39 protein-coding genes and 1 other RNA gene are annotated in these 41,161 nt (G+C 40.5%); 34 read left to right on the forward strand and 6 right to left on the reverse strand.

The window, feature by feature from the left end:
* Window positions 1–71 precede the first annotated feature (71 nt).
* On the reverse strand, window positions 72–251 hold the full coding sequence (locus O3629_RS08690; protein WP_371609042.1) for a hypothetical protein: 180 nt from the start codon (window positions 249–251) through the stop codon (window positions 72–74).
* A 150-nt stretch (window positions 252–401) separates the two neighbouring features.
* Between O3629_RS08690 and rsmH the strand changes: the two genes are divergently transcribed.
* From rsmH to pepC, 13 genes are all read left to right on the forward strand, one after another.
* Entirely contained in the window at window positions 402–1,352 is a 951-nt protein-coding gene (gene rsmH, locus O3629_RS08695) for a 16S rRNA (cytosine(1402)-N(4))-methyltransferase RsmH (protein ID WP_024054758.1), read from the forward strand.
* 11 nt (window positions 1,353–1,363) lie between these two features.
* Window positions 1,364–1,699 carry a cell division protein FtsL gene (gene ftsL, locus O3629_RS08700; RefSeq protein WP_371609043.1) on the forward strand — a complete coding sequence of 112 codons (336 nt, stop codon included), beginning with the start codon at window positions 1,364–1,366 and terminating at the stop codon, window positions 1,697–1,699.
* The gene (gene pbp2X / locus O3629_RS08705; protein ID WP_371609044.1) at window positions 1,692–3,974 is read left to right on the forward strand and encodes a penicillin-binding protein PBP2X; all 2,283 of its coding nucleotides are present in this window, start codon (window positions 1,692–1,694) and stop codon (window positions 3,972–3,974) included. Before ftsL ends, pbp2X begins: the two co-directional genes overlap by 8 nt.
* Before the next feature lies 1 nt (window position 3,975).
* Window positions 3,976–4,968 (forward strand): phospho-N-acetylmuramoyl-pentapeptide-transferase, encoded by a 993-nt coding sequence (mraY, locus tag O3629_RS08710; RefSeq protein ID WP_003014926.1) that lies wholly within the window; start codon window positions 3,976–3,978, stop codon window positions 4,966–4,968.
* A 134-nt stretch (window positions 4,969–5,102) separates the two neighbouring features.
* Entirely contained in the window at window positions 5,103–6,446 is a 1,344-nt protein-coding gene (locus tag O3629_RS08715) for a DEAD/DEAH box helicase (RefSeq protein ID WP_045760261.1), read from the forward strand.
* 196 nt (window positions 6,447–6,642) lie between these two features.
* Window positions 6,643–7,443, forward strand: coding sequence for an amino acid ABC transporter permease (locus tag O3629_RS08720; RefSeq protein WP_024054761.1), 801 nt, complete (start codon window positions 6,643–6,645; stop codon window positions 7,441–7,443).
* Window positions 7,443–8,186, forward strand: a complete 744-nt coding sequence (locus tag O3629_RS08725) for an amino acid ABC transporter ATP-binding protein (protein WP_003003991.1) — start codon at window positions 7,443–7,445, stop codon at window positions 8,184–8,186. Before O3629_RS08720 ends, O3629_RS08725 begins: the two co-directional genes overlap by 1 nt.
* Window positions 8,187–8,267: 81 nt before the next feature.
* Window positions 8,268–8,495: a DUF4059 family protein gene (locus O3629_RS08730; protein WP_003003995.1), complete on the forward strand. Its 228-nt coding sequence runs from the start codon at window positions 8,268–8,270 to the stop codon at window positions 8,493–8,495.
* A gap of 58 nt (window positions 8,496–8,553) precedes the next feature.
* Window positions 8,554–9,465: a thioredoxin-disulfide reductase gene (gene trxB / locus O3629_RS08735; RefSeq protein WP_049514923.1), complete on the forward strand. Its 912-nt coding sequence runs from the start codon at window positions 8,554–8,556 to the stop codon at window positions 9,463–9,465.
* Window positions 9,466–9,603: 138 nt separating this feature from the next.
* A complete protein-coding gene (locus O3629_RS08740) occupies window positions 9,604–11,064 on the forward strand; it encodes a nicotinate phosphoribosyltransferase (protein WP_049514922.1) in 1,461 nt (486 codons plus the stop codon).
* Window positions 11,061–11,885 carry an ammonia-dependent NAD(+) synthetase gene (gene nadE, locus O3629_RS08745; protein ID WP_049514921.1) on the forward strand — a complete coding sequence of 275 codons (825 nt, stop codon included), beginning with the start codon at window positions 11,061–11,063 and terminating at the stop codon, window positions 11,883–11,885. The genes O3629_RS08740 and nadE overlap by 4 nt, the downstream gene beginning before the upstream one ends.
* A gap of 385 nt (window positions 11,886–12,270) precedes the next feature.
* Window positions 12,271–12,822, forward strand: a complete 552-nt coding sequence (locus O3629_RS08750) for a GNAT family N-acetyltransferase (RefSeq protein WP_254733347.1) — start codon at window positions 12,271–12,273, stop codon at window positions 12,820–12,822.
* Window positions 12,823–12,889: 67 nt separating this feature from the next.
* The gene (pepC, locus tag O3629_RS08755; RefSeq protein ID WP_009732326.1) at window positions 12,890–14,224 is read left to right on the forward strand and encodes an aminopeptidase C; all 1,335 of its coding nucleotides are present in this window, start codon (window positions 12,890–12,892) and stop codon (window positions 14,222–14,224) included.
* Window positions 14,225–14,656: 432 nt separating this feature from the next.
* Here the strand turns inward: pepC and pbp1a are convergent, their stop codons facing one another.
* Window positions 14,657–16,771 carry a penicillin-binding protein PBP1A gene (gene pbp1a, locus O3629_RS08760; RefSeq protein WP_021154545.1) on the reverse strand — a complete coding sequence of 705 codons (2,115 nt, stop codon included), beginning with the start codon at window positions 16,769–16,771 and terminating at the stop codon, window positions 14,657–14,659.
* A complete protein-coding gene (gene recU / locus O3629_RS08765) occupies window positions 16,772–17,365 on the reverse strand; it encodes a Holliday junction resolvase RecU (RefSeq protein ID WP_003010355.1) in 594 nt (197 codons plus the stop codon). It abuts the gene before it with no gap.
* Window positions 17,366–17,429: 64 nt separating this feature from the next.
* Between recU and O3629_RS08770 the strand changes: the two genes are divergently transcribed.
* The 5 genes from O3629_RS08770 to O3629_RS08790 all read left to right on the forward strand — a co-directional run bounded on the left by O3629_RS08770 (window position 17,430) and on the right by O3629_RS08790 (window position 21,410).
* Window positions 17,430–17,957, forward strand: coding sequence for a DUF1273 domain-containing protein (locus O3629_RS08770; RefSeq protein ID WP_347112962.1), 528 nt, complete (start codon window positions 17,430–17,432; stop codon window positions 17,955–17,957).
* 69 nt (window positions 17,958–18,026) lie between these two features.
* Window positions 18,027–18,368 (forward strand): cell division regulator GpsB, encoded by a 342-nt coding sequence (gpsB, locus tag O3629_RS08775; protein WP_003010351.1) that lies wholly within the window; start codon window positions 18,027–18,029, stop codon window positions 18,366–18,368.
* A gap of 16 nt (window positions 18,369–18,384) precedes the next feature.
* An RNA gene (gene rnpB / locus O3629_RS08780) (RNase P RNA component class B) lies at window positions 18,385–18,750 on the forward strand.
* A gap of 66 nt (window positions 18,751–18,816) precedes the next feature.
* A complete protein-coding gene (locus tag O3629_RS08785; protein ID WP_049514919.1) occupies window positions 18,817–19,974 on the forward strand; it encodes a class I SAM-dependent RNA methyltransferase in 1,158 nt (385 codons plus the stop codon).
* Between the two features lie 11 nt (window positions 19,975–19,985).
* Window positions 19,986–21,410 carry a cell division site-positioning protein MapZ family protein gene (locus O3629_RS08790; RefSeq protein ID WP_371609045.1) on the forward strand — a complete coding sequence of 475 codons (1,425 nt, stop codon included), beginning with the start codon at window positions 19,986–19,988 and terminating at the stop codon, window positions 21,408–21,410.
* A 229-nt stretch (window positions 21,411–21,639) separates the two neighbouring features.
* On the opposite strand, the gene O3629_RS08795 is transcribed toward O3629_RS08790, so the two are convergent.
* Complete coding sequence (locus O3629_RS08795; RefSeq protein WP_049474465.1) at window positions 21,640–22,122, reverse strand: S-ribosylhomocysteine lyase; 483 nt, start codon at window positions 22,120–22,122, stop codon at window positions 21,640–21,642.
* Window positions 22,123–22,356: 234 nt separating this feature from the next.
* Between O3629_RS08795 and O3629_RS08800 the strand changes: the two genes are divergently transcribed.
* The 13 genes from O3629_RS08800 (at window position 22,357) to O3629_RS08860 (ending at window position 36,662) form a co-directional block, all read left to right on the forward strand.
* On the forward strand, window positions 22,357–23,964 hold the full coding sequence (locus tag O3629_RS08800; RefSeq protein WP_049486050.1) for a ribonuclease Y: 1,608 nt from the start codon (window positions 22,357–22,359) through the stop codon (window positions 23,962–23,964).
* 107 nt (window positions 23,965–24,071) lie between these two features.
* Window positions 24,072–24,704: a guanylate kinase gene (gmk, locus tag O3629_RS08805; protein WP_049496152.1), complete on the forward strand. Its 633-nt coding sequence runs from the start codon at window positions 24,072–24,074 to the stop codon at window positions 24,702–24,704.
* Window positions 24,705–24,729: 25 nt separating this feature from the next.
* On the forward strand, window positions 24,730–25,044 hold the full coding sequence (rpoZ, locus tag O3629_RS08810; protein ID WP_003010339.1) for a DNA-directed RNA polymerase subunit omega: 315 nt from the start codon (window positions 24,730–24,732) through the stop codon (window positions 25,042–25,044).
* 63 nt (window positions 25,045–25,107) lie between these two features.
* Entirely contained in the window at window positions 25,108–27,516 is a 2,409-nt protein-coding gene (locus O3629_RS08815; protein WP_371609046.1) for a primosomal protein N', read from the forward strand.
* Window positions 27,517–27,527: 11 nt separating this feature from the next.
* Window positions 27,528–28,463, forward strand: coding sequence for a methionyl-tRNA formyltransferase (gene fmt, locus O3629_RS08820; protein WP_070448998.1), 936 nt, complete (start codon window positions 27,528–27,530; stop codon window positions 28,461–28,463).
* A complete protein-coding gene (gene rsmB / locus O3629_RS08825; RefSeq protein WP_371609047.1) occupies window positions 28,453–29,766 on the forward strand; it encodes a 16S rRNA (cytosine(967)-C(5))-methyltransferase RsmB in 1,314 nt (437 codons plus the stop codon). Before fmt ends, rsmB begins: the two co-directional genes overlap by 11 nt.
* Before the next feature lie 21 nt (window positions 29,767–29,787).
* Window positions 29,788–30,528, forward strand: coding sequence for a Stp1/IreP family PP2C-type Ser/Thr phosphatase (locus tag O3629_RS08830; protein ID WP_021154558.1), 741 nt, complete (start codon window positions 29,788–29,790; stop codon window positions 30,526–30,528).
* Entirely contained in the window at window positions 30,525–32,396 is a 1,872-nt protein-coding gene (pknB, locus tag O3629_RS08835; RefSeq protein WP_201089479.1) for a Stk1 family PASTA domain-containing Ser/Thr kinase, read from the forward strand. Before O3629_RS08830 ends, pknB begins: the two co-directional genes overlap by 4 nt.
* A 116-nt stretch (window positions 32,397–32,512) precedes the next feature.
* Window positions 32,513–33,208 carry a cell wall-active antibiotics response protein LiaF gene (gene liaF, locus O3629_RS08840; protein WP_003003865.1) on the forward strand — a complete coding sequence of 232 codons (696 nt, stop codon included), beginning with the start codon at window positions 32,513–32,515 and terminating at the stop codon, window positions 33,206–33,208.
* Complete coding sequence (locus tag O3629_RS08845; RefSeq protein WP_371609048.1) at window positions 33,205–34,221, forward strand: sensor histidine kinase; 1,017 nt, start codon at window positions 33,205–33,207, stop codon at window positions 34,219–34,221. Before liaF ends, O3629_RS08845 begins: the two co-directional genes overlap by 4 nt.
* Window positions 34,218–34,850 (forward strand): response regulator transcription factor, encoded by a 633-nt coding sequence (locus O3629_RS08850; protein WP_003004009.1) that lies wholly within the window; start codon window positions 34,218–34,220, stop codon window positions 34,848–34,850. The genes O3629_RS08845 and O3629_RS08850 overlap by 4 nt, the downstream gene beginning before the upstream one ends.
* Window positions 34,851–34,894: 44 nt before the next feature.
* Window positions 34,895–36,295 carry a bifunctional Cof-type HAD-IIB family hydrolase/peptidylprolyl isomerase gene (locus O3629_RS08855; protein ID WP_371609049.1) on the forward strand — a complete coding sequence of 467 codons (1,401 nt, stop codon included), beginning with the start codon at window positions 34,895–34,897 and terminating at the stop codon, window positions 36,293–36,295.
* A gap of 1 nt (window position 36,296) precedes the next feature.
* On the forward strand, window positions 36,297–36,662 hold the full coding sequence (locus O3629_RS08860) for a S1 RNA-binding domain-containing protein (protein ID WP_023920312.1): 366 nt from the start codon (window positions 36,297–36,299) through the stop codon (window positions 36,660–36,662).
* A gap of 50 nt (window positions 36,663–36,712) precedes the next feature.
* Here O3629_RS08860 and cysK read toward each other — a convergent pair whose 3' ends face one another.
* A complete protein-coding gene (gene cysK, locus O3629_RS08865; RefSeq protein WP_003004014.1) occupies window positions 36,713–37,636 on the reverse strand; it encodes a cysteine synthase A in 924 nt (307 codons plus the stop codon).
* Window positions 37,637–37,758: 122 nt separating this feature from the next.
* The gene (locus O3629_RS08870) at window positions 37,759–38,400 is read right to left on the reverse strand and encodes a YigZ family protein (RefSeq protein ID WP_024054567.1); all 642 of its coding nucleotides are present in this window, start codon (window positions 38,398–38,400) and stop codon (window positions 37,759–37,761) included.
* A 55-nt stretch (window positions 38,401–38,455) separates the two neighbouring features.
* Between O3629_RS08870 and O3629_RS08875 the strand changes: the two genes are divergently transcribed.
* The 3 genes from O3629_RS08875 to hpf all read left to right on the forward strand — a co-directional run bounded on the left by O3629_RS08875 (window position 38,456) and on the right by hpf (window position 41,040).
* Window positions 38,456–39,754 carry a DEAD/DEAH box helicase gene (locus tag O3629_RS08875; protein WP_371609050.1) on the forward strand — a complete coding sequence of 433 codons (1,299 nt, stop codon included), beginning with the start codon at window positions 38,456–38,458 and terminating at the stop codon, window positions 39,752–39,754.
* On the forward strand, window positions 39,751–40,416 hold the full coding sequence (locus O3629_RS08880; RefSeq protein ID WP_247920054.1) for a ComF family protein: 666 nt from the start codon (window positions 39,751–39,753) through the stop codon (window positions 40,414–40,416). The genes O3629_RS08875 and O3629_RS08880 overlap by 4 nt, the downstream gene beginning before the upstream one ends.
* Window positions 40,417–40,497: 81 nt before the next feature.
* Window positions 40,498–41,040, forward strand: coding sequence for a ribosome hibernation-promoting factor, HPF/YfiA family (hpf, locus tag O3629_RS08885; protein ID WP_003010301.1), 543 nt, complete (start codon window positions 40,498–40,500; stop codon window positions 41,038–41,040).
* Window positions 41,041–41,161 lie beyond the last annotated feature (121 nt).

The raw sequence follows: 41,161 nt of genomic DNA on the forward strand, positions 1-41,161 counted from the left end.
TTATTTCAGAGCTAGTTTCCTTTTTATAAGAAATTTCTTGGGGGATTAGAAAAAAACAGAGATGGAAGAAATTATTTTTCTTCCATCTCTGTTTTTTGTTTTTGAATGGTTTTTTTGAGCCACCAAAGTGAGCCAACTAGGATCAGGGCAGCAAGCCAAAAAATCCAAGCTTCAATAGTGGTTAGAAAAAAGTAGAGAGCGATAGCATCGACCAATAAAAGTGGGATGAGAATCTGTTTTCTTATTTTCATAAGAATATTGTATCATAAATCCTAGAGGAAACAAATAAAATCAAGCCTTTCTAGGTATTTTGAAGGATCCGAAAAGGTCCGATAGGATTAGTTAGTGAATTTTCTTTCAGGAGTGCATCTTGGTTCCATTTGTGGTAAAATAGTAAAGATATGAGTAAAGAATTTCATCATGTAACGGTTTTGCTTCATGAAACGATCGATATGCTGGATGTTAAGCCAGATGGGATCTATGTAGACGCCACATTGGGTGGGGCAGGCCACAGCGAATATTTGTTAACAAAATTAAATGAATCGGGCCATCTTTATGCCTTTGACCAAGATCAGCATGCGATTGAGAATGCTAAGATTCGTTTGGCACCTTTCATCGAGAAAGGCATGGTGACCTTCATTAAGGATAACTTTCGTCATTTGAAGGAACGTCTAAACGAATTGGGTGTGACTGAAATTGATGGAATCTGTTATGACCTAGGTGTGTCTAGTCCTCAGTTAGATGAACGGGAACGCGGATTTTCTTACAAGAAAGATGCGCCACTGGACATGCGGATGAATCAAGAAGCTTCCTTGACAGCCTATGAGGTCGTAAATAGCTACGATTACCATGATCTAGTCCGTATTTTTTTCAAATATGGAGAGGACAAATTTTCCAAGCAAATTGCGCGGAAAATTGAGCAAGCACGAGCAATTAAACCGATTGAAACGACGACTGAATTAGCAGAGATTATTAAATCTGCTAAACCAGCTAAGGAGCTTAAGAAAAAGGGCCATCCTGCTAAACAGATTTTCCAAGCCATTCGTATCGAAGTCAATGATGAACTGGGAGCTGCAGATGAATCAATTCAGCAAGCCATGGATTTGTTGGCCCTCGATGGTCGTATTTCTGTGATTACCTTTCATTCGTTAGAGGATCGATTGACCAAACAATTGTTTAAAGAAGCTTCGACAGTTGAGGTTCCAAAGGGGCTTCCCTTTATTCCAGATGATTTGAAACCAAAGATGGAGTTAGTCAACCGGAAACCTATTTTGCCAAGTGATGAAGAGCTTGAGGATAATAATCGATCCCATTCAGCAAAACTACGGGTTGCTCGAAAAATACACAAGTAAGAGGAATTGATATGGCAGCAAGAGATGAGAAAACAAGAACACAGGTACTGCAAGATCGCTTTCGCCGTTTCTCTAGAGTAGAAAAGGCTTTTTATGGGTCGATTGTCCTAACAGCTGTGATTTTAGCCATTAGTATCGTCTTTATGCAGACACGAATTTTACAAGTACAGAGTGAGTTGACTGATTTGAATACGGAACTAGAAGCCAAAAAGACGGAATTGGCAGATGTTCGTCAAGAGGTCAATGAATTAACACGTTATGACCGCTTATCACAGTTGGCTAGCTCCCAAGGAATGAAGCTGCAAAAAGAAAATCGAAAAACAGTGAGTGCAAGTAGTGATGAATAAATTTAAAAAATTTTTAATCAGGTATTCGATAAAGAAACGTCGCTTGCCGGATCAGAATCGAAAACAAGTTGGGAAAAATCTCAGTGTACTGGCGATTTTCCTCTTTTTTCTCTTTCTGATTAATTTTGCAATGATTATTGGGACTGACAAAAAATTCGGTGTGACCTTATCGGATCAAGCAAAAAAAGTCCATGAGGAGACGGTTATTGTTCCTGCAAAACGTGGAACGATCTATGACCGAAATGGAGCAGTAATTGCTGAAGATGCGACGACCTATAACGTTTATGCTGTTATTGATAAAAAGTACAAATCAGCAACCGGAAAAATCCTCTATGTAGAAGAGAGCCAATTTAAAAAAGTAGCAGAAATCTTTAAGCAGTACTTAGGGATGGATGAAGATTACGTCATTCAACAGTTGTCGCAAAAGAAATTGAAACAGGTTTCTTTTGGATCGAACGGAAACGGCATTACTTATAGTAATATGACGGCTATCCGTGAGGCCATGGAAGCGGCGAAGATTGAAGGGGTTGCCTTTACAACTAGTCCAAATCGAAGCTATAAAAATGGAGTTTTTGCCTCTCAATTTATAGGGCAGGCCTCTCTTCAAGAAGATAAAGAGGGGAATAAAACCTTGAAGGGGCAATCAGGAATGGAGAAATCCCTCGATCGTATTCTCGCTGGTCAAAATGGAGTCATCACCTATGACAAAGACCGAAACGGGAATATCGTTCCTGGTTCAGATAAGGTTTCTGTCAAAACAGAAGATGGAAAAGATGTTTATACGACCATCTCAGCAGAATTGCAGACCTACCTTGAGACACGTATGGATGTTTTCCAAGAAAAAGTAAAAGGAAAGTATGTTAGTGCGACTCTTGTGAGTGCAAAAACAGGAGAAATCCTTGCGACAACGCAACGTCCTTCCTATAATGCGGATACCAAACAAGGGCTGGATCTGAAAAACTTGAAAACCTGGAATACCATCCTTTATCAAGATCAATATGAACCGGGTTCAACGATGAAGGTCATGTTATTAGCTTCGGCGATTGATCATGGAACCTTCCCAGCTTATAATGAGGGATACTACAATAACGAACTACAAGTAAAAGATGCGACCATCCGTGACTGGGATGTCAATATGGGCTTGTCAGAAGGTCGCTATATGAATATTGCCCAAGCTTTTGCCTATTCAAGTAACATTGGGATGACCAAGCTTGAACAGAAGATGGGCAATAATGTCTGGATGAATTACCTCACACTCTTTAAGTTCGGACTTTCTACACGTTTTGGAATGGGAGACGAAAGTTTTGGAGGTCTACCAAGTGATAACTATGTCACTCAAGCCATGTCTTCTTTCGGTCAAGGGATTTCGGTGACCCAAACGCAGATGTTACGTGCATTTTCTGCCATTGCAAATGATGGGGAAATGTTGGAGCCGAAGTTTATTAGTGCTATCTACGATAAAAAATCAGACACAGCCCGCAAATCAAAAAAAGAAGTTGTTGGAAAACCAGTTTCAGGATCAGCTGCGCAACAGACACGGAACTATATGATCACTGTTGGAACAGATCCAGAGTATGGGACTTTGTACAGTGATGGACCTATCATTCAGGTACCCGGTCAAAACGTTGCAGTGAAATCAGGGACTGCCCAAATTGCGACAGATCAAGGATACTTACAAGGAGAAAATGATTATATCAACTCGGTTGTAGCCATGACACCTGCAGAAGATCCTGAATTCATCATGTATGTGACGGTCCAACAACCAGAAGTGAAATTCTCAGCGACCAGCTGGGAAGAGCTGGTCAATCCTATTTTGGAAGATGCAGTTGCTTTAAAAGACGAATTGCATTTGACATCAGAGGCACCAACGTTGGATGGTGTGACCAAAGAAACGACCTACAAAATCCCTTCAGTAGAAACTCTCTCTAAGGAGTTGAATCTGAAACAAAATTTGAGCCCAGGTGCTTATTCAGAGGAATTGCGTCGCAATTTGGTGCAACCAATTGTCCTAGGAACCGGGAAAAATATCCGCAAAATGTCTGTGGATATAGGCTCTAAAGTCAAAGCCAATCAGCAAGTATTGTTATTGACAGAAGACTTTGATGCGGTTCCAGATATGTATGGTTGGACAAAGAAAAATGCGGACATCTTTGGAGAATGGACTGGAATTGAGATTACCTATAAAGGTAGTGGAAAGAAAGTAACCAAACAAAGTGTCAAAATGAACACCTCACTCAATAAAACTAAAAAGATTACGTTAACATTAGGAGACTAAGATGTATATTGCTACGATCCTTGTATCGTTTCTATTAACAGTGGCTGCTATTCCAGCCTTTATTCGATTTTACCATCGTGCTCATATTTCCGGGCAACAAATGCACGAAGATGTGAAACAACACAAAGCGAAAGCTGGCACTCCGACAATGGGTGGAGTTGTATTTCTCATTACAGCCGTTCTAGTTAGTTTTGTCGTTACCGTATTGACTGGAAATTTCACGCGCCCTGTTCAACTTATTCTATTTATCTTGATTCTATATGGAATTGTTGGATTTTTGGATGACTTTTTAAAAGTCTTTCGTAAGATTAATGAAGGTCTCAACCCAAAACAAAAATTAGCCCTTCAACTTGTTGGTGGAATCATCTTCTATATTTTTTCTGAACGCCACGGTGCAGGAAGCCTTTTGAATGTCTTTGGTTACGATCTTTACTTGGGTCATTTCTACATTCTCTTTGCTTTGTTTTGGTTGGTTGGATTTTCAAACGCGGTCAATTTGACAGATGGGATTGATGGATTAGCCAGCATCTCCGTTGCTATTAGCCTGAGTGCCTATTCCTTTATTGCCTATATGCAAGGAAAATGGGACATTCTCTTTGTGACTTTGAGTATGATTGGGGCCTTGCTTGGATTCTTTGTCTTCAACCACAAGCCGGCTAAAATCTTTATGGGCGATGTCGGTAGTCTAGCTCTTGGAGGGATGCTTGCAGCCTTGTCAATGGCTTTGCATGTCGAGTGGACGCTGCTCTTGATTGGTCTGGTCTATGTCATTGAAACAGGTTCAGTGATGCTACAAGTGACCTATTTCAAATGGACCAAGAAACGTTACGGGGAAGGACGTCGGATTTTCCGAATGACTCCTTTCCACCATCATTTAGAACTGGGTGGCCTTTCTGGCAATGGGCAAAACTGGTCAGAATGGAAAGTGGATGCCTTTATGTGGAGCATTGCCTTGGTGACAAGTGTCGTGACTCTAGTCCTTCTCTACCTATAAAACGACGGTGGGCTTGCCCATCGTTTTTTTGCTGACTCAGAGAGACTTCGCTGGTTAGGAAAAATGACCCATAAGAGAGGCAAGAAGACAGCTTTTCTGATATAATAATAGAGATCATGAAAGGAACTGAGAAAATGAAATTTACAGAGTTTAATTTTAAGCCCTATATTCAAGAGGCACTGAAAGAAATCAATTTTAGAGAAGCAACCGAAGTACAGGAAAAACTAATTCCGATTGTCCTAGCTGGAAATGATTTGGTAGGAGAGTCAAAGACAGGTTCTGGGAAAACCCATACTTTCCTCTTGCCGATTTTTCAAACCTTAAATGAAGACAGCCAACAAGTAGAAGCGGTCATCACGGCTCCTAGTCGGGAGTTGGCGACGCAAATTTACCAAGCTGCTCGTCAAATCGCTAGTCATTCTGAAAAAGAGATTCGGATTGTAAATTATGTTGGAGGAACGGATAAAAGCCGTCAGATTGAAAAACTGCAGGTCAAACAACCACATATCGTGATTGGAACTCCAGGCCGGATTTATGATCTGGTTGCATCGGGTGATCTGGCTATTCATAAGGCCCATACTTTTGTGGTGGATGAGGCAGATATGACACTGGACATGGGATTCTTGTCTACTGTGGATAAGATTGCTTCAAGTCTTCCGCAACAACTGCAATTTTTAGTTTTTTCAGCCACCATTCCGCAAAAATTGCAGCCTTTCTTGAAAAAATATCTCTCAAACCCAGTCATGGAGCAAATTAAGACTAAGACGGTGATTTCAGATACCATCGATAATTGGCTGGTTTCCACCAAGGGTCGGGATAAAAATGAGCAAATTTACCAATTGACCAAGACCTTGCAACCTTATTTGGCCATGATTTTCGTTAATACCAAAACGAGAGCAGATGATCTCCATGCCTATTTGGTGGCTCAGGGATTGAAAGTGGCAAAGATTCACGGAGATATCCCACCACGTGAACGGAAACGGATCATGAATCAGGTTAAAAATCTTGATTTTGAGTATATTGTGGCCACAGATTTAGCGGCTCGTGGAATTGATATCGAAGGGGTGAGTCATGTCATCAACGATGCTATTCCACAAGATCTTTCTTTCTTTGTCCACCGTGTCGGTCGGACAGGGCGCAATGGTCTACCAGGTGTCGCTATTACTCTTTATCAACCGAGTGATGATTCAGATATCCGTGAACTAGAAAAAATGGGAATTCGTTTCGTACCTAAAGTCTTGAAAAATGGGGTTATTGAAGATACTTATGATCGGGATAGACGGGCCAATCGTGAGAAAAAGCAAGAGAAACTCGATATCGAAATGATTGGTCTGGTGAAGAAGAAAAAGAAAAAAATCAAACCAGGCTACAAGAAAAAAATCAAATGGGCAGTTGATGAAAAGAGGAGAAAAGCTAAGCGAGCTGAAAACCGTGCGCGTGGTCGGGCGGAACGAAAGGACAAACGTCAAACTTTCTAACCCCTTCTTTCACATGTTCAGAAGAAAACATAGATTTTCTTTATGAACTCCATAAAGAAAATCTATTAGGAACTTGTCTAAAATTATGATAGACTAAATTTGAGTAGTCTATCATTTTTCTATTTCTGTAGCAATTTTTGGAATTCCGATAGTGAATGTGATAGAATGTTTATGTTTGAGAAAGGAAGTAACAAAAATGTTTACAACTAATCTTTTAGCTGCCAACTGGTATGCTGACTTTTTAAAACACGTTCCAGATAGCAAGCTGTTTAGTTTGAGAGCCGTATTGGATGCATTTCCGGCAGTCATTGGGAAATTGCCTGTGACGATTTTATTAGCCCTAGGAGGCGCATTTTTTGGGATTATTTTTGCCATGATTTTTGCTCTGGTCAAAATTAATCGTGTACGAATTCTTTACCCGATTCAAGCTGTTTTTGTCAGTTTTTTGCGGGGGACTCCTTTGTTGGTTCAGTTGATGTTGACCTATTATGGGATTCCTCTTATTTTAAAAGCGATCAATCAGTCTTATGGAACAGCTTTTAATATTAATGCCATTCCAGCTGAGTTATTTGCAATTGTGGCTCTTGCCTTTAATGAGGCGGCTTATGCGAGTGAGACCATCCGGGCAGCCATTTTATCAGTGGATCCTGGTGAAATTGAGGCAGCGCGTAGTCTTGGAATGACCAACCGTCAAGTTTATCGCCGGATTATTATTCCCAATGCAGCAGTCGTTGCAACTCCTACTTTAATCAACTCTCTCATTGGCTTGACCAAGGGGACCTCGCTAGCCTTTAGTGCCAGTGTAGTTGAAATTTTTGCCCAAGCACGGATTATTGGGGGGAGCGATTTGAAGTACTTTGAACGCTTTATCACGGTATCGATTGTTTACTGGATTGTGAACATTCTCATTGAAATACTAGGCCGTCACATTGAACGTCGACTGGATATTGAGACTCCCGTAGCAATTGATTTACCAGATCAGGAGGTCCGGATCTAATGATTTATATTTCAGAATTATCAAAGACATTTTCAGGTCAAAAGGTTTTAAATAATCTAAGTTTGGAAATTCAAAAAGGGGAAGTCGTGGCCTTAATCGGGTCTTCGGGAGCTGGTAAATCAACCTTCTTACGCAGTTTAAACTATTTGGAAGCTCCAGACAGTGGTAGAATTAAGATTGATGATTTCGAGGTTGATTTTGAGCACATTACCCAAGATCAAATCTTGACCTTAAGAAGAAAATTGGCCATGGTGTTCCAACAGTTTAATTTGTTTGGTAGAAAAACAGCTCTTGAAAATGTGAAAGAAGGGCTCATTGTTGTGAAGGGCTTATCCGACCAAGAAGCAACGAAAATTGCTCGAGAAGAACTGGCAAAAGTCGGCTTATCGGATCGTGAAAATCACTATCCTCGTCACCTCTCAGGTGGACAAAAACAACGGGTGGCTTTGGCCCGTGCCTTGGCCATGAAACCAGAGGTTCTTTTGCTGGATGAACCGACTTCGGCCTTGGATCCAGAATTGGTTGGAGAAGTTGAAAAATCCATTGCCAATGCAGCAAAATCAGGACAAACCATGGTACTGGTCAGCCATGATATGTCTTTTGTAGCGCAAGTAGCAGATAAGGTCCTATTTTTGGATAAAGGACGGATTATTGAATCTGGAACACCAGAGGAAATCATGCAACATCCAAAAGAAGAACGGACAAAAGAATTCTTTGCTAGTTACAAACGGACCTATGTTTGATATAATAGAGGAGAGGTAAGACTCAGCTGGCGATGCTAGCTGGGTTTGTTTTCTGAAAATGTAAAAATATTTGGAGTCGTGATGTTAAATAAATTATTGTCCTTATATTTACAAAGTTTAGTGACGACAACGATTTTAGTTGGGATCGCTTCTTGTATTTGGATTGGCTACCGTGCCCTTAAGAAGAAAGATAAAACAGCCAAGCAACGACAAGCCCATTTGTATGATATCCTTTTAATTGATATCATGACGATTCCTATTTTAACCTTTGCGGTCATAGGGATTTTGTTTATCTTTCAAGCACGATAATTGCAAAAAGACCGTGTTAGAATTATAATGGTTACAACAAAACAGAAAGAGGTTTAGTATGTTTGATACAGTGATTATTGGAGCAGGCCCTGCAGGGATGACTGCTGCCCTTTATGCAGCACGAAGCAATTTAAAAGTCGCATTGATTGAGAGAGGAATTCCAGGCGGTCAAATGAACAATACGTCTGACATTGAAAACTATCCTGGCTATGCGAATATTAGTGGCCCAGACTTGGCTGAAAAAATGTTTGAGCCTTTAGAAAATCTTGGCGTGGAACATTTGTTTGGTCAGGTAGAGCGTATCGAAGACCTCGGAGCAACCAAAAAGATTGTCACAGATGATGGGGAATTTGAAGCTAAAACCGTGGTGATTGCAACAGGGTCTAACCATCGTTCATTGAATGTCCCTGGTGAAGAGGAGCTAAATAGTAGAGGGGTTTCCTACTGTGCTGTTTGTGATGGAGCTTTCTTTAGAGACGAGGATCTCTTGGTCGTTGGTGGAGGTGATTCTGCGGTAGAAGAAGCTGTCTTTTTGACTCAGTTTGCAAAAACAGTGACCATTGCCCATCGTCGTGATCAGTTGCGTGCCCAAAAAGTTCTTCAAGATCGTGCCTTTGCCAATGATAAAATTCACTTTGCTTGGAATACGGTTGTTGAAGAAATTAAGGGTGAACAAAAAGTAACGTCTGTCCTTTTAAAAGATGTGAAGACAGGAGAGGTTAGAGAGCAAGCCTTCGGTGGTGTCTTTATCTATGTCGGTTTAGATCCTGTCAGTGATTTTGCGACAGAACTTGGTATTTTAGATGAAAATGGCTGGGTGGTCACGGATGATCATATGAGAACCACAGTCCCAGGTATTTTTGCGGTTGGCGATGTTCGTCAAAAAGATTTGCGTCAAGTGACGACAGCCGTCGGAGACGGTGCGATTGCTGGCCAAGAAGTTTATAAATATATCACAGAAAACTTTTAATCCAAAAAATCTGAGCTTCCTGTCTCAGATTTTTTTCATGCTTTCCTTTCAGTATTCAATAGAGCTGAAATGTGCTATAATGGTACTAATTTTATGGTAGGAATTCATAGAACAAATCAATAAAAAAGAGGTATACATATGTATCCAGATGACAGTTTAACTTTGCATACTGATTTATACCAAATCAACATGATGCAAGTCTATTTTGATCAAGGTATCCACAATAAACATGCTGTATTTGAAGTCTATTTTCGTAAACAGCCTTTTAAAAACGGTTACGCTGTATTTGCTGGCTTAGAGAGAATTGTGAAATACTTGGAAAACTTGAGTTTTTCTGAGAGCGATATTGCCTATTTAGAGTCACTTGGTTATCATGGGGCCTTCTTGGAATATCTCCTTAATCTCAAGTTGGAATTGACGGTACGATCGGCTCAAGAAGGAGACTTAGTCTTTGCGAATGAACCAATTGTTCAGGTAGAAGGTCCTTTGGCTCAGTGTCAATTGGTGGAAACAGCCCTTTTGAATATCGTCAACTTTCAAACCTTGATTGCCACAAAAGCTGCTCGTATTCGTTCGGTCATTGAAGATGAGCCTTTGATGGAATTTGGAACACGTCGTGCGCAAGAAATGGATGCTGCCATTTGGGGAACTCGTGCAGCAGTCATCGGAGGGGCCAATGGAACTAGTAATGTTCGTGCAGGAAAACTCTTTGGAATCCCAGTTTTAGGAACCCATGCCCATTCTCTTGTACAAGTATATGGGAATGACTATCAAGCCTTTAAAGCTTATGCGGAAACCCATAAAGATTGTGTCTTCCTCGTCGATACCTATGATACGCTTCGTATTGGGGTACCAGCAGCTATTCAGGTAGCGCGTGAAATGGGAGATAAGATCAATTTCCTAGGCGTCCGGATTGACTCAGGAGATATTGCCTATATTTCTAAAAAGGTTCGCCAGCAATTAGATGAGGCTGGGTTTACAAATGCTAAAATCTACGCTTCTAATGACTTGGATGAAAATACTATCCTCAACTTAAAAATGCAAAAAGCAAAAATTGATGTTTGGGGTGTAGGAACCAAGTTAATTACAGCTTACGATCAACCAGCGCTTGGAGCGGTATACAAAATTGTCTCTGTTGAAAACGAAGCAGGAGAGATGATCAATACCATCAAGCTTTCCAATAATGCAGAGAAAGTTTCTACACCAGGTAAAAAGCAAGTCTGGCGGATTACCAGCCGTGAAAAAGGTAAGTCAGAAGGGGACTACATCACTTACGATGGAGTAGATGTTTCACAACTGACAGAACTTAAAATGTTCCATCCAACTTATACCTACATTAATAAAACAGTCCGAAACTTTGAGGCCATTCCTCTTTTAGTGGATATTTTTAAAGAGGGTCAATTGGTTTATCAACTGCCAACATTATCAGAAATTCAAGAATATGCTCGTAAAAATTACGATCAATTATGGGATGAATACAAGCGCGTCCTCAATCCACAGCATTACCCAGTTGACTTGGCCAAAGATATTTGGCAGGATAAGATGGATCTGATCGAGGAAATGCGTAACAAGGCCAATGGAGAAGGAGAAGCAAAATGAGTTTGCAAGAAGAGATTATCCAACAATTGGGTGTCAAGCCAATTATTGATCCTCAGGAAGAGATTCGCCGCTCGGTTGATTTCTTAAAAAGATATCTAAAAAAACATCCCTTCTTGAAAACATTTGTATTAGGGATCTCAGGAGGACAAGATTCAACGCTTGCTGGACGATTAGCTCAATTAGCCATGGAAGAAATGCGCGCAGAAACAGGAGATGCCTCCTATCAATTTATTGCCGTTCGTCTTCCTTATGGGGTACAGGCAGATGAAGCAGATGCACAAAAAGCTTTGGCCTTTATCCAGCCGGATGTTAGCCTGGTTGTGAATATCAAGGAGTCTGCTGACGAAATGGTACGAGCAGTAGAGGCGACTGGAACAGAGGTTTCTGATTTTAACAAAGGCAATATTAAGGCTCGCAGTCGTATGATTGCTCAATATGCTCTAGCTGGAGCACGTAGCGGAGCGGTGATTGGGACGGATCATGCTGCAGAAAATATTACTGGCTTCTTTACAAAGTTTGGAGATGGTGGTGCAGATATTTTGCCCCTTTTCCGTTTGAATAAACGCCAAGGAAAACAATTGCTTAAGGCCTTAGGAGCCGATCCTGTTCTTTATGAGAAAATCCCAACAGCAGATTTGGAAGAAGAAAAACCAGGAATAGCAGATGAAGTAGCGCTGGGTGTCACCTATAATGAAATCGATGATTACCTAGAAGGCAAACAAGTGAACCCAGAAGCTCAAGCCACTATTGAAAAATGGTGGTATAAAGGCCAACACAAACGCCACTTGCCAATCACAGTATTTGATCATTTTTGGGAGTAAAAAGGTCCAGTGGACCTTTTTAGCCCGAGTCTTAAAATAGGAGAACGAGGTAGAAATCGGTAACTCGTAGAGTTCGATTTCGTAGTCTCACCCCCGCAAGGCTGTCTAGATTTGAAAGGTGCTCAAAGAGCTCCGTTCAAATCAGCCAGCTACTGAGTCAATGTATCATTGAAAAGCTCATGGATGAGGTGGAGACAAATAGAATTTTTCTATTAATACTAGACAGAAAGCGGTAATTCGTAGAGTTCGATTTCGTAGTCTTCTCACCATACAATATTGTGAAAAGCATCAAAAAGAAGGGCGGTTTCATCCGTCCTTTTCTTTTATATTAAAGTAACCAACTTGCAAAGTTCAAGTTGCATGAAAAAATGAAGGGAGACAATCTATGAAGCATCTTGGAAGTCTTGTCATAGAGACAGAGCATTTATACTTGAGGCCTTTCGTTTTGGAGGATGCATCAGCGATGTTTGAAAATTGGGCTTCGGATCCTGAAACCCTGAAATATGTCACCTGGGATGCCCATGCATCTACTGAGAGAACCAGAGAATCGATCAAAAGATGGATCGAACAGTATATTAAACCAGATACTTATAAATGGGCGATCTGTTTGAAAACATCACCGGATCAGGTAATTGGAGATATTAGTGTGGTTTCTCAAGACCAGGAAAGTCAATCATGCGAGCTAGGTTATATCCTTGGCAAGAAATTCTGGGGGAAGGGATTCATGACAGAAGCCGTCAAAGCTGTTTTGGATTTCTTATTGAACGAAGTCGGATTTAAAGAAATCAAAGCCACTTATGTCAGTTTAAATCCTGCTTCAGGGAAAGTCATGGAAAAGGCAGGAATGCAGTATGTAGAAACCATCCCTCATGCCATTCAACGCAAAGGATATTGCGGGGATAAAATCATCTATTCTAAACAGAATCCCTCTCTATAGGGTGATTTTTACTTGAAGATTCTGCTCAAAGGATTATAATAGTAAATAATGAAAAAAGGAGATTGCTATGTCAGAATTAACGAAAGAATTTACAGACCAGCTCTATGCTAATTATGAAGCAAATGTGAAATATGCGGCTCTTGAAAATGCTGTTACCCACAATGGGATCCATGCATCGCTTGAAACGCGCAAGAGTGCAGTAGAAAATACACCAGTTTTTTCACTTGATTTGACCAAGGATAAGGTGACAAACCAAAAAGCATCTGGACGTTGTTGGATGTTTGCGGCTTTAAATACCTTCCGTCACAAGATGATTTCAAGCTTCCAATTGGAGGATTTTGAATTGTCTCAAGCACATACTTTCTTTTGGGATAAGTATGAAAAATCAAACTGGTTTTTGGAGCAAGTGATTGCTACAGCAGATCAAGAATTGACCAGCCGTAAGGTGGCTTTTCTCCTACAAACCCCACAACAAGATGGTGGTCAATGGGATATGGTGGTATCCCTCTTTGAGAAATACGGAGTGGTTCCAAAATCAGTTTATCCGGAATCGATTTCTTCAAGTAATAGCCGGGAATTGAACACCTACCTCAATAAACTCTTGCGTCAAGATGCGCAAATCTTGCGTGACTTGATTCACTCAGGCGCAGATAGTGAGGCAGTTGCGAGCAAGAAACAAGCGTTGTTGCAAGAAATCTTTAACTTCTTGGCTATGTCTTTAGGATTGCCTCCGCGTGAATTTGACTTTTCATACCGTGATAAGGACAACCAATTCCATACCGAAAGTGGCTTAACTCCACAAAGCTTCTACAAAAAATATGTAGACCTTCAATTAGACGATTACGTCTCCATTATCAATGCCCCAACTACAGATAAGCCATATGGAAAATCTTACACCGTAGATATGCTGGGCAATGTGGTTGGTAGCCGTCCAGTCCGCTACCTAAATGTTCCAATGGATCGATTGAAAGAATTAGCTATTGCTCAAATGAAAGCAGGAGAAACTGTCTGGTTTGGTTCAGATGTAGGCCAAGTCAGCAACCGTAAAGCCGGAATCCTGGCAACAGATGTCTACGATTTTGAAGCAGGCATGGACATTCATTTGACACAAGACAAGGCGGGTCGCTTGGACTATGCAGAAAGTCTCATGACACACGCTATGGTCTTGACAGGGGTTGATTTAGACGAAGCAGGTCAGCCTCGTAAATGGAAGGTTGAAAATTCATGGGGAGACAAGGTCGGTACAGATGGTTACTTTGTGGCTTCTGATGCTTGGATGGATGAATATACCTATCAAATCGTGGTTCGTAAAGAATTCCTAACAGCAGACGAATTAGCAGCCTATGAAGCAGAACCAATTGTCCTAGCACCGTGGGATCCAATGGGAGCTTTAGCAAAATAATGATATAGAAAAGAGCCGAAAGGCTCTTTTCAGATTGAAGACAAAATATCTTAAAAACTTTCCTTAGGTGAGTACGGACGTCAGCGAACTTCTTTAAAGTTCCATGACTAATTATTGAGTCTAAGGTCTCAATAATTCCGAGTGCCTGAAACAATAACGTTTCAAGCACTTTTCTCACAGCGGAAAGTTTCAGTATTTTCTTAAATCGATTTAAATATTGGAACTCAATTTTGTTTTTTGCAGAATCACTTAACTTATTTTGCTTTAAAATAGTTTGTCTACATTCTAATAAGAGCCGAAAGGCTCTTTTTTTTATATACTCAAAAATAAAAAAGCTGGGAAGTCTAACTAAATAAATCAGATTTTATTCGTTCTGGTTTTTTAACCATTGTTTTAAAAAAAGCCGGGCAAAAGCCCGACTTCTCCATTCTATTATTCGTTATGATTGTTAGAGTCTTGCGAAGAAGGCTCAGATGGTTTAGATTGATTTTCTTCGTTCGAAGAGCTAGACGATGGTTCTTCATACGAATACTGATCAGTGGAATAACTTGGCTCATAGTAGTAGTTATTGTAGTTGTTCTTACCATTGTTTAAGTAGAGATAAGAACCACTTCGATACAGTCCACTTGGTTGCGTCCAATCCGTATGACCAGAGTTATTATTATTAGCAAGATAGAGCATCATTTGACGGTAGACATCCGTTGCGACCTGTATTCCATTATCCAATACTGGTGTAAAGCGATTGGAATAACCTGTCCATACTGCCATGGCATATTCAGGAGTGTAGCCTACAAACAATTCATCCGGTGTTACAATATTTGAATAAGCATTTTTTGTCAATTTACCGATTTCGTTATCAGCATAGTTTGATGTACCTGTCTTACCAGCTTGGTAGATTCCCGAAATGGCAGCATTTGTACCGGTACCAGACAAGAGAACTGTCTTCATCATATCTGTCATCATGTAGGCAGTTGTTGCTTTCATTGCACGAGTTCCTTCGGACTCAAATTCCTTGGTTGTGCCATCACTAAAGACAACCCGACTAACATAGGATGGTTTGTAATAGGTACCGCCATTGGCAAAAGCAGCATAGGCAGCTGCCATTTTCTCACTGCTGGCTCCGTATTTGTTGCTAGAATCGCTAGTGTTACTCGAGATAGCGTTGGCGTAAACCATTTCTGGGTAATCGATCCCTAATCCATTGAGGAATTTCTTAGCTTGTTTAAGACCAACTTTTTCCAGGGCCTTCACCGCAGGCACGTTACGAGATTGTTGAATTGCGTAGGTAATGGACATGCTACCATAGTATGAACGGTCCCAGTTGTAGACAGGCGTTGATGAATGAGGGAAGTTGTATGGCGCATCTGTTGTAGTAGCTGCTGTAGAGGTATATTCCTCATGTTCAAGAGCTGGTGCGTAATCTGTGATTGGTTTCATTGTTGAACCCCAGTCACGGTTCGTTTCAACCGCTTGGTTTGTACCAAAGGAAACATTGCTGGATTGGTGACGAGAACCCAGCTGAGCAATGACTTTACCAGTATTGACATCAATAACGGTAGAAGCTACTTGCATTTCATCATCCGGGTAATTGACATATTCATCTGTATTGTAGATATCCCATAGTTTCTTTTGAGCTTCTGTATCCACGTTTGTATAGACATCCATTCCGGTTGTCAACAAATTGTAGCCCGTTTCTTCTTCGACTTGCTCGATCACTTCTTTTAGGTAATTATCCATATAGGCTGGGTAACTGCTTGAAGAACTGAGACTTTGCAGACCATCTGTAACAGGTGTATTGACCGCTGCTTCGTATTGTTTGTTAGAAATGGTCTTCATATCGAGCATTTCTTTTAATACTAAGTTTCGGCGCTGTTGCGCTGCTTCAGGATGGGAGTATGGATCGTATTGGTTTGGTGCTTGGGGCATCCCCGCAAGGAGTGCCAATTGAGGGAGCGAAAGATCTTTTAGATCTTTTCCGTAATAACTTTTCGCAGCTGTCTGCATTCCGTAGTTCCCATTCGCCATAAATACTTTATTGACGTAATAGGTCAAGATTTCTTGTTTGGTTGCTTTCTTTTCTAGTTGGGTTGCTAACCAAGCTTCTTGGATCTTACGAGAGAGGGTACGGTCAGAGGCTGAAGTGGAGAAATAGGTTAACTTGATCAATTGTTGCGTCAAGGTTGACCCACCTTGACTTCCTCCTCGTAAGTTGTGAAGGAAGGAACCGCCGATCCGAATGATGTCGACCCCACGGTGATTGAAGAAACGGTGGTCTTCAATCGCAACGATAGCATTGACCAAATCAGTAGGGATTTCATTGGCTGTGACATTGATTCGTTTCTCAGCTCCCAAATCCGCGATCAAGTTATTTTGGTTGTCATAGATCTTACTAGATGTTGTTGCAACCAAATCTTTTTCAGACAAGGTTGGTGCTTTCATAGCATAGTAACTAAATATCAGTCCACCGAGGACAAATAAAAGTAAGAAAAATGAAATGGCTGCGATGGCAACATATTTCAACCATTGAATGACTGTTTGTTTATTCATTTAAATACCGCCTAGAAGTTTCTGTTCGATAATATCAAGATAAGGAACGCTTGGAAGACGATTCTTATCTACTAGAAAGCCGTGCTCCTGAATATAGGAGAGGGGCATGGATTTACTACCATGATCGATGTTGTAATAGTGAATTAATGCAGGAGCAGGAAGTAAGTAGGTTTCACTCAACTTTGCAAAATGCAAGAGAACGAAACAGATACCGCCTTGCTGGACAACTGCCTCCATATGATCGATTTGATGTTGATGAAAATTTTTCATCGGCATGGATTGCTTTTGCTGTGTTTCCTTCGCTTCAAAATCGATATAGCGTCCCTTGTATACTCCAGAATAGTCCGTCGTTGAGGCTTGCCTGAAATAGGCTTCAACAATCTTTGCCCGACTGCGACGTGGATAATCCACTTTCACGATTTGAATCGGTGTTGGTTTTTTATGGATGACTGCTAGACCTCGAGAAAGATAGTATTGATTGCTTTCATTGATCATTTTTTCAAATGTCATCCCACGATTCGCAAAGTCGACTGGATGTTTCCTTTGTGTAGAGACCAAGGTTTTTTTGGCTACTTTATGTGGATAGTTGACCATAGTTCTCCTTATTGGTACAATTACATCACTCTATTATATCATAAATTAGAATAATGAGGAAAAAATGAATACCATACTTGTTGCAGGTTATAAGAGTTTTGATGTGGGAGTCTTTTCCAATAAAGACTCTCGACTGACCATTATCAAAAAAGCCATTGAAAGAGATCTTCGTCGTTTATTTGAAGAAGGAGTGAAATGGCTAGTCTTTTCTGGTAATTTGGGATTTGAGGCTTGGGTACTAGAGGTCGCCTTTGCATTAAAAAAAGATTACGATTTTCAAATGGCGACGATCTTCCTATTTGAGAATGTTGGCGAAAATTGGAATGAAAGTAATCAGGAATTATTAGCACGCTTCAAACAAGTGGATTTCGTGAAATATGCCTATCCCCACTATAGCAATCCGGGTCAACTAAAAGAATACAATCAGTTTTTGATAGATAACGCGGATGGAGCTTATGTTTTTTATGATCCAGAAAATGAAACCAATTTAAAATATCTTTACAAAATGATGGTAGAAAAAGAACCATTTTATGTCAAACAATTAAGTTTTGATGACTTAAATGAACTTGCTGAAAATTTTTACGAAAACTAAGTGTTATACCTTGATTTTTCTTACCATTTTTTTATATAATTGAGATGATGAACTAGATTGGAGAGAGTAATGGCGAGTATTATTTTTACTGCGAAAGATATTTTTGATCAAGATTTCAAACGAGAAGTTCGTGGTTATAATAAAGATGAAGTAAATGAATTTTTGGATGATGTCATAAAAGACTATGAAACCTATGCTGCTTTGGTGAAGGAATTGCGTGAAGAAAACGCCCGCCTTCGTGAAGAACTTGCCCAAAAAGCACAGGAAACACCACAAACATCTCCGATTGCTAGCACTGCTACGCAAGAATTCCCGCAAGTGACAACAGCGACGAACTTTGATATTCTCAAACGTCTTAATCGTTTGGAAAAAGAAGTTTTTGGGAAACAGATCGTAGATCGCGATTATTAATTCCATAGATCGTGCAATTTTTGGATAATCGCGTGAGAGAATGCTCTCATGAGGAAAGTCCATGCTAGCACAGGCTGTGATGCCTGTAGTGTTTGTGCTAGGTGAATCCATAAGCCTAGGGACTTGGTATTCAAGTTACGGCGAGTGAAGGAGCTAAGTCTAAGGATATGCTCTAGTAACTCTGAAAGTGCCACAGTGACGTAGTTTTTAGGGAAACCTAAAAAGTGGAACGCGGTAAACCCCTCAAGCTAGCAACCCAAACTTTGGTCGGGGCATGGAATGCGTGGAAACGAACATAGCATTCTGACTGGAAACAGTAGACAGATGATTATCGAAGGAAATGGTACCTAGTCATTTCTGGAACAAAACATGGCTTATAGAAAATTGCATATAGGTTGATGAGGTGGAGAGAGATCTCAACCTCCTTTTTTAAAGTGATAGGAATAAGATGAAAAAACAATTTGAATTGATTGCAACGGTCGCTGCTGGCCTAGAGGCTGTTGTTGGTCGAGAACTACGCGATCTCGGTTACGATTGCCAGGTTGAAAATGGACGGGTTCGATTTCAAGGAGACCGTCGAGCAATCATAGAAACCAACCTCTGGTTGCGCGCGGCTGATCGTGTGAAAATTGTGGTTGGGACTTTTCCAGCCAAAACCTTCGAAGAACTCTTTCAAGGTGTCTTTGCTTTGGATTGGGAAAACTATTTGCCTTTAGGAGCACGTTTTCCTATTTCTAAGGCTAAATGTGTCAAATCAAAGCTTCATAATGAACCTAGCGTTCAGGCTATTTCGAAAAAAGCAGTGGTTAAAAAGTTACAAAAACACTATGCCCGACCAGAAGGTGTTCCTCTCATGGAAAATGGGGCAGAGTTCAAGATCGAAGTATCGATCCTTAAAGACCAAGCCACTGTCTTGATTGACACCACTGGTAGTAGCCTCTTCAAACGTGGTTATCGGACTGAAAAAGGGGGAGCCCCTATTAAGGAAAATATGGCAGCGGCAATTCTTCTGCTGTCAAACTGGTATCCAGATAAGCCCTTGATTGACCCGACATGTGGTTCTGGAACGTTTTGTATTGAGGCAGCGATGATTGCGAGAAATATGGCACCTGGTTTACGTCGGACCTTTTCTTTTGAAGAATGGAACTGGATGGATGATCGCTTGATTCATGAAGTCCGTCAAGAAGCAAGCAGAAAAATCAATCGCGAGATCGAATTGGATATTATGGGAACCGATATCGATGCACGGATGGTTGAGATTGCCAAAGAAAATGCCCAGAAAGCGGGCGTTAGCAGTGACATTACTTTCAAACAAATGCGAGTCCAAGATCTTCACTCAGATAAGATCAACGGGGTGATTATCTCCAACCCTCCATATGGAGAACGCTTATCCGATGATGAGGGTGTGACGAAATTGTATACTGAAATGGGGCACGTATTTGCACCTCTCAAAACCTGGAGTAAATTTATCTTAACCAGTGATGAAGGTTTTGAATCTAAATTCGGTAGTAAAGCAGATAAAAAACGAAAACTTTATAACGGAACCCTAAAAGTTGATCTCTACCAATATTTTGGGGAACGAGTAAAACGGCAGATAAAGGCATAGAAAGGATTTTTATGACAGAGAAGGATAATAAGCCATTAGAGCAAGAAACAGAATCAATTTTAGAGTTTGAAGATGCTAAAGAGATGACGATTGGGCAAGCCAATCGAAAGGCAGAAGAAATCGAAGCAGGTGTAACGGAAGGTGATAATGTCTTAGACAAATACATCAAACAACACCGAGCTGAAATTGAAGCTGAAAAATACGATACAAAAATTTTGGCCAAAGAAGAATTGGCTAAAGCTGAAGAGTTGGCAGCTACAGAAACAGTTGCTGAAGTATCTGAAGCAGTGGAGGCACCGGAAGTAACGGAAACGGTCTTGGAACAAAGACCTGAAATGGATGCTATCTCAACAGAATTACCTGCTAAGATTAAATTTGGACCCACACCAACTGAACCAGTTGTAGAAGCAGAGGACCTTCCTGAGGAAACACCAAGCAATGCGGGTAAACGAATCAAAGCGGTTCTATACTCTGCATTAGGTCTTGCGATTGTCGGTTCGGCCATTTTTGTGACCTATAACTGGATGCACAGTCGTGGAAAATCTGGTGGTACAACTGTTGTATCGTCTTCATCTAGCAAGTCATCTTCTACTTCTAAATCAAGTAGCAGTGAAACACAAGCTCAAAAATTGGAAGAGTTTACCAAAGCCTACGATGCCTTTTTTGTAGATGAATCAAAAAGTGCTCTTAAAAATGATAAATTCGGAGACTTGGAAAATCTGAAGAAACTGCTGGACAAATTAGAAGGAAGCAGTGATTATAATGCGGCTAAAACAAAATATGAAGACCTTGTGAAGCAAGTTTCTGCCATTCAAAAAGTGAATTCTCAATTTAGTTCTCCAGTCATCAAAGATGGAGTTCTTGATGCAACTGCCAAAGCGAAAAGTGATGCGACCTTTGCAGAAACAAAGACAGGCAATGAAAAATTAGATAGCTTATTGAATGAGGCGGTTGCGCAAGGACGTTCACAACAAGTTGCGACACCGGCACCAGTGACAGGAACAGGTGGTACAGATACCTCTAACGCAGCCCCAGCCCCAGCTCAGGCAGCAACGCCTACGGCCCCAGCTGTCAATGCTGCTACAGGTGGTGCAGTAACGGCAAGTCCAGGCTATTCAGGATACGGTCTTCCAAGCGATGGTGTCCCACTTCAGCGGAATCTGAGCCGTGTGCCATATAACCAAGCAGCTATCAATGATGTGAATAACCCAGCTTGGGTGTTTGGTGATGGGATCCTTGAAAAAGTACTGAACATTGCTCGTAAACGTGGGCATATCACTGGCAATCAATACATTTTAGAGCGTGTCAATATCATTAACGGTAATGGCTATTACAACCTCTTCAAACCAGATGGAACCTATCTCTTTAGTATCAATGCCAAGACTGGTTATTTCGTAGGAAACGGAAAAGGTCATTCAGATGCTCTGGATTATTAATGCTTGATCAGACATCCCTTTTCTGGGAAAAATGACAATAAAAAAGAGAGTGGGACAGAAATCGGTAATTCGTTAGAATTCGATTTCGTCGTCCCACCTCCGCACAGTTGAGTAGGGCTGTAAAAACTGATGAAATCAGCGTAGTAGAGCCCACTCAACCACTGCGTCTTGCTCGACAATCCAAAAATAATTGAGAGGCTAGGACTTTTGTCCCAGCCTCTTTTTCGTATTAAACAAGATGACGTTCAAACGGATCGTCAGAAATTCCTTGATCTAGAATCAGGCGACACCATTCTTTGGCTGAGAAGAGGCTGTGGTCCTTGTAATTTCCACAAGACTCAATGGTTGTGCCTGGGACATCCTCCCAAGTACTGACAGATGCAATTTCTTCTAAAGAATCTTTGATTACTTTAGCAATTTCCGTACTCGAATGCTGTCCCCACATGATCATATGAAAACCGGTGCGACATCCAAATGGGGAACAATCAATCATACCATCGATGCGTTTGCGAATGAGCATCGCAAGAAGATGCTCGATCGTGTGGAGCCCTGCCGTTGGAATCGCATTTTCATTGGGCTGCACCAGACGAATATCGAAGTTAGAGATGATGTCTCCTTTGGGTCCAGTTTCTTCCCCAATCAAGCGTACATAAGGAGCCTTCACAGCTGTGTGGTCCAATTCAAAACTTTCAACAATTACTTCTTTTGTCATACTCAAATCCTTCTTTGTTTTTCTTGATTATAGCATAAAAAAGCAGATTCAACAAAGTGGAAATAAATGAATTCCTCACAGATGTTCCATGAAAGAAAAGACTATAAAAGAACAAGCGTTAAGCAAAAATATAAAAGGTTTTTCCTGTTTTTTTAGATTGTTAATTTTAGTAATTTATGGTAAAATGTAAAAGAATTTTTAATTCAACTAATTAAATAGATTTGGGGTAAAAGCATGAATTTTCTTATTACAGGTGTTTTTGCCGCGGTCATTGGTTTAGTCATTGGATATGTGGGAACTGCTCTTAAAATGAAAGCTTCAAAAGAAGCTGCGGAACTCACCCTTTTGAATGCTGAACAAGAAGCAACGAATTTACGTGGACAGGCAGAACGCGAAGCCGATTTGATTTTAAAAGAGGCGAAGCATGAGTCAAGTTCACTTAAAAAAGAAGCACTTTTGGAGGCAAAGGAAGAAGCCAGAAAATATCGTGAAGAGGTCGATGCTGAGTTTAAGTCAGAACGACAAGAATTGAAGCAATTAGAAAGCCGTTTGGCAGAACGTGCTAGCAATCTTGATCGCAAAGACGACATTTTAACAAGCAAAGAACAGTCTCTTGAACACAAAGAGCAAAGTCTTACAGATAGAACTAAACACATTGATGCGCGTGAACAACAGCTGGAAGAGCTTGAACACAAGAAAGTAGAAGAACTGGAACGTGTCGCTGCTCTAAGTCAAGGAGAAGCGCGTGACATTATTTTGAGTCAGACGGAAGAGCAACTTTCAAAAGAAATTGCCTCACGGATTCGTGATGCTGAATTGGAAGTGAAAGAACGTTCTGATAAAATCGCAAAAGACATTCTCGTGCAAGCTATGCAGCGAATGGCAGGTGATTTTGTTGCTGAGCAAACAAACTCAACCGTTCATTTGCCGGACGATAGTATGAAAGGTCGGATTATCGGTCGTGAAGGTCGCAATATTCGTACCTTTGAGAGTTTGACAGGTGTCGATGTGATTATTGATGATACGCCTGAAGTGGTGACCTTGTCAGGGTTTGATCCGATTCGTCGTGAAATTGCCCGTATGACAATGGAGAGCCTTCTCAAAGATGGACGGATCCATCCAGCCCGCATCGAAGAGCTGGTTGAGAAGAACCGCCAGGAAATTGACAACCGGATTCGTGAATACGGTGAGGCGGCTGCCTATGAAATCGGTGCGCCAAACCTCCATCCAGATTTGATGAAAATCATGGGACGGTTGCAATTCCGTACTTCTTATGGTCAAAATGTTTTGCGTCACTCCATTGAAGTTGCCAAACTTTCTGGTATTATTGCTAGCGAGTTGGGTGAAAATGCTACCTTGGCACGACGTGCAGGATTCTTACATGATATCGGTAAAGCGATTGACCGTGAAGTGGAAGGAAGTCACGTCGAGATTGGAACTGAATTGGCACGGAAGTACAAGGAACACCCAGTGGTGGTCAATACCATTGCCAGTCACCATGGAGACGTGGAACCAGAAAGTGTCATCGCAGTCATTGTCGCTGCAGCAGATGCCTTGAGTGCAGCTCGACCTGGAGCACGAAGTGAGTCACTTGAAAGTTACATCAAACGTTTGCAAGATCTTGAAGAAATTGCAAACAGCTTTGAAGGAGTTAAGACAAGTTTCGCCCTTCAAGCAGGACGTGAAATCCGTATTATGGTTAGCCCTGAGGCAATCAAGGATGATAAAGTGACGATCTTAGCTCATGATATTCGTGAGAAGATAGAATCAAATCTTGAATATCCTGGAAACATTAAGGTTACCGTTATTCGAGAATTGCGTGCAGTAGATTACGCAAAATAAACGAAAAGCTTGAGATCTAGCATCTCAAGCTTTTTTTGAAGGAAAAATCAGTTGAAAATTAGGCCGATTTTTGTTACACTAGATAGAAAGACATTGAAGGAGAAATCATGGCGGATCGTGGCTTATTAATTGTATTTTCTGGCCCTTCAGGGGTTGGAAAAGGAACGGTCAGACGAGAAATTTTTGAAAACTCGGACAATCAGTTTCAGTATTCTGTATCGATGACGACGCGTGCACAACGTCCAGGTGAAGTGGATGGTGTCGATTATTTTTTCCGTACACGTGAAGAATTTGAAGATTTGATCCGTCAAGGGCAAATGTTAGAGTATGCTGAGTACGTTGGAAATTACTATGGGACTCCTTTAACTTATGTGAATGAAACCTTGGACAAAGGAATCGATGTATTCCTTGAAATTGAAGTTCAAGGTGCGCTCCAAGTAAAGAAAAAAGTGCCAGATGCAGTTTTTATCTTCTTAACGCCGCCTGATTTGGAGGAATTACAAGATCGATTAGTGGGACGCGGAACAGATAGTGCAGAAGTCATTGCGCAACGGATTGAAAAAGCAAAAGAAGAAATCGCCATGATGCGTGAATATGACTACGCCATTGTGAACGATGAAGTTCCTCTTGCTGCTGAACGTGTCAAACGTGTGATCGAAGCAGAACATTTCCGTGTAGACCGTGTCATTGGGCATTATCTGGATATGTTGCCAAAAACACAAACTATTGTGAAGAGATAAATAATTAGAAATTAGGTATAGGAATATGATGTTAAAACCTTCTATTGATACATTGCTTGATAAAGTACCCTCAAAATATTCATTGGTCATTCTTGAGGCAAAACGGGCCCACGAATTGGAAAGTGGTGCAGTGCCAACTCAAGAATTCCAATCGGTCAAATCAACCTTACAAGCGCTTGAAGAAATCGAGTCAGGAAACGTAGTTGTTCACCCGGATCCAGAAGCAAAACGTGAAGCGCTTCGTCGTAGGATTGAAGCAGAGCGAATCCGCAAAGAAGAAGAAGAGCGTAAAATTAAGGAACAAATTGCCAAAGAAAAAGAAGATGGTGAAAAAATTTAAGGTTGGGGCTTCTCAATCTTATTTTTTGCTATTTAAAGGGTTCCGTGATAAAGTAAAGCTCATATGATAGAGGCTGGAGGTGAAAAAGTGATAGCAAAAGTCATCGTAGATGTCCCATTGATGCAGACAGATAAACCCTATTCTTATCAGATCCCATCAGAATTTGAGGATATGGTGGAGGCAGGTATGCGAGTTCATGTCCCCTTTGGTAAAGGGAATCGCCTCATTCAAGGGATTGTGGTAGATGTTTTAGAAGAGGCAGACACAAGCGAGGAATTAAAAGCGATTGTGGAGGTCTTGGATTACACTCCGGTCTTAAATCAAGAGCAGTTTTGGTTGGCGGATCAATTACGAAAAAGTGTTTTTTCTTATAAGATCACGATTTTAAAAACCATGCTTCCTTCTCTCCTCAATTCGAGTTATGATAAGATTTTGTATCCTCAACCTTCTTTAGATCCCACTCTCAAAGTGAAACTTTTTGGTGCAAAAAATGAAGTTTCTTTTTCTTCTCTAGATGCAGCCGATCAAGCCCAAGTGATGCGGTTGGTCAGAAAAGGAGATTTGGTACTTGAATACAAGGCCAAGGATAAGAAACAAATTAAAACAGAAAAATGGTATCGCGTTAACCAGGAAGGATTAAAAGAACTTCAACTATCAGCGAGAGCTAAAAAAAGGCTAGCATTGAAAGAGCGCCTGTTACTAGAGCAAGGGGAGCAACTCTTAGCAGGATTGTATCAGGATTTTTCACGAGAAGTAGTGGCTTATTTTATTGATCAGGGTGTTTTAGAAATAACAGAACGAGAAGTGAATCGGGCGGCTGCATATTATGAAGGCAAAGAACAGACCCAGGCTCTGCTTTTAAATTCAGAGCAAGCAAAAGCTGTAGAAAGAGTAGTTTTTCAAATTGGGAAAACATCAAAGCCTTTTTTATTAGAAGGTGTGACTGGAAGTGGGAAAACAGAAGTTTATCTGCAGATTATTCAGGAAGTTCTAAATAAGGGGAAAACGGCTATTATGTTGGTTCCTGAGATTTCCCTGACGCCACAGATGACGGATCGTTTTATCTCTCGTTTTGGTCAGGAAGTAGCCATTCTGCACTCGGGCTTATCAAATGGTGAGAAGTATGATCAATGGCGAAAAGTTGAACGTGGGGAGGCCAAGGTAGTCGTTGGAGCGCGCTCAGCCATCTTTGCTCCTTTAAAAAACATCGGAGCTATCATCATTGATGAGGAGCACGAGGCTTCCTACAAACAAGATAGTAATCCACGCTACCACGCAAGGGAAGTCGCAGTCCTAAGGGCTCAGTACAATCAAGCAGTCTTGCTTCTTGGATCTGCTACACCAAGTATAGAATCGCGGGCTCGTGCAACAAAAGGGGTTTATGAATTAATTCGTCTCACCCAGCGGGCCAATCCGGCAGCCAAAATTCCAGAAGTTAAAGTCGTTGATTTTCGTGATTATATTGGCCAAAATGAAGCTGGTAACTTCACTCCGGTTCTAGTGGAAGCTATTGCTGATCGCTTGCAGAAAAAAGAGCAGGTTGTCTTGATGTTGAACCGCCGTGGTTATTCCAGTTTTGTCATGTGTCGCGAGTGTGGAACTGTAGATACTTGTCCCAATTGTGACATCTCTTTGACCCTCCACATGGATACTAAAACCATGAACTGTCATTATTGTGGCTATAGTAAAGCGATTCCTCGACACTGTCCAAATTGCCAAAGTCCTTCCATTCGTTATTACGGGACAGGAACACAAAAAGCTTATGATGAATTACAAGAGATCTTTCCTGAAGCTAAAATTCTGCGAATGGATGTGGATACCACTCGAAAAAAGGGGAGCCACGCAGCGATATTAGATGCTTTTGGGAATGGAGAAGCGGATATTTTGTTAGGGACGCAAATGATTGCGAAGGGATTGGATTTTCCAAATGTGACGTTAGTGGGTGTCTTGAATGCGGATACTTCTTTAAATTTACCGGATTATCGATCCTCTGAGAGAACCTTTCAACTCTTGACTCAGGTGGCAGGAAGGGCCGGACGAGCAGAGAAAGAAGGAGAGGTTATCATTCAAAGCTACAACCCCAATCATTATGCGATTCGATTTGCCAAAGACCAAGATTATGAAGGTTTTTTTGCCTATGAAATGCAGATTCGCCGGCAGTTAGGCTATACGCCTTATTACTTCACAGTTGGGCTAACCCTATCTCATAAGAGTGAGGAAATGGTGAAGGAGAAGTCACATCAGGTCATGGAAATTCTCCGATCTGGCTTATCTGATCAGGTCCAAATCTTAGGACCAACACCTAAACCAATTGCACGCACACATAATTTGTATCATTATCAAATCATTGTGAAATATCGTTTCGAAGAAGGCATGACTCAGGTCTTGAATCAAATCTTAGAATTTACACAAGAAAGAGGAAACCAAGATCTACGTGTCAGTATTGATAATGAACCTCAAAGTTTTATGTAAGGAAGAAAGAAATGACAAAATTAATTTTTATGGGAACGCCTGATTTTTCAGCGACGGTTTTAAAGGGATTGTTAGCAGATTCGCGCTATGAAATTTTGGCAGTTGTGACTCAACCAGACCGCAAAGTAGGTCGCAAAAAAGAGATTCGAATGACCCCGGTGAAGCAGGTAGCTTTGGAACATCAACTACCGGTTCTTCAGCCGGAGAAATTATCGGGTAGTCCAGAAATGGAAACTCTCTTATCACTAGATGCAGATGGAATTGTGACCGCTGCTTTTGGACAATTTTTACCGACAAAATTGTTGGAGAACTTTCAGTTTGCGGTGAATGTCCACGCGTCTTTATTACCTAAATATAGAGGTGGAGCTCCCATTCACTATGCCCTGATCAATGGTGACGAAGAAGCTGGGGTTACAATTATGGAAATGGTCAAGGAAATGGATGCCGGAGACATGATTGCAGCTCGTTCTCTCCCAATTTTAGATGAGGACAATGTGGGAACTTTGTTTGAAAAATTGGCAGTCCTTGGACGTGACTTACTCCTAGATACTTTGCCAGCTTACCTGGCAGGGGAGATCAAGCCAAGTCCACAAGATCCAAGTTTGGTCACATTTTCACCGAATATTTTACCGGAAGAAGAGGTTTTGGACTGGACCAAAACCAATCGCCAAGTCTTTAATCAGATCCGAGGGATGAATCCTTGGCCGGTCGCTCATACGTTATTAAATGGGCAACGCTTTAAAGTTTATGAAGCAGAGCTATGCGAAGGAAATGGAAATCCAGGAGAAGTGATTGCTTTGACCAAAAAAGAGTTGCTGGTCGCTGCAGGAGAAGGCGCATTGTCCCTCAAAGTTGTGCAGCCGGCAGGAAAACCAAAAATGTCCATCACAGACTTTTTGAATGGCGCTGGCCGTCAATTGAAAGTAGGAGATCACTTTGGAAATTAAACAAATGAATGCGCGTGAACAGATCGTTCGAGTGTTAGAAGAGGTTTTTGAACAGGGAGCTTATTCTAATATTGCACTAAATCAAGCGCTAGAACACTCTCAACTTTCAGATAAAGATAGAAGCTTTGTTACGGAAGTTGTATACGGTACTGTAGCACGGAAGATAACACTCGAGTGGTATCTCGCCCACGTAATTGAAGACCGGACGAAATTGGATCCTTGGCTCTATTATCTTTTGATGATGAGTTTGTATCAACTTGTTTATTTAGACCGCATTCCCGATCATGCCATCGTCAATGAAGCTGTTCGGATAGCAAAACGTCGAAAAGAAGGCAGTGAGAAGTTTGTCAATGCTATTCTTAGAAAGCTCCTCCGCGAGGGGCTACCAGCTATTGATACGATCAAGCGAAAGAACAAACGTTATTCGGTAGAGTATTCCCTACCTGTATGGTTGGTCAAAGCATTGATCGAAGAATACGGTGAGGAACGTGCTTGCGCTATTTTTAAGAGTCTCTATCAGCGTAATAAATCCAGTATTCGTGTGATTGATCTGGACGAAAAAGAAGAGTTGGCTCAGCTGTTCGAAGCAACCTCCTCTCTACTTGCTTCGTCCGCTCTCGTGAAAGAGCAGGGACATTTTGCGGCGCATTCCTTGTTTAAAGAAGGGCGCATTACTATTCAAGACGAGTCCAGTCAATTGGTGGCACCGGCTTTGGATTTGCAAGGAGATGAGTGGGTTTTAGATGCCTGTGCGGCGCCAGGTGGAAAGACGACTCACCTGGCTTCTTATCTCACAACTGGGAAAGTCACAGCCTTGGATCTCTATGACCATAAGCTCAAATTGATTCAAGAAAATGCTAATCGGCTCCATGTTGCGGACAAAATTTTGACAAAGAAGTTAGATGCGACAAAAGTCTTTGAAACATTTGGACCTGATGCTTTCGATAAAATTTTGGTGGATGCGCCTTGTTCAGGGATTGGTTTGATACGGAGAAAGCCTGATATCAAGTACAATAAAGAGAGTGCAGATTTTGTATCTTTACAAGCTATTCAATTGGCCATTCTGGATAGTGTTTGTCAAAGTGTGCGTAAAGGTGGTATAATAGTGTACAGTACGTGTACAATTATGGGCAAAGAGAATTTTGAAGTAGTGGACCAATTTTTGAAAGACCATCCAAATTTCGAACAAGTCCCATTGGATCACGAAAGAAAAGATATTCTTAAAAATGATTGTATTCTTATTACACCCGAATTATATGGAAGCGACGGCTTCTTTATCAGTCGTTTTAAGAGAATCTCATAATATCAGGAGGAAACTGACAGTATGGATATTACGATCTTAACCGATGTAGGTCAAAGACGGACAAATAACCAAGACTATGCAAATCAATATAAAAACAAGGCAGGAAAATCTATGGTTTTACTTGCTGATGGTATGGGAGGACACCGTGCCGGAAATATTGCTAGTGAAATGGCAGTCACAGACCTAGGTGCGGCTTGGGTTTCTTCTGAGATCGAGACGGTTAATCAAGTACGGGAATGGTTTGCAGAACATTTAGAAGCTGTGAACCGTCGGATCCATTTAGCTGGGCAAGATGATGAGCACAAAGGAATGGGAACGACATTGGAAGCCTTGGCTTTTGTAGAAGGGCAAGTGATTTATGCCCATGTTGGAGATTCGCGGATTGGCCTCATTCGTCAGGGCGAATATCAGCAGTTGACCAGTGATCATTCTCTTGTAAATGCTCTTTTGCGAGCAGGTCAAATCACAGAGGAAGAAGCAGCCCATCATCCTCAACGTAACATCATCACTCAGTCCATTGGCCAAAAAGATGAGTTGGAGCCGGATTATGGTTTGGTGACGGTTGAAGCAGATGATTATATTTTGATCAATAGTGACGGTTTAACTAATATGATTGGTCCGGATGAAATCAGAGATATTGTCTTGAGTGATGTTTCACTGGAAGAAAAAGCTCAAACCTTGATTCGTTTTGCCAATAATGCTGGAGGCTTGGATAATATCACTGTTGTACTGCTCCACTTTACTGAGGAGGACGCAGCATGATTCAAATCGGCAAAATTTTTGCCGGGCGATATAAAATCATCCAACAAATTGGACGCGGCGGGATGGCAGATGTTTATCTTGCGCGTGATTTGATTTTAGATGGGGAAGAAGTTGCAGTCAAGGTACTGCGTACGAATTACCAGACGGATCCCATTGCGGTTGCGCGTTTTCAGCGTGAAGCAAAGGCGATGGCAGAGCTGGACCATCCAAATATCGTTCGGATTACAGACATTGGCGAAGAAGAAGGACAACAATACCTTGCAATGGAATATGTTGCAGGTTTAGACTTGAAACGCTATATCAAAGAAAATGCTCCTTTATCAAATGAAGAAGCTGTTCGTTTGATGGGGCAGATCCTTCTAGCTATGCGTCTTGCCCATACGCGTGGCATTATCCATAGAGATTTAAAACCACAGAATGTCCTCTTGACACCAGATGGAACAGCAAAAGTTTCAGACTTTGGGATTGCAGTGGCCTTTGCAGAGACTAGTTTGACCCAGACCAACTCGATGTTGGGGTCGGTTCATTATTTGTCCCCTGAGCAGGCGCGTGGTTCAAAAGCTACGGTGCAAAGTGACATCTACGCTATGGGAATCATTTTCTATGAGATGTTGACAGGACACATTCCTTATGATGGAGATAGTGCAGTCACAATTGCTTTGCAGCATTTTCAAAAGCCACTCCCATCTATTCGTGAAGAAAATAAGAATGTTCCACAAGCTTTAGAAAATGTAGTGATCAAAGCGACAGCTAAAAAACTGACGGATCGCTATAAATCAGTGGCAGAGATGTATGTGGATCTTTCAAGTTGCTTGTCCTATGAGAGAAGAAATGAGAAAAAACTGGTTTTTGAAGACCAAGCGAAAGCTGATACAAAGACTCTTCCAAAAGTGAGTCCAACTCCAAAAACGGCTCCTGTTCCAATCTCTGAAGTACGCAGTGAAATCAGTTCAGTAGATCCTAATCGACCATTATCTGATCAGCAGACAATGGCGCCAAGTAAAAAGCCAAGAAGACGTTTGCGGGCGCGCTACAAGGTCTTGTTTGTTGCCATTGCTCTAGTTCTTGCAGCCTTTACTTTCTTGTTGTATATGAGCCCAGCCAATAAAACAGTTCCAGATGTTTCCGGCAAAACCATTGCCGAAGCTAGAGCGGTTATTGAGGGACAGGACCTTCAAGTCGGTGAAGAGAAAGAAGAGTACAGTGATTCGGTTGCAGAAGGCTATGTCATTCGAACCAATCCAAATGCAGGGGCCCAAAAGAAAGAACAAAGTCGAATTGATTTGATTGTTTCAAAAGGACCAAACAGCTTTGAAATGCCAAATTACGTGGGTGAAACACGGGCAAAAGCAGAAGAAGATTTGAAAAATACTTATAAAGTATCAAGCAAAATGATCACGATTGAAGAAGTTGAGACCTTCGATTATACTGCAGGGACAGTTCTTGAACAAACTCCAGCTCCAGGAGAGCAATATTCTCTGAATTCAAAAACTAAGATTGTTTTGAAAGTAGCGAAAGAAACGACTTCGATTGAAATGCCAAACTATGTTGGATCAACTTATGATTTTGCTAGAAGTAATTTGATTGAGATCTATGGTATTAAAGAAGCCAATATCGAATTAAGAAAAACAGAACATCTCCCTGATGGGGTAGTTGTTTCTGCCGGTCAAATTGTTAGTCAAACTCCAGAAGTTTCGAGTACGGTGGATATTAACCGAACACGAATTGTTTTGACTGTATATGAGCCTAAAGTGACAGCTTCTTCAAGTACGAAAGCATCATCAAGTTCAGATACATCTAGTTCATCTTCTGCTGAACGATCAGATACAGAAAGTTCTAGCAGTAGTGCAACTGGTGGAGATTCATAAATCAGTCTAAGACTCAGATGGATTTCTGAGTCTTTTTGATTGTATGCGTTTATCCAACCACAGACGGAAGTCAAATGAGGAAAAATTTGATAAAATAGGAAAAGATGAGGTAGACTATGTGGAAAATACAAATTTTTATTTTCGTTGAAGCCGTTTTGTTAACATTAGCAGCGATCACCATTTTATCAATCGATTTTTCCAGATTTGTTGTCTTGATGGTTCTCTTTTTGCTCCTTTTGTATTACTATTTTGGCAAACAAAAAGCGAATTTTCTATTAATCGCGCTGAGTGTGCTCTTATTTTTTATCGTGATGCTGAATCCTTTTGTGATTGCAGCCATTTTATTTGCGGTGGTTTATGGTTTATTGATTGCCTACCCTTATATGTATAAGGAAAATGAAGCCGTTGTGTTTGATGTTGAAGAGGATACGAAAATTCGTCAGGAAAAAACTCGATGGATTGGTGATTTACAACATTTTTCAAAGCAAAGTCGAGGGTATCGAGATCTGAATGTGATCCGAGTTTTTGGGAATGACACCCTCCATTTAGAGGAGGTAGCCATTTGCAATTGGGACAATGTAGTGATCATTCGGAAAGGGTTTGGAAATACAAAAATTATCTTACCGATTGATTTGGAATTGCATTTACAAATTAACACCCTGTATGGAGATCTGAAGTTTTTGGATCTTCCTGTCCGTAAAATGAGGAATGAAACCATAGACATTGAAACGGCACATTATCGGAGATCGCACCGTTCTATAAAAATTGTGTTAGTTGGTATTGTTGGGGATGTTGAGGTGATTCGCGCATGAAGAAATTAGACTATCTCCTATTGTATTTCTATTCCCTAATGGTGGTTGCGGTCATTTGTCATACCATTTTCCATTTTGTTGGTTTTCAGTGGGGCAAACTTCTTTCAGATCTTTCCTTGCTTCAGTCATTCCTATTTTTGGTTTTTAGTCTGACGCTTGCATTGACGGCTTTGGTTGTCTTAATTATTAAAATCACGCAATTTGTAACGGTTCATGCAGTACAACAAAAGGTAGAATCTATCCTGACTGCTTCACAGCGAAAAGAAATTGCCCCCAAAGAATTGAATCAACAGTTAGATTTATTGGACAGCAAATTGCTTCGACTAGAAGAAAATTTACAAAAAAGTGAAAATCGTGTGATGCGAAATGAGGAAGAAATTGTGGAAATCGAGCGTAAGAGAATTGCGCGTGATCTACATGACACGGTTAGTCAAGAATTGTTTGCAGCCAATATGATTTTATCTGGAGTGGCAACACAGGCCCTTGAGTTAGAGAAAAATCAGATCCAGCAGCAACTAAATGGTGTGTCAGATATTCTAGGTACAGCCCAAAATGATTTACGCGTCTTGCTCCTACATCTTCGTCCTACAGAATTGGAAGGAAAAAGTTTGGTAGAAGGGATGGAGATGATTTTTAGAGAATTGAAGGAAAAGAGTAACCTAGCAGTTGTCTTCCATCATAATGACGTGAGCATTCCAAAAGAAATGGAAGAACATCTATTTCGGATCGTCCAAGAAATTGTCAGCAATACCTTGAAACACGCTAGAGCTCAACAAATGGATGTCTTTTTGCAACAGGAAGGAAAACAACTTCATTTACGGATGGTAGATGATGGAATCGGCTTTGAGCAGGAAAAATTGGAACGATTGAGTTATGGGTTGAAAAATATTCAAGAACGTGTAGAAGACATGGCGGGAACCATTAAAATAAGAACGAGTCCTCAAAAGGGAGTGGCTGTGGATATTCGCGTTCCCCTTCTTGTAAAAGATAAAAATGAAAAGGAAACTGTATGAAAGTATTATTAGTAGACGACCATGAAATGGTCAGATTGGGATTGAAAAGCTTTTTGTCCATGCAAACCGATATTGAGCAAGTCTTAGAGGCGAAAAATGGGCAAGAAGGGGTGGAGTTAGCGCTGAAAGAAAGACCAGACGTCATCATCATGGATATTGTGATGCCAGAGCTAAATGGTATCGATGCAACTCTAGCCATCCTAAAAGAGTGGCCGGAAGCTAAAATTGTCATTTTGACGTCTTATTTAGATAACGAAAAGATTTACCCAGTCTTAGATGCCGGTGCAAAAGGGTATATTTTAAAGACCTCGTCAGCAACTGAGATCTTACAGGCTGTCAGAAAGGTTGCAAAGGGAGAATTTGCAATTGAGACAGAAGTTAGTCAAAAGGTTGAGTCACGAAAGAACCATGCTGAATTGCATGATGATTTGACAGCTAGAGAACGAGATATTCTGGCTCTATTAACAAAAGGATATGAAAATCAACGAATAGCAGATGAACTCTTCATTTCTTTAAAAACAGTGAAGACCCATGTCTCCAACATCTTATCGAAATTAGAAGTCAGTGATCGGACGCAAGCAGTCGTCTATGCCTTTCGACACCATCTGGTGAATCAAGAAGATTTTTAAAAGGAAACATGCTATAATAGAGCGTGATCATAAGGGGGAGACAAGTGGACGCAAAATTACGTTATAAAGCCAAAAAAGTTAAAATCGTCTTTTTTGATATTGATGATACATTACGTGCAAAAGAAACAGGATTGATCCCAGAATCTGTCAAAGACGTCTTTCATCAGTTGAAAGAAAAAGGAATCCGAACAGGGATTGCAACCGGCAGAGGGATTTTTGGGGTTGTTCCTGAAATTATGGACTTAAAGCCTGATTTTCTTGTAACCTTAAACGGTGCCTATATAGAAGATACAAAAGGAACTGTGATCTACCAATCACCAATCAATGAAGCAATTGTTTCTTCTTTTGTAGATTGGGCCAAAGAATCTGAGATTGATTATGGGTTAGTGGCTAGTCATCAAGCTGCCCTGTCTAATCGGACACCCTTGATCAGTGATGCTATTGACATCATTTATCCCAACTTACCCGTAGATCCAGATCTGCATTTGAAAGAACCTATTTTCCAAATGTGGACCTTTGATGAACAGGATAGTGAGCTAGAGTTGCCCCCTTCTTTGCAAGAGGACTTGCGCCTAGTTTCGTGGCATCCCCATTCGTCAGATGTTGTTCGTTTTGAAGCTTCAAAAGCTTCAGGAGTTTCTCATCTTGTAAATCATTTGGGCTTGAAGCCAGAGAATGTTTTAGTATTTGGGGATGGATTAAATGATCTAGAACTGTTTGATTACGCTGGAATTAGTATCGCAATGGGAATATCTGCCCCAGAGTTACAAGAAAAAGCTGATTATATCACTAAGAATTTAGAAGAAGAAGGCATATTCTATGCCTTAGAGGAGTTAAATATGGTTGAAAAAGAATTGACGTTACCACAGTTAGAACTTGCTATGGCTCACGGTCCTGTCGCTGTGATCAAAACCAATCACGGCAAGATGAACATTCAATTGTTCCCGGATCAAGCGCCAAAAACAGTTGCAAACTTTGTAGCTCTTGCTAAGTCTGGCTATTATGATGGTGTCATTTTCCATCGGATTATTAAAGATTTTATGATCCAAGGGGGAGATCCTACTGGTACAGGTATGGGTGGTGAATCCATCTATGGGGAGAGCTTCGAAGACGAATTTTCAAAAGAACTGTACAATATTCGCGGAGCCCTTTCGATGGCAAATGCTGGACCAAACACAAATGGTAGCCAATTCTTTATTGTACAAAATCAACATCTCCCATATTCGAAAAAGGAATTGGTCCGCGGTGGCTGGCCTGAAGAAATTGCTGAAATCTATACGACAGAAGGAGGAACTCCTCACCTAGATCAACGCCATACCGTTTTTGGACAATTGATGGATGAAGCTTCTTTTGCTGTGTTGGATGAGATCGCGGCTGTTGAGACCGGGATGATGGATAAGCCAGTAGAAGATGTCGTGATTGAAACCATCGAGATTGAGGACTAATATGAAAATTGGAGATAAGTTAGAAGGGACCATTACAGGCATTCAACCTTATGGTGCCTTTGTCGAACTAGAGTCGGGTGTCACGGGCTTGATTCATATCTCAGAGATTAGAAGTGGTTATGTAAGTAATATTCATGATATTCTTTCAATTGGAGAAAAAGTCTTTGTCCAAGTCATCGATGTTGATGAATATTCTAAGAAAGCTAGCCTCTCTCTGAGAACACTAGAAGAAACACCACAACGAAGTATTCGACACCATCGTTTTTCAAATGACCGCCACAAGAGTGGTTTTGCGCCCTTAGCTCAACAGATGCCGACCTGGGTCAAAGAAGGAAAGGTATTCTTTAGCAAACAAGAAAAAAAATAAAAACTTCGATAGGTTGATGAAACCTACCGAAGTTTTTTTAATATAGAGAATTATTCAAATTCGTAAAGGGTAGTAGAAAGGTAACGTTCTCCATTATCTGGTGCAAGAGCAAGAACTTTTTTACCGCTACCCAATTCTTTTGCGACTTCAATAGCGGCATAGATAGCAGCTGCGCTTGAGATTCCGACTAAGAATCCTTCAGCTCCACCGATAGCGCGTGCAAGTTCGAAAGCTTCTTCTGAAGATACGCGACGAACACCATCATATGCATTAGTGTCTAAAGTATTTGGGATAAAGCCTGCTGAAATCCCTTGGATTTTATGTGGTCCAGGTTTTTCACCAGAAAGGACTGCAGATTCATTGGCCTCAACGGCATAGACTTTGACAGCAGGATTATTCTTTTTCAAAGTATGAGAAATACCAGAAACAGTACCACCAGTACCAACACCTGCGACAAAAGCATCTAAACCATCTTTTCCAAAGGCATCAACGATTTCTTGTCCTGTTGTTCTTTCATGTACCTCTGGGTTAGCAGGGTTTTCAAATTGAAGAGGAAGGAAGCCATTTCTTTCTGCAGCGATTGCTTCAGCTTTAGCGATAGCGCCTTTCATTCCTTCACTTCCAGGAGTCAAAACGAGTTCAGCTCCATAGGCTTGAATGATTTTACGACGTTCCACACTCATGGTTTCAGGCATGACAATCACAACTTTGTAGCCTTTAGCTGCGCCAACCCATGACAAGCCAATCCCTGTGTTCCCACTAGTTGCTTCGACAATGGTATCACCTGGTTTGATCAAGCCATCCGCTTCAGCTTTTTCAATCATGCTCAAAGCAATCCGGTCTTTAACAGATGATCCAGGATTGAAAGCTTCGAGTTTGACATAGACGTCTGCAGCTCCTTCAGGAACAAGACGGTTCAATTTGACAATCGGAGTGTTCCCAATTAATTCTGTAATATTTTCATAAATAGCCATAATATACCTCAGTTCTAGGTTTTCTTGATACTAACAAGTATAGTCCCTTGCAGGAAGAATGTAAAATATAGATATTTTATGGGTGTGATAAAAAAAAACTATCGTTGCCGATAGTTTTTTGATTATTTTTCTACAGAAAGTCGGGGTACTTCAACCTCACGAATTCCGTGATCTTCAATAATGACTTTGCCATTGTAAAATTCGACTAAAGCTGCTGTGATAGAACTTGTGTTTTCTTTATCTACAAAAATAGTTGTCATCACCTGATCTGTAAACATCGGATCTTGTTCCGCCAATTGATGGTCTTTTAAGAAATTAGCAAATTCTTGGTATTGGGAATAAGAAAGTGTGATCCCAAGTACCACTTGCTCTTTGATTTCTACCAGTCCAATCTCTCGAACTGCTTGTGCCACACTTCCAGCATAAGCACGAATCAGACCGCCAGCACCTAATTTAATACCTCCAAAATAGCGGGTCACCACGACACAACTATTAGTGATGCGATGATTCTCCAAAACTCCTAACATCGGTACCCCAGCGGTTCCACTAGGCTCTCCATCGTCACTGGTCCGTTTGATGTCACTTTGTTCCCCAATGATGAAAGCAGAGCAGTTATGTGTAGCCTTATAGTGTTCCTTTTTGATGGCATTGATAAAATCTCTAGCTTCCTCTTCAGAGGAGACTCGCTTGACATGACAAATGAATTTTGATTTTTTGATTTCTTCTTGAACAGTGCCGTTCTCTTTAAATGTAACATATTCCATATTCTTATTTTACAAAAAAAGAATGATTTTCTCCAACTTTTGCGAATTAATAAGTATGAAGATAGAAGATTCTTATGGAAGACTCTTAACAGAGAGTCAAATGACAAATGATCTAAAAGAAATTGCCCAAGAACTTCCAGCTATAGAAAAAGAGAATGGAAGGTACCATTGCTTTCGATGTGGCAGTTTGATTGATCAGAAACTTTGGAAGTTGAGTGAGGAGGTGCTGTATTGTAGAGCCTGTATCCAATTGGGAAGGATCCGGAGTGATCAAAAACTTTATACTATTGCACAGCGAGACTTTGAAGGTCAAGAGGTGCTAAACTGGAAAGGAACCTTGACTTCCTATCAACAAGAGGTATCAGATGGTCTCATCAAAGCAGTTAAAGAAGGAAAAAATGCCTTGGTGCATGCTGTGACAGGAGCTGGGAAAACGGAAATGATGTACCAGGTTGTGGCAACAGCGATCAAGAGTGGACAAGCAGTTTGTATTGCTACCCCAAGAATCGATGTCTGTATCGAACTGTACGGAAGGATGAAGGAAGATTTTTCCTGTTCGATATCGTTGCTTCACGGGGAATCGGACCCCTATTTTAGAACACCTTTGGTAATCGCAACCACTCACCAATTGTTAAAGTTTTATCGGGCCTTTGATCTCCTTATTATAGATGAGGTAGACGCTTTTCCCTTTGTAGATAATCCTATGTTATACAAAGCAGCTCAGAATGCGATAAAAAAAGGAGGGAACACCCTTTATTTAACAGCAACCTCTACAGATGAGTTAGATAAAAAGGTTAAGAAAAAAGAAATCATTCGTTATAGTCTTCCAAGAAGATTTCATGGGAACCCGCTAGTGGTCCCTGAAATAAAATGGGTGCCGAAAATTAGAGAAAAAATAGAAAAAGGAAGAATCCCTTACCAACTATTGCAACTGATTAAGAAACAAAGACAGACTCACTACCCATTGTTAATCTTTGTATCTGAAATAGAATTAGGACAACAATTTACCGAGAACTTAAAAAAATACTTTCCCAAAGAAACAGTAGGTTTTGTATCCTCACAGACAACAGACCGTCTACGAATGGTAGAAGAGTTTAGAAACAGAGCCATAACCATGCTAGTCTCTACAACAATTTTAGAAAGAGGAGTGACTTTTCCGTTTGTAGATGTCTTTGTTTTAGAAAGTAATCACAAATTATTTACTAAAAGTGCTCTCGTACAAATTTCAGGAAGGGTCGGTCGAAGTAAAGAAAGACCAACAGGTAAACTACTTTTTCTATCAGATGGCATAACACGAGAAATGAAGAAAGCGATCAAAGAAATAAAGGAAATGAATCAGGAGGCTGGATTTTGAAAGAATGTTTGCTTTGTACTAAAGAGTTGAAAACTGGTGAACATTTCACAGACCTTATTTTTATGAATCAACAAGAAGAATGGATTTGTAAAGAATGCAAAGAAGACTTCGAACAAATTGGCGAAATCCATTGTCCTAGATGTTATAAAGATAAGGAGGAGAAAGTATGTAAAGATTGCGAATACTGGATACAAAAGGGGAATATGGTCGAACATGAAGCATTATATAAATATAATGCAGCAATGAAGGACTATTTCAAGCGATATAAATTTGAAGGCGATCGTTTATTAGGAATGGTATTTGCATGTGATATCAAAAAAGCCTTGAAAAAGTATAAAAGCTATACGATAATACCGACTCCAATCAGCCACGAAAAAAAGAAGGAGAGAGGATTCAATCAAGTCTCGACTATACTAGATTTTGCAGAGATAAAATACAACAGTCTATTCCAAAAAGAAGACACTTTAGCTCAATCAAAAAAAACAAGAGAAGAAAGATTAAAAACCTCTCAACACTTTCAATTAAAAGGAGAAGTTTCAAAAAAGCAGAAATATCTTATATTCGATGATATCTACACAACGGGCAAAACAATCGAATTAATGAAGCGCCTACTAATTGAAAAAGGTGTGAAAGAAATAAAGACATTTTCAATCGCAAGGTAAAAAAAGATTTGCAAAAAGTTTATGAAAGCGTTATAATATACATATAAATAAAAACATAATGTTTAGAAAGTAGGTACTAATATGATTAAATATAGTATCCGTGGTGAAAACCTAGAAGTAACAGAAGCCATTCGCGACTATGTCGTTTCTAAACTCGAAAAGATTGAAAAATATTTTCAGGCAGATCAAGAGCTAGACGCTCGAGTAAACTTAAAAGTTTACCGTGAAAAGACCGCAAAAGTAGAAGTAACCATTCCGCTTGGATCTATCACACTGCGCGCAGAAGATGTCTCTCAAGATATGTACGGTTCAATTGATCTAGTTGTAGATAAAATTGAACGTCAAATTCGTAAGAATAAAACAAAAATCGAAAAGAAAAATCGTATTAAATCTGGTGCAGGTAAATTGTTTACCGATGCAGTTGTAGAAGAAGCAGCAACCACAGAAAAAGTTGTTCGCTCAAAAACAATTGATCTAGAACCAATGGATTTAGATGAAGCGATCCTTCAAATGGATCTATTAGCACACGATTTCTTCATTTATCGTGATGCAGAGGATAACACAACAAATGTGATCTACCGTAGAGAAGATGGAGACATCGGTCTATTGGAAGTAAAAGAATAGAGATCAAAAAAAGAGATTGAAAACATCAAATAAATTATAGAAGAATCAGGAGCATCTGTGCTCCTGATTTTTTTATATAAACCAAAAAAGTAAAAAAACTTTCAAAAAAATAAAAAATTTT

The sequence above is a fragment of the Streptococcus sp. 27098_8_12 genome (genome assembly GCF_041432115.1).
Classification (GTDB): domain Bacteria; phylum Bacillota; class Bacilli; order Lactobacillales; family Streptococcaceae; genus Streptococcus; species Streptococcus parasanguinis_V.

What these genes read in the sequence shown, in the direction of transcription:
- O3629_RS08740 (WP_049514922.1), top strand. Translation starts at nt 9,604, where the DNA reads ATGTATCCAGATGACAGTTTAACTTTGCATACTGATTTATACCAAATC.
- O3629_RS08845 (WP_371609048.1), top strand. Translation starts at nt 33,205, where the DNA reads ATGAAGAAATTAGACTATCTCCTATTGTATTTCTATTCCCTAATGGTG.
- O3629_RS08690 (WP_371609042.1), bottom strand. Translation starts at nt 251, where the DNA reads ATGAAAATAAGAAAACAGATTCTCATCCCACTTTTATTGGTCGATGCT.
- O3629_RS08850 (WP_003004009.1), top strand. Translation starts at nt 34,218, where the DNA reads ATGAAAGTATTATTAGTAGACGACCATGAAATGGTCAGATTGGGATTG.
- nadE (WP_049514921.1), top strand. Translation starts at nt 11,061, where the DNA reads ATGAGTTTGCAAGAAGAGATTATCCAACAATTGGGTGTCAAGCCAATT.
- rsmH (WP_024054758.1), top strand. Translation starts at nt 402, where the DNA reads ATGAGTAAAGAATTTCATCATGTAACGGTTTTGCTTCATGAAACGATC.
- O3629_RS08770 (WP_347112962.1), top strand. Translation starts at nt 17,430, where the DNA reads ATGAATACCATACTTGTTGCAGGTTATAAGAGTTTTGATGTGGGAGTC.
- pepC (WP_009732326.1), top strand. Translation starts at nt 12,890, where the DNA reads ATGTCAGAATTAACGAAAGAATTTACAGACCAGCTCTATGCTAATTAT.
- pbp2X (WP_371609044.1), top strand. Translation starts at nt 1,692, where the DNA reads ATGAATAAATTTAAAAAATTTTTAATCAGGTATTCGATAAAGAAACGT.
- cysK (WP_003004014.1), bottom strand. Translation starts at nt 37,636, where the DNA reads ATGGCTATTTATGAAAATATTACAGAATTAATTGGGAACACTCCGATT.
- O3629_RS08715 (WP_045760261.1), top strand. Translation starts at nt 5,103, where the DNA reads ATGAAATTTACAGAGTTTAATTTTAAGCCCTATATTCAAGAGGCACTG.
- trxB (WP_049514923.1), top strand. Translation starts at nt 8,554, where the DNA reads ATGTTTGATACAGTGATTATTGGAGCAGGCCCTGCAGGGATGACTGCT.
- O3629_RS08720 (WP_024054761.1), top strand. Translation starts at nt 6,643, where the DNA reads ATGTTTACAACTAATCTTTTAGCTGCCAACTGGTATGCTGACTTTTTA.
- O3629_RS08795 (WP_049474465.1), bottom strand. Translation starts at nt 22,122, where the DNA reads ATGACAAAAGAAGTAATTGTTGAAAGTTTTGAATTGGACCACACAGCT.
- rpoZ (WP_003010339.1), top strand. Translation starts at nt 24,730, where the DNA reads ATGATGTTAAAACCTTCTATTGATACATTGCTTGATAAAGTACCCTCA.
- O3629_RS08725 (WP_003003991.1), top strand. Translation starts at nt 7,443, where the DNA reads ATGATTTATATTTCAGAATTATCAAAGACATTTTCAGGTCAAAAGGTT.
- O3629_RS08870 (WP_024054567.1), bottom strand. Translation starts at nt 38,400, where the DNA reads ATGGAATATGTTACATTTAAAGAGAACGGCACTGTTCAAGAAGAAATC.
- O3629_RS08730 (WP_003003995.1), top strand. Translation starts at nt 8,268, where the DNA reads ATGTTAAATAAATTATTGTCCTTATATTTACAAAGTTTAGTGACGACA.
- O3629_RS08830 (WP_021154558.1), top strand. Translation starts at nt 29,788, where the DNA reads ATGGATATTACGATCTTAACCGATGTAGGTCAAAGACGGACAAATAAC.
- pknB (WP_201089479.1), top strand. Translation starts at nt 30,525, where the DNA reads ATGATTCAAATCGGCAAAATTTTTGCCGGGCGATATAAAATCATCCAA.
- liaF (WP_003003865.1), top strand. Translation starts at nt 32,513, where the DNA reads ATGTGGAAAATACAAATTTTTATTTTCGTTGAAGCCGTTTTGTTAACA.
- mraY (WP_003014926.1), top strand. Translation starts at nt 3,976, where the DNA reads ATGTATATTGCTACGATCCTTGTATCGTTTCTATTAACAGTGGCTGCT.
- gpsB (WP_003010351.1), top strand. Translation starts at nt 18,027, where the DNA reads ATGGCGAGTATTATTTTTACTGCGAAAGATATTTTTGATCAAGATTTC.
- hpf (WP_003010301.1), top strand. Translation starts at nt 40,498, where the DNA reads ATGATTAAATATAGTATCCGTGGTGAAAACCTAGAAGTAACAGAAGCC.
- O3629_RS08800 (WP_049486050.1), top strand. Translation starts at nt 22,357, where the DNA reads ATGAATTTTCTTATTACAGGTGTTTTTGCCGCGGTCATTGGTTTAGTC.
- O3629_RS08785 (WP_049514919.1), top strand. Translation starts at nt 18,817, where the DNA reads ATGAAAAAACAATTTGAATTGATTGCAACGGTCGCTGCTGGCCTAGAG.
- recU (WP_003010355.1), bottom strand. Translation starts at nt 17,365, where the DNA reads ATGGTCAACTATCCACATAAAGTAGCCAAAAAAACCTTGGTCTCTACA.
- gmk (WP_049496152.1), top strand. Translation starts at nt 24,072, where the DNA reads ATGGCGGATCGTGGCTTATTAATTGTATTTTCTGGCCCTTCAGGGGTT.
- O3629_RS08750 (WP_254733347.1), top strand. Translation starts at nt 12,271, where the DNA reads ATGAAGCATCTTGGAAGTCTTGTCATAGAGACAGAGCATTTATACTTG.
- O3629_RS08860 (WP_023920312.1), top strand. Translation starts at nt 36,297, where the DNA reads ATGAAAATTGGAGATAAGTTAGAAGGGACCATTACAGGCATTCAACCT.
- ftsL (WP_371609043.1), top strand. Translation starts at nt 1,364, where the DNA reads ATGGCAGCAAGAGATGAGAAAACAAGAACACAGGTACTGCAAGATCGC.
- O3629_RS08790 (WP_371609045.1), top strand. Translation starts at nt 19,986, where the DNA reads ATGACAGAGAAGGATAATAAGCCATTAGAGCAAGAAACAGAATCAATT.
- O3629_RS08875 (WP_371609050.1), top strand. Translation starts at nt 38,456, where the DNA reads ATGAAGATAGAAGATTCTTATGGAAGACTCTTAACAGAGAGTCAAATG.
- O3629_RS08815 (WP_371609046.1), top strand. Translation starts at nt 25,108, where the DNA reads ATGATAGAGGCTGGAGGTGAAAAAGTGATAGCAAAAGTCATCGTAGAT.
- fmt (WP_070448998.1), top strand. Translation starts at nt 27,528, where the DNA reads ATGACAAAATTAATTTTTATGGGAACGCCTGATTTTTCAGCGACGGTT.
- pbp1a (WP_021154545.1), bottom strand. Translation starts at nt 16,771, where the DNA reads ATGAATAAACAAACAGTCATTCAATGGTTGAAATATGTTGCCATCGCA.